At 45.4% G+C, this 57,671-nt stretch carries 56 protein-coding genes (1 of these 56 running past the window's edge); 33 read left to right on the top strand and 23 right to left on the bottom strand.

The features are described 5' to 3' along the window. From gyrB to dnaA, 4 genes are all read right to left on the bottom strand, one after another. A protein-coding gene (gene gyrB / locus MD535_RS20065; protein WP_265676803.1) for a DNA topoisomerase (ATP-hydrolyzing) subunit B crosses the window boundary here: on the bottom strand, nucleotides 1–2,101 show its 5' portion. It extends 317 nt beyond the left edge of the window; 2,101 of the gene's 2,418 nt are visible here — the first part of the coding sequence; it begins with the start codon at nucleotides 2,099–2,101; its stop codon lies off the left edge, out of view. Between the two features lie 12 nt (nucleotides 2,102–2,113). After that, nucleotides 2,114–3,196 (bottom strand): DNA replication/repair protein RecF, encoded by a 1,083-nt coding sequence (gene recF / locus MD535_RS20060; RefSeq protein WP_265676802.1) that lies wholly within the window; start codon nucleotides 3,194–3,196, stop codon nucleotides 2,114–2,116. A gap of 15 nt (nucleotides 3,197–3,211) precedes the next feature. Continuing rightward, nucleotides 3,212–4,312 carry a DNA polymerase III subunit beta gene (dnaN, locus tag MD535_RS20055; RefSeq protein WP_265676801.1) on the bottom strand — a complete coding sequence of 367 codons (1,101 nt, stop codon included), beginning with the start codon at nucleotides 4,310–4,312 and terminating at the stop codon, nucleotides 3,212–3,214. Nucleotides 4,313–4,398: 86 nt separating this feature from the next. Then, nucleotides 4,399–5,805 (bottom strand): chromosomal replication initiator protein DnaA, encoded by a 1,407-nt coding sequence (dnaA, locus tag MD535_RS20050; RefSeq protein ID WP_250619308.1) that lies wholly within the window; start codon nucleotides 5,803–5,805, stop codon nucleotides 4,399–4,401. Nucleotides 5,806–6,195: 390 nt separating this feature from the next. Between dnaA and MD535_RS20045 the strand changes: the two genes are divergently transcribed. From MD535_RS20045 to glmU, 23 genes are all read left to right on the top strand, one after another. Next, nucleotides 6,196–6,960: an amino acid ABC transporter substrate-binding protein gene (locus MD535_RS20045; protein WP_265676800.1), complete on the top strand. Its 765-nt coding sequence runs from the start codon at nucleotides 6,196–6,198 to the stop codon at nucleotides 6,958–6,960. A gap of 71 nt (nucleotides 6,961–7,031) precedes the next feature. Beyond that, complete coding sequence (locus tag MD535_RS20040) at nucleotides 7,032–7,703, top strand: amino acid ABC transporter permease (RefSeq protein ID WP_265676799.1); 672 nt, start codon at nucleotides 7,032–7,034, stop codon at nucleotides 7,701–7,703. Continuing rightward, on the top strand, nucleotides 7,700–8,437 hold the full coding sequence (locus tag MD535_RS20035; protein ID WP_265676798.1) for an amino acid ABC transporter ATP-binding protein: 738 nt from the start codon (nucleotides 7,700–7,702) through the stop codon (nucleotides 8,435–8,437). The genes MD535_RS20040 and MD535_RS20035 overlap by 4 nt, the downstream gene beginning before the upstream one ends. Before the next feature lie 207 nt (nucleotides 8,438–8,644). After that, a complete protein-coding gene (rpmH, locus tag MD535_RS20030) occupies nucleotides 8,645–8,782 on the top strand; it encodes a 50S ribosomal protein L34 (protein WP_102470009.1) in 138 nt (45 codons plus the stop codon). Next, nucleotides 8,783–9,151 (top strand): ribonuclease P protein component, encoded by a 369-nt coding sequence (rnpA, locus tag MD535_RS20025; protein WP_250619304.1) that lies wholly within the window; start codon nucleotides 8,783–8,785, stop codon nucleotides 9,149–9,151. After that, entirely contained in the window at nucleotides 9,118–9,375 is a 258-nt protein-coding gene (gene yidD / locus MD535_RS20020) for a membrane protein insertion efficiency factor YidD (protein WP_265676797.1), read from the top strand. The genes rnpA and yidD overlap by 34 nt, the downstream gene beginning before the upstream one ends. A gap of 2 nt (nucleotides 9,376–9,377) precedes the next feature. Continuing rightward, a complete protein-coding gene (gene yidC, locus MD535_RS20015) occupies nucleotides 9,378–10,997 on the top strand; it encodes a membrane protein insertase YidC (protein ID WP_265676796.1) in 1,620 nt (539 codons plus the stop codon). 101 nt (nucleotides 10,998–11,098) lie between these two features. Beyond that, complete coding sequence (gene mnmE / locus MD535_RS20010; RefSeq protein ID WP_265676795.1) at nucleotides 11,099–12,460, top strand: tRNA uridine-5-carboxymethylaminomethyl(34) synthesis GTPase MnmE; 1,362 nt, start codon at nucleotides 11,099–11,101, stop codon at nucleotides 12,458–12,460. Nucleotides 12,461–12,470: 10 nt separating this feature from the next. Continuing rightward, nucleotides 12,471–12,908 (top strand): FMN-binding protein MioC, encoded by a 438-nt coding sequence (gene mioC, locus MD535_RS20005; RefSeq protein ID WP_265676794.1) that lies wholly within the window; start codon nucleotides 12,471–12,473, stop codon nucleotides 12,906–12,908. 457 nt (nucleotides 12,909–13,365) lie between these two features. Further along, complete coding sequence (gene mnmG / locus MD535_RS20000) at nucleotides 13,366–15,261, top strand: tRNA uridine-5-carboxymethylaminomethyl(34) synthesis enzyme MnmG (RefSeq protein ID WP_265676793.1); 1,896 nt, start codon at nucleotides 13,366–13,368, stop codon at nucleotides 15,259–15,261. Beyond that, the gene (gene rsmG / locus MD535_RS19995) at nucleotides 15,258–15,890 is read left to right on the top strand and encodes a 16S rRNA (guanine(527)-N(7))-methyltransferase RsmG (protein ID WP_265676792.1); all 633 of its coding nucleotides are present in this window, start codon (nucleotides 15,258–15,260) and stop codon (nucleotides 15,888–15,890) included. The genes mnmG and rsmG overlap by 4 nt, the downstream gene beginning before the upstream one ends. Nucleotides 15,891–15,903: 13 nt before the next feature. After that, the gene (locus MD535_RS19990; RefSeq protein WP_265676791.1) at nucleotides 15,904–16,677 is read left to right on the top strand and encodes a ParA family protein; all 774 of its coding nucleotides are present in this window, start codon (nucleotides 15,904–15,906) and stop codon (nucleotides 16,675–16,677) included. 21 nt (nucleotides 16,678–16,698) lie between these two features. Then, complete coding sequence (locus tag MD535_RS19985; RefSeq protein ID WP_265676790.1) at nucleotides 16,699–17,580, top strand: ParB/RepB/Spo0J family partition protein; 882 nt, start codon at nucleotides 16,699–16,701, stop codon at nucleotides 17,578–17,580. A gap of 189 nt (nucleotides 17,581–17,769) precedes the next feature. Next, nucleotides 17,770–18,159 (top strand): F0F1 ATP synthase subunit I, encoded by a 390-nt coding sequence (locus MD535_RS19980; RefSeq protein WP_102470062.1) that lies wholly within the window; start codon nucleotides 17,770–17,772, stop codon nucleotides 18,157–18,159. Nucleotides 18,160–18,167: 8 nt separating this feature from the next. Then, nucleotides 18,168–18,971 (top strand): F0F1 ATP synthase subunit A, encoded by an 804-nt coding sequence (gene atpB / locus MD535_RS19975; RefSeq protein ID WP_250619295.1) that lies wholly within the window; start codon nucleotides 18,168–18,170, stop codon nucleotides 18,969–18,971. Nucleotides 18,972–19,034: 63 nt separating this feature from the next. After that, on the top strand, nucleotides 19,035–19,289 hold the full coding sequence (gene atpE / locus MD535_RS19970; RefSeq protein WP_102470019.1) for a F0F1 ATP synthase subunit C: 255 nt from the start codon (nucleotides 19,035–19,037) through the stop codon (nucleotides 19,287–19,289). Between the two features lie 80 nt (nucleotides 19,290–19,369). Next, nucleotides 19,370–19,840 carry a F0F1 ATP synthase subunit B gene (gene atpF, locus MD535_RS19965; protein ID WP_250619294.1) on the top strand — a complete coding sequence of 157 codons (471 nt, stop codon included), beginning with the start codon at nucleotides 19,370–19,372 and terminating at the stop codon, nucleotides 19,838–19,840. A gap of 14 nt (nucleotides 19,841–19,854) precedes the next feature. Further along, nucleotides 19,855–20,388 (top strand): F0F1 ATP synthase subunit delta, encoded by a 534-nt coding sequence (gene atpH, locus MD535_RS19960; protein ID WP_265676789.1) that lies wholly within the window; start codon nucleotides 19,855–19,857, stop codon nucleotides 20,386–20,388. A 13-nt stretch (nucleotides 20,389–20,401) separates the two neighbouring features. Beyond that, on the top strand, nucleotides 20,402–21,943 hold the full coding sequence (gene atpA, locus MD535_RS19955; RefSeq protein ID WP_265676788.1) for a F0F1 ATP synthase subunit alpha: 1,542 nt from the start codon (nucleotides 20,402–20,404) through the stop codon (nucleotides 21,941–21,943). A gap of 41 nt (nucleotides 21,944–21,984) precedes the next feature. Then, entirely contained in the window at nucleotides 21,985–22,851 is an 867-nt protein-coding gene (atpG, locus tag MD535_RS19950; RefSeq protein WP_265676787.1) for a F0F1 ATP synthase subunit gamma, read from the top strand. 34 nt (nucleotides 22,852–22,885) lie between these two features. Next, nucleotides 22,886–24,289, top strand: coding sequence for a F0F1 ATP synthase subunit beta (gene atpD / locus MD535_RS19945; protein WP_265676786.1), 1,404 nt, complete (start codon nucleotides 22,886–22,888; stop codon nucleotides 24,287–24,289). An 18-nt stretch (nucleotides 24,290–24,307) separates the two neighbouring features. Then, the gene (locus MD535_RS19940) at nucleotides 24,308–24,730 is read left to right on the top strand and encodes a F0F1 ATP synthase subunit epsilon (RefSeq protein ID WP_265676785.1); all 423 of its coding nucleotides are present in this window, start codon (nucleotides 24,308–24,310) and stop codon (nucleotides 24,728–24,730) included. A 162-nt stretch (nucleotides 24,731–24,892) separates the two neighbouring features. After that, nucleotides 24,893–26,254, top strand: a complete 1,362-nt coding sequence (glmU, locus tag MD535_RS19935; RefSeq protein WP_265676784.1) for a bifunctional UDP-N-acetylglucosamine diphosphorylase/glucosamine-1-phosphate N-acetyltransferase GlmU — start codon at nucleotides 24,893–24,895, stop codon at nucleotides 26,252–26,254. Nucleotides 26,255–26,327: 73 nt separating this feature from the next. Here the strand turns inward: glmU and MD535_RS19930 are convergent, their stop codons facing one another. Further along, nucleotides 26,328–27,047, bottom strand: coding sequence for an amino acid ABC transporter permease (locus MD535_RS19930; RefSeq protein WP_279348333.1), 720 nt, complete (start codon nucleotides 27,045–27,047; stop codon nucleotides 26,328–26,330). Nucleotides 27,048–27,163: 116 nt separating this feature from the next. On the opposite strand from MD535_RS19930, the gene MD535_RS19925 reads away from it, so the two are divergent. Further along, nucleotides 27,164–27,940, top strand: coding sequence for a transporter substrate-binding domain-containing protein (locus tag MD535_RS19925; protein ID WP_265676782.1), 777 nt, complete (start codon nucleotides 27,164–27,166; stop codon nucleotides 27,938–27,940). A gap of 76 nt (nucleotides 27,941–28,016) precedes the next feature. Here MD535_RS19925 and punC read toward each other — a convergent pair whose 3' ends face one another. Beyond that, a complete protein-coding gene (gene punC / locus MD535_RS19920; RefSeq protein WP_265676781.1) occupies nucleotides 28,017–29,222 on the bottom strand; it encodes a purine nucleoside transporter PunC in 1,206 nt (401 codons plus the stop codon). A 141-nt stretch (nucleotides 29,223–29,363) separates the two neighbouring features. Here punC and punR point away from each other — a divergent pair, with 141 nt between their 5' ends. Further along, nucleotides 29,364–30,266 carry a DNA-binding transcriptional activator PunR gene (gene punR, locus MD535_RS19915; RefSeq protein ID WP_265676780.1) on the top strand — a complete coding sequence of 301 codons (903 nt, stop codon included), beginning with the start codon at nucleotides 29,364–29,366 and terminating at the stop codon, nucleotides 30,264–30,266. A gap of 86 nt (nucleotides 30,267–30,352) precedes the next feature. Beyond that, nucleotides 30,353–32,020: a sensor domain-containing diguanylate cyclase gene (locus MD535_RS19910; protein ID WP_265676779.1), complete on the top strand. Its 1,668-nt coding sequence runs from the start codon at nucleotides 30,353–30,355 to the stop codon at nucleotides 32,018–32,020. A 108-nt stretch (nucleotides 32,021–32,128) separates the two neighbouring features. Here the strand turns inward: MD535_RS19910 and ilvA are convergent, their stop codons facing one another. Genes ilvA through ilvG form a run of 5 tightly spaced genes read right to left on the bottom strand, consistent with a single transcriptional unit; the run spans nucleotide 32,129 to nucleotide 38,426 of the window. Next, nucleotides 32,129–33,664, bottom strand: coding sequence for a threonine ammonia-lyase, biosynthetic (ilvA, locus tag MD535_RS19905; protein WP_265676778.1), 1,536 nt, complete (start codon nucleotides 33,662–33,664; stop codon nucleotides 32,129–32,131). A 4-nt stretch (nucleotides 33,665–33,668) separates the two neighbouring features. Next, on the bottom strand, nucleotides 33,669–35,510 hold the full coding sequence (gene ilvD / locus MD535_RS19900) for a dihydroxy-acid dehydratase (protein ID WP_265676777.1): 1,842 nt from the start codon (nucleotides 35,508–35,510) through the stop codon (nucleotides 33,669–33,671). A gap of 12 nt (nucleotides 35,511–35,522) precedes the next feature. Beyond that, a complete protein-coding gene (locus tag MD535_RS19895) occupies nucleotides 35,523–36,485 on the bottom strand; it encodes a branched-chain amino acid transaminase (RefSeq protein WP_265676776.1) in 963 nt (320 codons plus the stop codon). A 13-nt stretch (nucleotides 36,486–36,498) separates the two neighbouring features. Beyond that, on the bottom strand, nucleotides 36,499–36,780 hold the full coding sequence (ilvM, locus tag MD535_RS19890) for an acetolactate synthase 2 small subunit (RefSeq protein WP_265676775.1): 282 nt from the start codon (nucleotides 36,778–36,780) through the stop codon (nucleotides 36,499–36,501). Continuing rightward, on the bottom strand, nucleotides 36,780–38,426 hold the full coding sequence (ilvG, locus tag MD535_RS19885) for an acetolactate synthase 2 catalytic subunit (RefSeq protein ID WP_265676774.1): 1,647 nt from the start codon (nucleotides 38,424–38,426) through the stop codon (nucleotides 36,780–36,782). Before ilvG ends, ilvM begins: the two co-directional genes overlap by 1 nt. A 489-nt stretch (nucleotides 38,427–38,915) precedes the next feature. Here ilvG and MD535_RS19880 point away from each other — a divergent pair, with 489 nt between their 5' ends. Continuing rightward, nucleotides 38,916–40,439, top strand: coding sequence for a YifB family Mg chelatase-like AAA ATPase (locus tag MD535_RS19880; RefSeq protein WP_265676773.1), 1,524 nt, complete (start codon nucleotides 38,916–38,918; stop codon nucleotides 40,437–40,439). On the opposite strand, the gene MD535_RS19875 is transcribed toward MD535_RS19880, so the two are convergent. The 7 genes from MD535_RS19875 to MD535_RS19845 form a co-directional block, all read right to left on the bottom strand. Continuing rightward, on the bottom strand, nucleotides 40,436–41,413 hold the full coding sequence (locus MD535_RS19875; protein ID WP_265676772.1) for a DUF2860 family protein: 978 nt from the start codon (nucleotides 41,411–41,413) through the stop codon (nucleotides 40,436–40,438). The two genes, MD535_RS19880 and MD535_RS19875, sit on opposite strands and share 4 nt — an antisense overlap. A 144-nt stretch (nucleotides 41,414–41,557) precedes the next feature. Next, nucleotides 41,558–42,553 carry a DUF2860 family protein gene (locus tag MD535_RS19870; protein WP_265676771.1) on the bottom strand — a complete coding sequence of 332 codons (996 nt, stop codon included), beginning with the start codon at nucleotides 42,551–42,553 and terminating at the stop codon, nucleotides 41,558–41,560. A gap of 183 nt (nucleotides 42,554–42,736) precedes the next feature. After that, nucleotides 42,737–43,336 (bottom strand): thiol:disulfide interchange protein DsbA/DsbL, encoded by a 600-nt coding sequence (locus tag MD535_RS19865; protein ID WP_265676770.1) that lies wholly within the window; start codon nucleotides 43,334–43,336, stop codon nucleotides 42,737–42,739. Between the two features lie 52 nt (nucleotides 43,337–43,388). Next, nucleotides 43,389–44,372: a serine/threonine protein kinase gene (locus MD535_RS19860; protein ID WP_265676806.1), complete on the bottom strand. Its 984-nt coding sequence runs from the start codon at nucleotides 44,370–44,372 to the stop codon at nucleotides 43,389–43,391. Nucleotides 44,373–44,435: 63 nt separating this feature from the next. Beyond that, the gene (gene ccoG, locus MD535_RS19855) at nucleotides 44,436–45,854 is read right to left on the bottom strand and encodes a cytochrome c oxidase accessory protein CcoG (RefSeq protein ID WP_265676769.1); all 1,419 of its coding nucleotides are present in this window, start codon (nucleotides 45,852–45,854) and stop codon (nucleotides 44,436–44,438) included. 268 nt (nucleotides 45,855–46,122) lie between these two features. Beyond that, nucleotides 46,123–46,389 carry a YihD family protein gene (locus tag MD535_RS19850; protein WP_265676768.1) on the bottom strand — a complete coding sequence of 89 codons (267 nt, stop codon included), beginning with the start codon at nucleotides 46,387–46,389 and terminating at the stop codon, nucleotides 46,123–46,125. Between the two features lie 116 nt (nucleotides 46,390–46,505). Then, nucleotides 46,506–46,673, bottom strand: a complete 168-nt coding sequence (locus tag MD535_RS19845) for a hypothetical protein (protein ID WP_250619274.1) — start codon at nucleotides 46,671–46,673, stop codon at nucleotides 46,506–46,508. 284 nt (nucleotides 46,674–46,957) lie between these two features. Between MD535_RS19845 and MD535_RS19840 the strand changes: the two genes are divergently transcribed. Then, nucleotides 46,958–47,758, top strand: coding sequence for a sporulation protein (locus MD535_RS19840; RefSeq protein WP_265676767.1), 801 nt, complete (start codon nucleotides 46,958–46,960; stop codon nucleotides 47,756–47,758). A gap of 82 nt (nucleotides 47,759–47,840) precedes the next feature. Continuing rightward, nucleotides 47,841–48,488 carry a PAQR family membrane homeostasis protein TrhA gene (gene trhA, locus MD535_RS19835; RefSeq protein ID WP_265676766.1) on the top strand — a complete coding sequence of 216 codons (648 nt, stop codon included), beginning with the start codon at nucleotides 47,841–47,843 and terminating at the stop codon, nucleotides 48,486–48,488. An 18-nt stretch (nucleotides 48,489–48,506) separates the two neighbouring features. On the opposite strand, the gene MD535_RS19830 is transcribed toward trhA, so the two are convergent. The 5 genes from MD535_RS19830 to def form a co-directional block, all read right to left on the bottom strand. Further along, a complete protein-coding gene (locus MD535_RS19830) occupies nucleotides 48,507–49,952 on the bottom strand; it encodes a TrkH family potassium uptake protein (protein ID WP_265676765.1) in 1,446 nt (481 codons plus the stop codon). A 9-nt stretch (nucleotides 49,953–49,961) separates the two neighbouring features. Then, nucleotides 49,962–51,338: a Trk system potassium transporter TrkA gene (gene trkA / locus MD535_RS19825; protein ID WP_265676764.1), complete on the bottom strand. Its 1,377-nt coding sequence runs from the start codon at nucleotides 51,336–51,338 to the stop codon at nucleotides 49,962–49,964. A gap of 67 nt (nucleotides 51,339–51,405) precedes the next feature. Next, on the bottom strand, nucleotides 51,406–52,683 hold the full coding sequence (gene rsmB, locus MD535_RS19820) for a 16S rRNA (cytosine(967)-C(5))-methyltransferase RsmB (RefSeq protein ID WP_265676763.1): 1,278 nt from the start codon (nucleotides 52,681–52,683) through the stop codon (nucleotides 51,406–51,408). Between the two features lie 90 nt (nucleotides 52,684–52,773). Continuing rightward, entirely contained in the window at nucleotides 52,774–53,721 is a 948-nt protein-coding gene (fmt, locus tag MD535_RS19815; RefSeq protein ID WP_265676762.1) for a methionyl-tRNA formyltransferase, read from the bottom strand. A 19-nt stretch (nucleotides 53,722–53,740) separates the two neighbouring features. Next, nucleotides 53,741–54,250, bottom strand: coding sequence for a peptide deformylase (gene def, locus MD535_RS19810; protein WP_265676760.1), 510 nt, complete (start codon nucleotides 54,248–54,250; stop codon nucleotides 53,741–53,743). A 115-nt stretch (nucleotides 54,251–54,365) separates the two neighbouring features. On the opposite strand from def, the gene MD535_RS19805 reads away from it, so the two are divergent. From MD535_RS19805 to MD535_RS19790, 4 genes are read left to right on the top strand one after another with little or no spacing between them, the layout of a single operon-like run. Then, nucleotides 54,366–55,430, top strand: coding sequence for a LysM peptidoglycan-binding domain-containing protein (locus tag MD535_RS19805; protein ID WP_265676759.1), 1,065 nt, complete (start codon nucleotides 54,366–54,368; stop codon nucleotides 55,428–55,430). An 8-nt stretch (nucleotides 55,431–55,438) separates the two neighbouring features. Beyond that, nucleotides 55,439–56,575, top strand: a complete 1,137-nt coding sequence (gene dprA, locus MD535_RS19800) for a DNA-processing protein DprA (RefSeq protein WP_265676805.1) — start codon at nucleotides 55,439–55,441, stop codon at nucleotides 56,573–56,575. Further along, nucleotides 56,572–57,048, top strand: a complete 477-nt coding sequence (locus MD535_RS19795; RefSeq protein WP_279348332.1) for a DUF494 family protein — start codon at nucleotides 56,572–56,574, stop codon at nucleotides 57,046–57,048. The genes dprA and MD535_RS19795 overlap by 4 nt, the downstream gene beginning before the upstream one ends. Before the next feature lie 35 nt (nucleotides 57,049–57,083). Continuing rightward, complete coding sequence (locus tag MD535_RS19790; RefSeq protein WP_265676758.1) at nucleotides 57,084–57,668, top strand: topoisomerase DNA-binding C4 zinc finger domain-containing protein; 585 nt, start codon at nucleotides 57,084–57,086, stop codon at nucleotides 57,666–57,668. The last annotated feature ends 3 nt before the right edge of the window (nucleotides 57,669–57,671 follow it).

The raw sequence follows: 57,671 nt of genomic DNA, 5'->3' as shown, positions 1-57,671 counted from the left end.
AGCCTTCTAGCGCTTCTGATAGATCCGCTAGTTTGCTAAATTCCTTCGAGTTAATGAGATCAACACTCAAGACATGCTCGTAAGTCACACCGTGAGTACGAACCACAACCTTCGGTACACTCAGACCCAGCTCTTCATGTTTTTCAACTTCTAAGCTGTACTGGCTCGCGCCCGCTTCTTTGGCATTCAGTTGCTCAACAAGCTGTTTGCCCCACGCTTCAACCGCGGCATCATCATGACATTGCTCTGCCGTTAGGCGAGGTACGTAAATCAATTCGTGTACCAACGCACGCGGGTAACGACGACTCATACGATCAACCAGTTTAATGCCTGCATTGTACTGCTGCACTAATTTCTCTAGCCCTTCACCAGCAAAAGCGGGTGCTTCAGGGTTAACATGCAACGCGGCATTATCCAAAGCCAACGCCACCTGATACTGGTTCATGGCGTCTTCATCTTTGATGTATTGCTCTTGCTTACCTTTCTTCACTTTGTAAAGTGGCGGTTGTGCAATATAGATGTAGCCACGCTCAATAAGCTCTGGCATTTGACGATAGAAGAACGTCAAAAGTAGTGTACGGATGTGCGACCCATCCACGTCGGCATCGGTCATGATGATGATGTTGTGATAACGCAGTTTATCTGGGTTATATTCATCTCGGCCAATACCACAGCCCAACGCAGTAATCAGCGTCGCGACTTCTTGGGAAGACAACATCTTGTCAAAGCGCGCTTTCTCAACGTTTAGAATTTTACCTTTCAGTGGCAAAATTGCTTGGTTCTTACGGTTACGCCCCTGCTTGGCTGATCCGCCAGCAGAGTCCCCTTCCACAATGTATAGTTCAGACAATGCAGGGTCTTTTTCTTGGCAATCGGCAAGTTTACCTGGCAAACCTGCTAAATCTAACGCGCCTTTACGACGAGTCATTTCACGAGCTTTACGCGCGGCATCACGAGCACGTGCTGCATCAATAATTTTTGAACAGACAATCTTTGCTTCACCTGGATTTTCCGCCAGGAATTCAGACAACTTTTCGTTCATTGCCGATTCAACCGCTGACTTCACTTCTGAAGAAACCAGTTTATCTTTCGTTTGGCTTGAGAATTTAGGATCCGGTACTTTCACAGAAACAATCGCGGTCAAACCTTCACGAGCATCATCGCCAGATGTCGATGTTTTGGCTTTCTTAGAGAAGCCCTCTTTGTCCATAAAGGTATTAAGCGTACGTGTTAGTGCTGAACGGAAACCCGCTAAGTGGGTACCACCATCACGCTGAGGAATGTTGTTGGTGAAGCAGTAGATGTTCTCTTGGTAACCATCATTCCATTGCATTGCAACTTCGACGGTAATGCCATCTTCACGTTCAAAATCGAAGTGGAAGATTTTTTGAATGATAGGCGTTTTATTGGTGTTTAGGTGCTCAACAAACGCTTGGATACCACCTTCAAACTCGAAGTGATCCATTTTATCTTCTTCGCGCTTATCAATCAGCTTGATAGACACACCAGAGTTCAAGAAAGAGAGCTCTCGAAGACGCTTCGCCAAAATATCATAATGGAATTCGATATTCGTGAACGTCTCTTCACTTGGCCAGAAACGAATCTCAGTACCCGTTTTATCGGTATCTCCTACCACCGCTAGTGGCGCTTGCGGCTCACCGTGATGATACGTTTGAGTATGAATTTTACCACCACGATGGATAGTTAATGTCACTTGCTTAGACAGTGCGTTTACTACTGAAACACCAACGCCGTGCAAGCCACCAGATACTTTGTATGAGTTATCATCAAATTTACCACCGGCGTGAAGTACCGTCATGATAACTTCGGCAGCAGAGACTTGCTCTTCTGGATGCAGTTCCGTTGGGATACCACGGCCATCATCGCGAACCGAAACAGAGCTGTCCTCATGAATAGTCACAATGATGTCATTACAGTGACCAGCCAACGCTTCATCTATTGAGTTGTCAACCACCTCAAAAACCATGTGGTGCAGACCGGTTCCATCGTCCGTGTCGCCGATGTACATTCCTGGACGCTTACGTACTGCATCCAGACCCTTTAGTACTTTAATACTCGATGAATCGTAATTTTCTGACATGAGTTTCTCTCACTATTTACCTGGTTCTATTGTGCCATGTTCCACATGAAACATCTTGCCATTTTCGTCAACCATATCGGCAACTTGACTTTGGGTAATAGAACTTACAAAAACTTGAGCCTTCGTCTCTTTTAAGTAATCCGCTAAGCGTTTACGACGGAGGCTATCTAATTCTGAAGCAAAGTCATCAATTAAATAGATGCACTGCTTTCCCGTTAATTCTGCTAAATGTTGACCTTGCGCTAAGCGCAACGCACACATCATTAATTTCAACTGGCCTCGTGATAACACATCCTCAACAGGCGTGTTGTTCACTTTGATCCGTAAATCGGCCTTATTGGGTCCACTAAAGGTATACCCCAATGCTTGGTCTCGCTCAAAACTTCGCTCTAACAACTCGCTGTAAGGTGTGCCTTTCTCCCAACCACGATAATAGCCGAGCTTAATGTCCAATTCTGGTAAAAAGGACTGACACATCGTTTCAGCTAATGGCTGCATTTGTTCAACGTAGCAACGACGCCAATCGTCTATTTGAGTGGCCAGTAACGCAAGGTCCTTATCCCAAAACCGCATCTCTCGATAGCTGGTGGCAGATTTAAGTAACGCATTACGTTGCTTATTCAGACGCTTAAAACGCCCCCAGGCTTCATGAAAGCCAAGTTCAGAGTGAAACACACCCCAGTCGATAAATGCACGTCTAAATTTGGGTCCATCGGTCAGCAATTCAAAACCTTCGGGATGAATTAACTGCAAAGGTAACACCTTAGCAAGCTGAGCGAGTTTTTGCCCAGATTGACCGCCTATTTTAACCTCTGTTGACCCATCACGCTGCTTATTAATGCCAATAGGTAGCTCAAATTGATCCGAGTTCAAAAAACGACCATGCACAAACAGTTCTTGGCAGTCATTTTGAATCACTCGTCCCGTTAAAGTACTTTTGAATGAACGGCCATGGCCTAGCAAATAAATGGCTTCAAGCAAGCTTGTTTTGCCACTTCCGTTAGGGCCAATAATAAAGTTAAAGCCTGTGGATAGTTCAATATCACAGGCTTTAATATTGCGAAACTGCTGTACGATTAGACGCGAAAGCGGCATAAAGCGATGCTCATATTAGAGACGGATTGGCATCACCACATACATGGCGCTTTCATCTTCACTATTTTCAATAAGCGCACTGGCGTTCGCATTAGACATCGAAATGCGTACCTGATTACAACGTAAACTGTTCAATACGTCCAAAACATAAGAAACATTGAAACCAATTTCTAGCGCATCACCTTCAAAGTTCACGTCTAGCATTTCTTCCGCTTCTTCTTGCTCTGGGTTATTCGCAGTGATGCGCATTTCACCGCCATCCAAATTCACTCGAACACCACGGAATTTTTCATTCGACAAAATCGCAGCGCGAGAGAAGGCCTGACGTAGTTCACCACAATCTGCTTCTAGCGTTTTATCGGTATTTTGCGGTAATACTCGACGATAGTCAGGGAAGCGACCATCCACTAACTTAGACGTGAAGATAAAGTTGTTCACTTCTGCTCGAATGTTAGAGCTGCCAATTTGTAATGTCACTGGTTGCTCTGGCGCATCTAACAATTTAGACAGCTCTTGCACCCCTTTTCTAGGCACAATAATTTGTTGGTTCTCAAAGCTACCTTCTAAGGTAACAGTCGCGACCGCCATGCGGTGGCCATCAGTCGCCACAGAACGCAAAGTATTATCATCGAGCTCAAATAGCATACCGTTAAGGTAATAACGAACGTCTTGGTTCGCCATTGAGAATTGTGTTTTCTCTATCAAAGATTTCATTTCAGCCTGAGTCACCGTCACGGCGACCTCTTGTTGCCAATCTTCAATATTAGGAAAATCACTTGCCGGTAATGTCGTTAATGAAAAACGACTACGACCAGAGCGCAACTGAACACGATCACCTTCCAGCACAATGGTGATCATGGCATCATCAGGCAAACCGCGACAGATATCGAGAAACTTTCGTGAAGGCACGGTCACACTGCCCGCTTCAAAATCACTTTCCAGCGTTACTTTACTGATCAGTTCAACTTCGAGATCAGTCGCGGTGATAGAAAGCACACCATCGGATACTTTTAGTAGTAAGTTACCCAAAATAGGCAAAGTTGGTCTACCACCCAACGCGCCAGAGACTTGCTGTAGCGGCTTAAGAAGGTGATTACGCTCGATAGTAAATTTCATAGATAACTCTTCGCAAAGATGGCAATCCATGCCACTTAGATTCGAAATATAATAGATTGATGCTAATTATAGTGATTCTGACACTATTAGGAAGAAAGCGTGCGAATTAAGTTGGAGTAGTCTTCCTTAATATCGTGACTTTCTTCTCTGAGCTGGGCTATTTTACGACATGCATGAAGCACTGTGGTATGGTCACGACCACCAAACGCATCACCAATTTCAGGCAAGCTGTGGTTGGTGAGTTCTTTCGCAAGCGCCATCGCCAGCTGACGAGGACGCGCTACAGAGCGTGAACGACGCTTAGAAAGCAAATCCGCGACTTTAATTTTGTAATATTCTGCGACCGTTTTTTGAATATTATCGATGGTCACTAATTTTTCTTGTAAAGCCAGCAAGTCGCGTAACGCTTCACGAACAAAATCAATGGTGATAGGACGACCGGTAAAATTCGCGTTCGCGATGACACGGTTAAGTGCCCCTTCCAGCTCACGCACATTTGAACGAAGACGCTTAGCAATAAAGAAGGCTACTTCATCAGCGAGATGAATTTGATGATCTTCTGCCTTTTTCATTAAAATCGCGACGCGAGTTTCTAATTCAGGAGGCTCTATGGCAACCGTCAGCCCCCAGCCAAAACGAGATTTAAGGCGATCTTCAACACCATTAATTTCTTTTGGATAGCGATCAGAGGTCAAAATAATCTGCTGGTTACCTTCAAGCAAAGCATTAAAGGTGTGAAAGAACTCTTCTTGAGAGCGTTCTTTGTTAGCAAAGAACTGAATATCATCGATAAGCAACGCATCAACACTACGGTAATAACGCTTAAACTCTTCAATCGCGTTGTTTTGTAGCGCTTTCACCATATCTTGCACAAAGCGTTCAGAGTGCATGTAAATCACTTTCGCATTGGGCTTATTATCGATAATAGCGTTACCAACGGCATGCAATAAGTGCGTTTTACCTAAGCCTGTACCGCCATATAAGAATAACGGGTTGTAGGCCGCTCCGGGATTATCCGCCACTTGGCGAGCAGCCGCTAAACCTAATTGGTTCGACTTACCTTCCACGAAGTTATTGAACTTATGCTTAATATTAACGTTGGAACGGTGATTGATGTCCGCTACTTCCACTTCATTATCCCACGTCTTATGCACTGGCTGTCTTGCTTGTAATCTTGCTGGTGCTGAAGATTCTGCTGCGACATCGGCCGCGCTCTTCACGGGTTTAGGTGGGGGCGGTGCCGATACTCGTCGGCTACCCACTTCAAGACGCAGGCTTGGGACATCGTTACCACAATATTCTTGCAGTAAGCGGTTAATACTATTGAGATAACGATCTCGAACCCAATCGAGTACAAAGCGATTCGGCGCAAATAGAGTTAGGGTATTGTCATTAAGCTCAGCTTGCAGTGGTCTTACCCACATGCTGAATTCGGTAGCTGGTAGCTCTTCTTGTAGTTGTTGCATGCATTGCAACCAAAGCGAAGATGACACGTTGCGCTCACTCTATTATTGAATTGGGGAAAGACTGCTAATTTTACCTGTTGATAACCAAGATCGCCAGCAAATGATCTCGCTTACGGTGAATAAGATCGAAGTTATTCACAATTTTTATGGCCATTTTACTTGGATCCACACAATTTGCCCTTATTTTACTCACACAGTCATACACAAAATGGCGATCTACTCACAATTACCACGATTGATCTAACTTGTGTATAGATCAGTGATTAATCTGTCACCGAATGATGGCAACTGATCAAAGCAGTGGTGAAAGCTTCATCATTCAACCGCGAGTTTGTTATGGTTAATAACAACTAGTTATTTAACTTATCGACAAGTTTGCCAGTAACATTCCTCCCTATAAACATAAGGAGTAGTAAAATGAAAAACTGGATTAAAGGCGCATTAACAGCCTTAGCACTTTCTGCAACCGTATCTCAAGCAGCATATGCTGCAGTCGCACAAGACGTGAAAGTGGGTATGTCTGGTCGCTACTTCCCATTTACGTTTGTGAAACAAGACAAACTACAAGGTTTTGAAGTCGATTTATGGGACGAGATTGGACGTCGTAATGACTACAATGTCGAATACGTGACGGCGAGCTTTTCAGGCCTGTTTGGGTTACTTGAAACGGGACGAATTGATACGATTTCAAATCAAATAACCATTACTGACGAGCGTAAAGCAAAATATCTCTTCGCTGACCCTTATGTCATCGATGGCGCGCAAATTACCGTCCGTAAAGGCAATGACAGTATTCAAGGTATTGATGACCTCGCCGGAAAAAATGTCGCGGTGAACTTAGGTTCGAACTTTGAACAGTTGCTGCGTCACTACGATAAAGATGGCAAAATCAATATCAAAACCTATGACACCGGTATTGAACATGATGTCGCACTGGGTCGCTCTGATGCATTTGTTATGGATCGCTTATCTGCCCTTGAACTGATTAAAAAGACAGGTCTTCCACTGCAGTTAGCTGGCGAACCATTTGAAACCATTGAAAACGCGTGGCCATTTGTTAATAACGACAAAGGCCAAAAATTACAGCAAGAGGTTAACACAGCACTAGCTGCAATGCGTGCAGACGGCACTTTAGCCGATATTTCTGAAAAGTGGTTTGGTGCTGATATCACTAAAAAGTAAGTGAACACTATGCATACGCCCACTACTCTTATCAGTAGTGGGCGTTTATTTTTCTAAGTTTTGGATGCGTTATGGGATTTGATTTTCAATACATGCTCGATCTATTGCCAATACTATTTAAGTACCTTGGAACCACAATGGAGATGGCAATATGGGGGCTGTTTTTCTCACTGATCCTATCAGTGATATTAGCCAATATTCGAGTATTCAAAATCCCGGTATTGGACCAGCTCAGCCAACTGTATATTAGCTTCTTCCGTGGCACGCCGCTGCTAGTGCAACTCTTTCTGCTCTATTACGGGTTACCGCAAGTTTTTCCGTGGATGGTAGGATTGAATGCCTTTAGCGCTGCGGTTATTGGTCTTACCTTGCACTTCGCCGCCTATATGGCAGAAAGTATTCGAGCCGCCATTATTGGTATTGATCGCAGTCAGATGGAAGCCAGTCTGTCTGTCGGCATGACGAAAAGTCAGGCCATGCGCCGTATTATTTTACCGCAAGCGACACGAGTCGCACTGCCATCATTAATGAACTACTTCATTGATATGATCAAATCGACATCACTTGCTTTTACCCTTGGTGTCGCCGAAATCATGGCCAAAGCTCAAATGGAAGCTTCTTCAAGCTTTCGATTTTTTGAAGCGTTTTTAGCCGTCGCTCTTATTTATTGGGGAGTTGTGTTAGTGCTCACTCGCGTTCAAGCATGGGCGGAACAAAGATTGAATAAGGCGTACCAACGATGATCAAATTACATAATATTCATAAACGCTTTGGGGATACCGAGGTCTTGAAAGGCATCGATATCGATATAAAACAAGGCGAAATCGTGGTGGTCATTGGTTCAAGTGGTACCGGTAAATCCACGCTGCTTCGTTGTGTTAATTTCCTCGAAGAAGCCAACCAAGGCACAATCTCTATTGATGATGTGACGGTTGATTGCCAAAATCACACCAAAGCAGAAGTATTGGCACTGCGCAGAAAAACAGGCTTTGTGTTCCAAAACTACGCCTTATTTGCCCATATGACGGCAAAACAAAACATTGCTGAAGGTTTAATTACCGTAAAAGGCTGGAAAAAGCCGCAAGCATTGGCACGAGCTCAACAGATTCTTGATGATATCGGTCTAGGGGACAAAGCGCAGCAATACCCAGCGTCACTTTCTGGTGGTCAACAACAACGAGTTGGAATTGGACGCGCCATGGCTCTGCAACCTGAATTATTGCTATTTGATGAGCCAACTTCCGCTCTTGATCCTGAATGGGTCGGTGAAGTATTAAATTTAATGAAAAAATTAGCCACGCAACATCAAACCATGTTAGTGGTTACTCACGAAATGCAATTTGCCCGCGAAGTCGCTGATAAAGTGATCTTTATGGCCAATGGTCACATCGTGGAACAAGGTCCACCAGAGCAAATTTTTAACGATCCACAGGATATACAGTTAAAAAAGTTCCTAAATCAGGTCGGGATCGAATAAGGATCCTTGCGCTCTGGCTCACAAAACGTATAATCCGCCGACCGGAATTGAAATTGAACTGATTATTGACTCTTTGAGCCACAGTGATTACAATTCCGCCTCTTTGTTGAGAGGCGTCGGATTTCCTCTTTATTTATAGAGAAGGGTATTTCTCCCACGCCGGGTTCAACGAGAACCTAAAACTACTGATCAGTAAAGGTAATAACCATGTCTAAACGCACTTTTCAACCTTCAGTTCTAAAGCGCAAGCGTACTCACGGCTTCCGTGCACGCATGGCGACTAAGAACGGTCGTAAAACAATTAATGCACGTCGTGCAAAAGGCCGTGCGCGTCTTTCAAAATAATTGACTATTTTGAATAAGAAGCACGCCTTTATTCGGGAGTTACGTTTGTTAACTCCCGAGCATTATCAAAACGTATTTAAGCAAGCTCATCGAGCCGGCTCCCCTCATTTCACCATCATTGCTCGTAAAAACTCTCTTTCACACCCACGTCTCGGTCTTGCGGTTCCTAAAAAGCAGATAAAAACAGCTGTCGCTAGAAATCACTTTAAACGACTTACTCGTGAAAGCTTTCGTAACAAACAACATGAACTTCCAAACAAAGATTTTGTTGTTATTGCAAAGAAGAGCGCACAAACTCTTAGCAATGATGAAATGTTCCAACTTCTCGATAAACTATGGCATCGCCTGTCTCGCCCTTCGCGTGGTTAGCAATCGGACTTGTCTATCTTTATAGATGGACCATTAGTCCCCTAATCGGACCTCGCTGTCGGTTTACCCCAACTTGCTCCCGTTACGCTATAGAAGCCTTACAAGCTCACGGTTTTGTAAAAGGGTGTTGGCTATCTGGCAAACGTCTATTAAGATGTCATCCTTTGAATGAAGGGGGATACGACCCCATTCCACCAGTCCAAAAACAAGACAGAGATAAATAACGATGGATTCTCAACGTAATATTCTGTTAATCGGCTTGGCGTTAGTTTCTTTTTTGCTATTTAACCAATGGCAATCGTACAAGAATCCAGCACCAGTACCGACACAACAGGCTCAAGGTAGTACCCTACCTGCACCATCTTTCGCTGATGAACATGATCCAGCTCCTGGTCATACTTCAGCTGCAGAGAAAATCATCACAGTGAAAACTGATGTGCTAACGCTTGGCATCAATACGATCGGTGGCGATGTAGTAACAGCAGATCTTAACGAATACGCGATTGAGCAAGATTCAGCAGACCCTTTTGAACTTCTTAAAGATTCACAAGGTCATCAGTTTATTGCACAAAGTGGTCTTGTTGGCCCTCAAGGTATTGATTTAAGCAGTACCGACCGTCCGGCTTACCAAGTTTCAACAGAAAACTTGACGCTACAAGATGGTCAGGATGAACTTCGTATCCCTATGACGTTTACTGCGAATGGCATTAACTATGTTAAAACCTTCGTTCTTAAGCGTGGCAGCTATGCCGTTGATGTTGAATACAACATCGACAACCAATCTGGGCAAAACGCGACGTTTGGTATGTACGCTCACCTGAGACAAAATGTTCAGGATAAGGGCGGCAGCATCACGATGCCAACTTATAATGGCGGTGCTTACTCAACTCAAGACACGCGTTATAAAAAATACAGCTTTGAAGACATGCAAGATCGCAACCTGTCTCTTAACCTGACTGATGGTCAAGGTTGGGCAGCAATGATCCAACACTACTTTGCAGCCGCATGGATCCCACGCGAAGCACCGGGTACCAATCTCTATACCCGTGTTATTGGCAACCTCGCTGATATTGGTGTTCGCATGCCAAATCAGACCATTGGTAATGGCCAAACCGCTGAACTTAAAGCGACGCTTTGGGCGGGTCCTAAGCTACAAGACCAAATGGCCGCTACAGCGCCAAACCTTGACCTTGTAGTGGATTACGGTTGGTTATGGTTTATTGCAAAACCACTTCACACGCTATTGTCGTTTATTCAAGGCATTGTCGTGAACTGGGGTCTAGCGATTATCTGTTTAACCTTCATCGTACGTGGTGCTATGTACCCACTGACGAAGGCTCAATACACATCGATGGCAAAAATGCGCATGCTACAGCCTAAGCTGCAAGCAATGCGTGAACGTATTGGTGATGACCGCCAACGTATGAGCCAAGAAATGATGGAACTGTATAAGAAAGAGAAAGTGAACCCACTGGGTGGCTGTCTTCCAATTATCTTACAGATGCCAATCTTCATTTCGCTTTATTGGGCACTCATGGAATCTGTTGAACTGCGTCACTCGCCATTCTTTGGCTGGATCACTGACCTTTCAGCACAAGACCCTTACTACATCCTTCCATTATTGATGGGTGCGAGTATGTTCTTGATTCAAAAAATGAGCCCAACAACTGTGACGGATCCAATGCAGCAGAAGATCATGACCTTTATGCCGGTTATGTTTACTTTCTTCTTCCTTTGGTTCCCATCTGGCCTAGTTCTATACTGGTTGGTTTCAAACATCGTGACTCTGATTCAACAAACTCTAATCTACCGAGCGTTGGAAAAGAAAGGATTGCACTCTAAGTAATCCAAAACGAGTAAATAACAATAAAAGGCGACCTTAAGGGTCGCCTTTTTTAGTCTCCATGATTACAATTTGGCTAACGTATTGCGATTAAGGCAAACCCCATGACAACAGACACTATTGTGGCACAAGCCACCGCACCTGGCCGTGGTGGCGTCGGTATTATCCGCGTCTCAGGCCCTGCGGCATCTCAGGTTGCGCTTGCCGTCACCGGACGTGAACTTAAACCGCGTTATGCAGAATACCTTGCCTTTAAATCTGACGATGGTTCAGAAATTGACCAAGGCATCGCCCTGTATTTCCCAAACCCGCATTCCTTTACGGGTGAAGATGTCCTAGAACTGCAAGGCCATGGTGGCCCGGTGGTCATGGATATGCTGATTAAGCGTATTTTGCTTATTCCAGGCGTTCGCCCAGCACGACCGGGAGAATTTTCCGAACGTGCCTTCATGAACGACAAAATGGATTTAACACAAGCAGAAGCGATTGCCGATCTTATTGATGCCAGTTCAGAAGAGGCGGCAAAATCGGCGCTTCAATCACTGCAAGGTGAATTCTCTAAACGTATACACGTGCTGGTGGAATCCCTAATTTACCTACGAATCTACGTAGAAGCCGCCATTGACTTTCCCGAAGAAGAAATTGACTTCTTAGCCGACGGTAAGGTCTCTAATGACTTACAGTCGATAATCGATAACCTTGAAGCCGTTAGAAAAGAGGCCAACCAGGGATCGATCATGCGTGAAGGCATGAAGGTCGTCATAGCAGGTCGTCCAAATGCAGGTAAATCAAGCCTACTCAATGCCTTATCCGGTAAAGAGTCTGCCATCGTAACGGATATCGCAGGCACTACGCGAGATGTACTACGTGAGCATATCCACATTGATGGCATGCCACTGCATATAATCGATACCGCAGGTCTACGCGAAGCATCCGACGAAGTAGAAAAAATAGGCATTGAACGTGCTTGGGAAGAAATTAATCAAGCTGATCGTGTTCTCTTTATGGTTGATGGCACCACGACAGATGCCACGGATCCAAAAGAAATATGGCCTGATTTTATGGATCGTCTTCCAGAATCTATTGGCATCACCGTAATTCGCAATAAGGTGGATGAAACCAATGAGGCGCTTGGCATTTGTCACGTCAACGCACCAACACTGATTCGCTTATCGGCACGAACCGGTGAAGGTATCGATGCCCTTCGCGAACATTTAAAGTCTATCATGGGCTTTTCTGGTGCGAATGAAGGCGGCTTTATGGCTCGAAGACGCCACCTTGATGCATTGGAGCGTGCTGCCGAACACCTCAGTATTGGCCAACAACAGCTTGAAGGCTACATGGCAGGAGAAATTTTAGCAGAAGAGCTAAGAATAACTCAGCAGCATCTCAATGAAATTACGGGTGAGTTTAGCTCTGATGATCTACTGGGTCGTATTTTCTCATCGTTTTGTATCGGTAAATAAAGGAATGAGCATGATTCATATCATTACAGGTAGCACACTAGGTGGTGCGGAGTATGTGGGTGACCATCTAAGCGATCTACTCATAGAGCAAGGGTTCACCACAACAATTCATAATCAACCTCAACTCGCAGACATTGAAGCCGATGGTATCTGGTTCATAATCACCTCTACTCACGGTGCGGGCGATTATCCAGATAATATTCAACCGTTCATTGCAGACCTACAAAACACCCCACCCCGAATGTCGACAGTAAAATATGCCGTCATTGCGATTGGTGACTCAAGCTACGATACATTTTGTGCCGCAGGAAAACATGCCTTCGATCTTCTCGAAGACATAGGCGCAACACCAATCGCAGAAGGCCTCGAAATAGACATTCTTAATGATCAAGTCCCGGAGGATGCCGCTGAAGCTTGGCTTAACGAAAACATCAGCAAATTCCAATAAAGAAAAAGCGGCGAAAGCCGCTTTTTTTACAATTGTGCATAACTTCTCTCTAAATTTCCTTCCCAGAAACTAAAAAAATCACCAATCTTATGTGGATAAGTCATACTGTTTCCAGTGTAAAAGCTATATTTATCCAAATAGTAACTTTTTCTTGTTTTGCCCCCTGTGCATAAGTAGCCTTTTTGATCCCAGCTAATACAAGATTAGATCAAAGCAAGATCACAAGAACTGATCATAAAAAGATCCATGGTTTTGTTGATCATTTTTCAGTTATCCACAGAAGTGGTCGATCCTAATAATAGATCTAATAAAAGATCATATATATAGATCCCTATTTAATAGCTCTTTTTAACAAGATCCAAAAGTTGCGAAAAGCGATGTTCTCGCTACAAGAAAAGCGGTAGAATACGTCTCCTTTTGGTTAGTCCATTTTGTCGATTGAATACGAGGTCGGTTCATGCTTTATCACGAAACATTTGATGTCATCATAGTCGGTGGCGGACATGCAGGAACGGAAGCCGCACTCGCATCTGCCCGCACCGGGCAAAAAACACTTTTACTGACACACAACATTGATACGTTGGGACAGATGTCATGCAACCCAGCAATAGGTGGTATTGGTAAGGGTCATCTGGTTAAAGAAGTCGATGCTCTGGGTGGTTTGATGGCCAAGGCGATCGATCATTCTGGTATTCAATTTCGAACATTAAACGCCTCTAAAGGACCAGCAGTAAGAGCAACACGAGCTCAAGCGGATCGAGCCCTATACAAGGCTTATGTTCGTAATGTGCTTGAGAACACACCTAACCTAACGTTATTTCAGCAATCTGTGGATGATTTGATCGTAGATAATGATCAAATTCGCGGCGTGGTGACAGAGATGGGTTTGAAGTTCCATGCACAAGCTGTCGTGTTAACGGTAGGGACATTCCTTGGCGGAAAGATCCATATTGGAATGGAAAGTTCATCTGGTGGACGTATGGGCGATCAACCGTCTATCGCGCTTGCGCATCGACTGCGTGATTTACCATTTAGAGTCGATCGTCTAAAAACAGGTACACCACCTCGTATCGATGCACGCAGTGTCGACTTCTCAGTACTAGAAGCTCAACATGGCGACAATCCAACACCGGTTTTTTCTTTTGTTGGTAAGCGTGAACAGCATCCAACTCAAATCCCGTGTTTTATTACTCACACCAATGAGCAAACTCATGATGTGATTCGAGCAAACCTCGATCGTAGCCCAATGTATGCCGGTGTAATTGAAGGCATTGGTCCTCGATACTGTCCATCGATCGAAGACAAAGTCATGCGCTTTGCTGATAAAAATAGCCATCAGATCTTTATTGAACCTGAAGGCCTAACAACACACGAATTATACCCAAATGGAATTTCGACCAGTCTTCCATTTGATGTACAGATCCAAATTGTTCGTTCCATGAAAGGGTTCGAAAATGCCCATATCGTTCGTCCTGGGTATGCAATTGAATATGATTTCTTTGATCCACGCGATTTGAAGCAAACGTATGAAACAAAATTTATCCAAGGCTTGTTCTTTGCCGGACAAATTAATGGAACAACTGGTTATGAGGAAGCCGCGGCCCAAGGGTTGATGGCTGGCTTAAACGCGAGTTTGTTCAGCCAAGGAAAAGAAGGGTGGAGCCCACGTCGTGATCAAGCCTACATGGGCGTATTGATTGATGATTTATCGACGATGGGAACGAAAGAACCTTATCGAATGTTTACTTCTCGTGCAGAGTATCGTTTGCTGCTGCGTGAAGATAATGCTGATATGCGATTAACAGAACAAGCGAGAACACTTGGGCTGATTGATGATCACCGTTGGCAACGTTTTAACGAAAAAATGGACAATCTAACGGCTGAGCGTCAACGCCTAAAAGAAACGTGGGTTAATCCAAAGTCGGACGGCATCGATGCGCTAAACGCATTGTTGAAAACCCCAATTTCTCGCGAAGCAAGCGGTGAAGATCTATTAAGACGTCCAGAGATCACTTATCAAACGCTGACTTCTTTGGATGCATTTTTACCTGCGATCGAAGATCAACAGGCGGCTGAGCAAGTTGAGATTCAAGTAAAATATGAAGGTTATATTCAAAGGCAGCAAGACGAAATTGCCAAAGCAATGCGTCATGAAAATACCGCGATTCCTGAAAATATTCGTTATAGCGATGTAAGCGGTTTATCCAATGAGGTGGTCGCTAAATTGACAGAAGCTAAACCAGAAACGGTGGGCATTGCTTCTCGTATTTCCGGTATTACCCCAGCGGCTATTTCGATTATTCTTGTTTACCTCAAGAAGCAAGGTTTACTTAAAAAAGGTGAAGCAGCGTGAGCGCTCTACGAGAAAAATTAGATCTATTACTGTCAGAGACGTCACTGCAAGTGTCTGATCTTCAAAAAAAGCAGCTCGTCGGGTATGTTGAGTTGCTGCATAAGTGGAATAAGGCCTATAACCTGACTTCCGTTAGAAACCCTGAAGATATGTTAGTGAAACATATTCTTGATAGCATTGTGGTTGGTGAGCATATCATCGGTGAGCGGTTTATTGATGTGGGGACGGGGCCTGGTTTACCTGGGATTCCGTTGGCCATAATGCATCCAAATAAAACCTTTGTATTACTGGATAGCTTGGGAAAACGAATTCGTTTCATTAAGCAAGTTGTTCATGAGCTAGGCATTGAGAACGTTACGGCTGTTCAGTCTCGCGTTGAAGAATTTGACCCTGAAGGTGGATTTGATGGCGTCTTAAGTCGAGCTTTTGCATCGATGACAGATATGGTGAATTGGTGTAAACATTTACCCAAAGAATCAACAGGATGCTTCTACGCACTGAAAGGTCAGGTTCATGAACAAGAAGTTTCTGACTTACCTGAGTGGTGTTCTGTGACCGATATCAAACCTTTGCAAGTTCCTGAGTTGGAAGGTGACCGTCATCTTGTAATCTTGTCCAAACAGGGATGATGGAGAAGTTGTCGTGGGAAAAATTGTCGCTATCGCCAACCAGAAAGGTGGCGTAGGAAAAACAACTACATGTATTAATTTGGCGGCATCAATGGCTGCGACTAAACGTAAGGTTTTGGTGATCGATTTAGATCCTCAAGGCAATGCGACAATGGCCAGTGGCGTCGACAAGTATCAAATCGAAACAACTGCTTACGATTTGCTGGTTGATGAGCTTCCTTTTGAACAAGTAGTCTGTACGCACACATCTGGCCAGTATGATTTGATTGCGGCTAATGGTGATGTAACTGCTGCTGAAATCAAACTAATGGAAGTGTTTGCACGCGAAGTTCGCTTAAAACATGCTCTTGCGCCAATCCGCGATAACTATGATTTCATCTTTATCGATTGTCCTCCCTCTCTCAACCTACTTACAATTAACGCGATGGCTGCTGCAGATTCTGTATTAGTGCCAATGCAATGTGAGTATTTTGCATTAGAAGGACTTACGGCGTTAATGGATACCATTAGCAAATTGGCGGCAGTCGTGAATGATAATCTCAAAATCGAAGGCTTACTCCGAACCATGTACGACCCTCGCAATCGACTTTCGAATGAGGTGTCTGATCAGTTAAAGAAACATTTTGGTGACAAAGTTTACCGAACTGTCATTCCTAGGAATGTTCGTCTAGCAGAAGCACCGAGTCATGGTAAACCAGCAATGTATTACGATAAGTACTCTGCTGGTGCCAAGGCTTATCTTGCCCTTGCAGGTGAGATGCTTCGACGCGAAGAAACACTGGTATAACACTCTTAAGGAATTGATTGAATGTCTAAACGTGGTTTAGGAAAAGGACTCGATGCACTGCTGTCAACGAGCTCTATGGCAAGAGAGAAGCAGCAGGTTGCCACTCATAGCCAATCGCTTTCTTCGGACGGTGACTTAACCGATTTATCGATTAATAGCTTACGTCCAGGTGTCTATCAGCCTCGTAAGGATATGGCTCCTGAGGCGCTTGAAGAACTGTCTGCGTCAATCCAATCTCAAGGTATTATCCAGCCTATCGTGGTTCGACAGGTTGATCATGAGCAATATGAGATAATTGCAGGTGAGAGACGTTGGCGCGCAGCAAGACAAGCAGGCTTAAAACAGGTTCCGTGCATTATTAAAAATGTACAAGATAAAGCGGCCATTGCGATGGCGTTGATAGAAAATATTCAACGTGAAGACTTAAACGCCATCGAAGAAGCCCAAGCGTTAGAGCGCCTACAAGACGAATTTGAACTCACGCATCAGCAAGTTGCCGACGTGATTGGAAAGTCGCGAACCGCGGTGAGTAACTTACTTCGTCTTAATCAGCTTGAGTTGCCTGTTAAGGCGCTTGTCGAAAATAAAAAGATAGATATGGGACACGCAAGAGCATTACTTGCTCTTGAGGGTGAGCTTCAATGTGATATCGCCGCCAGCGTAGCTAAGAAGAGTCTCACAGTCCGTCAGACCGAAGATTTAGTGAAAAAGTGCTTAAAACCGAACTCTTCTGATAAAAAACAGTCAGAAGATAGCGCAGCACAAGAAATTTCACTGCGTTTGAGTGAAAAGTTAGGGGCTAAAGTATCTTTAACTCGAAATGCAAGCGGAAAAGCAAAACTTACTATAAGTCTTGATGAGGCTCACAAATTAGAGCAACTTATTGCCAAGCTTGAAAGCTAAATGAGATAATTGATGTAGGTCAATTATCTATAAATTGATTTTTTGTGCGAAAGTTATGGTTTTGTGAATAAAAGTGCACCTTTTTGATGTGCTTTGATTGCAAATACTTTGGTGAAACGTATAATTTTCGCAAATCTCTTTGCACAGTAGTAATAGGTGCGTAGTGGATATAAACAAAGGTAAGAATACATGGTAGCAGTGCTAGCTAAACCAGGACGAGAGCTCGCAAAGCGATTGTTGCTGATTCAAGTGTGCGCGGTTACGTTTGTAGCTGTTGGAATGACAGTTGCCGTAAATGCTGAGTGGGGAATTTCAGCGCTAATTGGAGGTGGCATTTTTGTTATCGCCAATGCAACATTTGCGTTTTGTGCATTTCTGTTTAGTGGGGCTCGTGCTGCTCAAAAGGTAGCCGCGTCGTTCTATGCAGGAGCTGCATTGAAAATCCTCATTACGGCGGCTCTATTTTCAATCGCTTACATGTATATTCAGGTGGAAGTACTTCCCTTGAATTTCACATTTTTACTGGCTCTCTTAATTAACCTTATGGCGCCAGTAATTGTCGTTAACAACAAAAAATAGGATGAGTTATGGCTGCGCCAGGTGAAGCGCTTACATCGGCCGGATACATCTCTCACCACTTAACTAACCTTTCTTTAGGAAGTTTAGGTCTAGTGGAGGAGACGAGTTTCTGGAACGTACATATCGATAGCCTGTTTTTTTCTGTGTTGACTGGTCTTATATTCCTAGGAGTATTTCGTTCAGTTGCTAAGAAAGCAACAGCTGGTGTGCCGGGCAAGCTGCAGTGTTTTGTTGAAATGGTCGTTGAATTCGTTGACGAAAACGTCAAAGAAACGTTTCATGGACGCAATGCATTAATAGCCCCCTTAGCACTAACTATCTTCTGTTGGGTATTTTTAATGAACGTCATGGATTTAGTTCCAATTGACTTCATTCCTTACTCTGCAGAGCAGATAGGCATCCCTTATATGAAAGTGGTTCCTTCTGCAGATGTTAATATCACCATGGCTATGGCGTTAGGTGTTTTTGCTCTGATGATTTACTACAGCATCAAAGTGAAAGGACCAGTAACGTTCATCAAGGAGTTGACACTCCACCCATTTAACAATCCAATCATGATTCCATTTAACATGCTTATCGAGGTTGTGTCTTTGCTTTCGAAGCCATTATCACTAGGTATGCGTTTGTTTGGTAACATGTTTGCGGGTGAAGTTGTCTTTATTCTTTGTGCTGCAATGCTACCGTGGTATTTACAATGGATGGGCTCATTACCATGGGCAATATTCCATATTCTAGTTATTTTGATCCAAGCTTTCGTGTTCATGATGTTAACAATTGTTTATCTATCAATGGCTCACGAAGACGATCACTAATTATTTAATTAACGCTTTTTATTTGGGCAACTTTAAGCCAACAACTATAAATTGGAGATAGTAATGGAAACTTTACTGAGCTTTTCTGCAATCGCCGTAGGTATCATGATCGGTATGGCAGCATTTGGTACGGCGATCGGCTTCGGTCTTTTAGGTGGTAAATTCCTTGAGGGCGCAGCTCGTCAACCTGAAATGGCTCCGATGCTTCAAGTTAAGATGTTTATCATCGCTGGTCTACTTGATGCGGTTCCTATGATCGGTGTGGTTATCGCACTGCTATTCACATTCGCGAACCCATTCGTTGGTCAGCTAGGTTAATCAGCTTTTCTCTGACAGGTTTTGGACTTGTCATCTGATTAATTTTAGCTAATCAATGAAATATTAGAGGGGTAGCTGTTGTGAATATGAACGCAACTCTGCTAGGTCAAGCAATCTCATTTGCTATGTTTGTTTGGTTCTGCATGAAATATGTATGGCCACCAATCATGAATGCGATTGAAGAACGTCAGAAAAAAATTGCTGACGGTCTTATGGCAGCTGAACGAGCTGCAAAGGACTTGGATCTAGCACAAGCCAACGCTTCTGACCAAATGAAAGAAGCGAAGCGCACTGCAACTGAGATCATTGAGCAGGCAAACAAGCGTAAAGCACAAATTGTTGACGAAGCACGTGAAGAAGCTCTGACTGAACGTCAGAACATCCTAACGCAAGCGGAAGCAGAAATTGAAGCTGAACGTAACCGTGCCCGCGATGAGCTGCGCAAACAAGTTGCAACTCTGGCTGTAGCTGGTGCTGAGAAAATCCTTGAGCGTAGTATCGATAAAGATGCGCAAAAAGATATTCTTGATAACATTACTGCAAAACTTTAAAGCGAGGGGCGCCCATGTCTGAACTGACAACAATTGCACGCCCCTATGCTAAAGCAGCTTTTGACTTTGCGGTTGAAAAGAACGCATTAGACCAGTGGGTCGACATGCTAACTTTCGCCGCGGAAATCGCCAGCAATGAAAATATCGCAGACCTGCTTTCAGGTTCTGTGACTGCAGATAAAATTGCAGAGATTTTCATTACGGTTGGCGGTGAACAGTTTGATGCTTTTGGTCATAACTTAATAAAAGTAATGGCTGAAAATGGTCGATTAGCGGTATTGCCTACCGTGTTAGTTGAGTTTGTTGCGCTGAAAAAACAGCACGAGAAACTCATCGATGTAGACGTCATGTCTGCAAGCGAGCTAACCGATGAGCAAATTGCTGAGATCAGTAGCAAACTTGAAACACGCTTTGAGCGTAAAGTTAAGCTGAATTGCAGTGTAGATGAGACCCTACTTGGTGGGGTTATTATTCGAGCCGGAGATCTTGTAATTGATAACTCAGCACGCGGTCGTTTGAACCGCCTGAGTGATGCAATGCAGTCTTGATGGGGATTGGAGCATGCAACTTAATTCCACAGAAATAAGCGACCTAATCAAGCAGCGTATCGAATCTTTCGATGTTGTGAGTGAAGCTCGTAATGAAGGTACAATCGTTTCGGTAAGCGACGGTATCATTCGCATTCACGGCCTAGCGGACGTGATGCAAGGTGAAATGATTGAATTACCGGGTGGCCGTTATGCACTCGCACTTAACCTCGAGCGTGACTCGGTTGGTGCAGTTGTAATGGGACCATATGCCGACCTTAGAGAAGGCATGAAAGTAACAGGTACTGGTCGTATTCTTGAAGTACCAGTTGGTCCTGAAATGCTTGGTCGTGTAGTAAACACACTAGGTGAGCCTATTGATGGCAAAGGCCCAATTGAAGCTAAGCTTACTTCACCAGTAGAAGTGATTGCACCTGGCGTAATCGACCGTAAATCGGTAGATCAACCAGTGCAAACCGGCTATAAGTCTGTCGACTCAATGATCCCAATCGGTCGTGGTCAACGTGAACTTATCATCGGTGACCGTCAGATTGGTAAAACAGCACTGGCGATCGACTCAATCATTAACCAGAAAGATTCTGGTATCTTCTCTATCTACGTAGCGATTGGCCAAAAGGCATCAACAATTGCTAACGTAGTGCGTAAACTGGAAGAGCATGGTGCACTAGCGAATACTATCGTTGTTGTTGCATCAGCTTCTGAATCTGCTGCACTGCAATACCTAGCACCATATGCTGGTTGTGCAATGGGTGAATACTTCCGTGATCGTGGTGAAGATGCACTAATTGTTTATGATGACTTATCTAAGCAAGCGGTAGCTTACCGTCAGATCTCTCTACTATTGAAGCGTCCACCTGGCCGTGAGGCTTTCCCTGGTGACGTATTCTACCTTCACTCTCGTCTTCTAGAGCGTGCAGCTCGTGTAAGCGAAGAGTACGTAGAGCGTTTCACTAATGGTGAAGTAAAAGGTAAGACTGGTTCTTTAACTGCTCTTCCTATTATCGAAACTCAAGCTGGTGACGTATCTGCATTCGTACCGACGAACGTAATCTCGATTACTGATGGTCAAATCTTCCTACAAACTGAAGCATTCAACTCGGGCGTACGCCCAGCGGTTGACCCTGGTATTTCAGTATCTCGTGTAGGTGGTGCAGCTCAGACTAAGATTATCAAGAAGCTATCTGGTGGTATTCGTACTGCACTAGCGGCTTATCGTGAGCTAGCAGCGTTTGCTCAGTTCTCATCGGATCTAGACGAAGCGACCAAGCGTCAGCTAAGTCATGGTCAGAAAGTGACTGAGTTGATGAAGCAGAAGCAATACGCTCCTATGTCAGTATTTGACCAAGCGCTTGTGATCTTTGCGGCGGAACGTGGTTACTTAGAAGATGTAGCAATCAATAAGATTCTAGACTTCGAAGCAGCTTTACTATCGTACGCTCAAATCCAGTATGCTGATCTTATTAAAGAGATCAACACAACGGGTGCTTACAACAAAGAAATCGAAGCTCAGTTGAAAAAGCTGACGGACGATTTCAAAGCAACCCAGACTTGGTAATTAGTGGGTGACCTTTAGGTCACCACTTATGGAGAGTAACGATGGCCGGCGCAAAAGAGATACGTAATAAAATCGGTAGTGTGAAGAGCACTCAGAAAATTACGAAAGCGATGGAAATGGTAGCAGCTTCAAAAATGCGTCGTTCGCAAGACTCGCGTGAAGCTTCTCGTCCATACGCTGAAACTATGCGTAAAGTGATCGGTCATTTGGCAAATGCAAATCTAGAGTACCAACATCCGTACCTAGAAGAGCGTGAAGCCAAGCGTGTTGGTTACGTCATTGTTTCTACCGACCGAGGCTTATGTGGCGGTTTGAACATTAACTTGTTCAAGAAGACTGTCCTTGAGCTTAAGGATTGGAAAGAAAAAGGTGCTGAAATTGAGTTGGCTGTTATCGGCTCAAAAGCAACGGCATTTTTTAATAATAGCGGCGCTAAAGTAGCGGCACAGGTTTCTGGTTTAGGCGATAGCCCAAGCTTAGAAGACCTTATCGGTACAGTTGGCGTTATGCTAAAGAAATATGACGACGGCGAATTGGATCGCCTGTACGTAGTGTATAACCACTTTGTGAACACTATGGTACAGGAACCAACGATCGATCAATTGCTACCTTTGCCTAAATCAGAAAGCGAAGAAATGCAGCGCAATCATTCTTGGGGTTACATTTATGAGCCTGAGCCAAAACCATTACTAGATGCACTATTGCTTCGTTATATCGAATCTCAAGTGTATCAGGGTGTGGTAGAGAACCTTGCTTGTGAGCAAGCGGCTCGAATGATTGCAATGAAAGCTGCAACAGATAACGCGAGCAACCTGATTGATGATTTAGAACTTGTGTACAACAAAGCGCGTCAAGCGGCTATTACACAAGAGCTATCAGAAATCGTTTCAGGTGCGGCTGCAGTTTAAGCTTAGGTAAAACGAAATAGATAGAGGATTAACGATGGCTACAGGTAAGATCGTACAGATCATCGGTGCGGTAGTCGACGTAGAGTTCCCACAGAGCGATGTACCTAGTATATACGACGCTCTAAACGTTACAGAATCTAAAGAGCGTCTCGTTCTTGAAGTTCAACAACAACTAGGCGGTGGCGTAGTTCGTTGTATCGTAATGGGTAGCTCTGATGGTTTACGTCGTGGTTTGACAGTAGAAAACACTGGCGCTCCAATCTCAGTACCAGTAGGTACTAAGACTCTTGGTCGTATCATGAATGTTCTTGGTGATGCGATTGATGAGTGTGGTGAGATCGGTGCGGAAGAAAGTTATGCGATTCACCGTGAAGCGCCAAGCTATGAAGAGCAATCTAGCGAGACATCTCTTCTAGAAACAGGTGTTAAAGTAATCGACTTGATTTGCCCATTCGCTAAGGGTGGTAAAATTGGTCTATTCGGTGGTGCTGGTGTAGGTAAGACCGTCAACATGATGGAACTTATTAACAACATCGCACTACAACACTCTGGTTTGTCTGTATTCGCAGGTGTTGGTGAGCGTACTCGTGAAGGTAACGATTTCTACTTTGAGATGCAGGAAGCTGGCGTTGTAAACGTTAAAAACCCTGAAGAATCAAAAGTAGCAATGGTTTACGGTCAGATGAACGAGCCACCGGGCAACCGTCTACGTGTTGCACTGACTGGTCTAACGATGGCAGAACGTTTCCGTGACGAAGGTCGTGACGTACTACTGTTCATCGATAACATCTACCGTTATACCCTAGCGGGAACAGAGGTATCGGCACTTCTAGGTCGTATGCCATCTGCGGTAGGTTACCAGCCAACTCTTGCAGAAGAGATGGGTGTACTACAGGAGCGTATCACGTCAACTAAGTCAGGATCGATTACGTCGATTCAAGCGGTATACGTACCTGCGGATGACTTGACGGATCCATCTCCAGCAACGACGTTCGCGCACTTGGATGCAACGGTTACACTAAACCGTAGTATTGCTGCAATGGGTCTATACCCTGCGATCGACCCACTGGATTCTACATCTCGTCAACTTGATCCACTTGTAGTAGGTCAAGAGCACTATGATGTGGCTCGTGGTGTTCAGCAAACGCTTCAGCGCTATAAAGAGCTGAAAGATATCATTGCGATTCTAGGTATGGATGAGCTGTCTGAAGAAGATAAGCAACTTGTATCTCGTGCTCGTAAGATTGAACGTTTCCTAACTCAGCCTTATCACGTAGCTGAAGTATTTACTGGCGACCCTGGCATCTATGTATCTCTTAAAGAGACACTACGTGGCTTTAAAGGTCTACTAGCTGGTGACTACGACGACATTCCAGAGCAAGCGTTTATGTACTGCGGTACTATCGACGATGCTATCGAGAATGCTAAGAAGCTATAAGGCTAAATAGGAGGCGATATGGCAGCAATAACCTTTCACCTAGACGTAGTAAGTGCTGAGAAAAAGCTTTTTTCAGGTCTTGTTGAGACGTTTCAGGTGTCCGGTAGCGAAGGTGAACTTGGTATTTTCCATGGTCACACACCGCTGCTGACCGCTATTCAGCCTGGTATGGTGCGTATCGTTAAACAGCACGGCCACGAAGAGTTCATTTATGTCTCGGGTGGTATTGTTGAAGTTCAGCCTGGTACAGCGACTGTACTGGCTGATACAGCAATTCGTGCTGAAGAGCTAGACGCAGCAAAGGCAGAAGAAGCCAAACGCAAAGCTGAAGAGAATATTTCGAATCAGCATGGCGACATGGACTTCGCGCAAGCGGCCAGTGAACTGGCTAAAGCCATTGCTCAGCTTCGAGTAATTGAGCTGACAAAAAAACGTCGCTAATCTCGATTAGCAGCGATGAGAAAGGCGGCCTTATGGTCGCCTTTTTGCTTTCTGTCGATCATTTGTCTATTTAAAGAAAAAATATAGCGTTACCGAATTAACATCCTACTCAATCATCGCTAGAATGGTTGCAGCTTAAATAAACGTCAGTGGTTAATAATAATGAAATTTAGTGCAGTTGTGCTTGCCGCGGGTAAAGGTACTCGCATGTATTCCAATAAACCGAAAGTGTTACATACGCTTGCTGGAAAGCCGATGGTTAAGCATGTTATTGACACATGTGAAGGCTTAGGTTCGCAAAATATCCACTTGGTCTACGGCCATGGTGGAGAAATGATGCAATCAGAATTACAACAAGAGCGTGTTAACTGGGTATTGCAAGCCGATCAGCTAGGCACAGGTCATGCTGTTGACCAAGCCTCTCCCCACTTTGCTGATGATGAAAAGGTGTTGGTTCTTTACGGTGATGTGCCACTTATCTCAGAGCAGACCATTGAAAATTTATTAGATGCTCAACCAAATGGTGGAATTGCGTTGTTAACCGTGGTTCTGGATAACCCGATGGGCTATGGCCGTATCGTGCGTAAGAATGGCCCGGTAGTGGCGATTGTGGAGCAAAAAGATGCGACAGAAGAGCAGAAGCTAATTAAAGAGATCAATACGGGTGTGATGGTGGCGACCGGTGGTGATCTTAAACGTTGGTTGTCAGGCCTTAGTAATGATAATGCGCAAGGTGAATATTACCTGACGGATGTTATCGCGGCAGCACACAATGAAGGTCGCGCGGCAGAGGCGGTTCATCCCGCGAACCCGATTGAAGTGGAAGGGGTGAATGACCGAGCTCAACTGGCTCGTCTTGAACGTGCCTTCCAATCTATGCAAGCTCAAAAACTGCTAGAGCAGGGCGTGATGTTACGCGATCCAAGCCGTTTTGATCTGCGTGGTCAGTTGCAGTGTGGTATGGACGTAGAGATTGATGTGAACGTGGTAATTGAAGGGTCAGTTTCTTTGGGTGATAACGTGGTGATCGGTGCGGGTAGTGTACTGAAAGACTGTGAAATTGATGACAACACGATTGTTCGTCCATACAGTGTGATTGAAGGTGCCACAGTTGGTGAGGCGTGTACAGTTGGACCATTTACCCGTCTTCGTCCTGGCGCGGATCTTCGCAATGACTCACATGTGGGTAACTTTGTTGAAGTGAAGAATACTCGTTTGGGTGAAGGCTCTAAAGCCAACCATCTTACTTACCTTGGTGACGCAGAAATTGGTCAGCGAGTGAACGTTGGCGCCGGTGTGATTACGTGTAACTACGATGGTGCGAATAAATTCAAGACGTTAATTGGCGATGATGTTTTTGTTGGTTCTGACGCTCAGTTAATTGCACCTGTTGCGATTGCCGATGGGGCAACGGTAGGCGCTGGCGCAACCGTCACAAAAGACGTGGCAGCGGGTGAGTTAGTGATTACTCGCGCTAAAGAACGCCGCATCGCTGGCTGGGTACGCCCAGTAAAGAAAAAGTAGTCATCGCATTTTAATGGGTGGCTAGGTGACTCTCGGTATTTAGCAAAAGGCCTCTTTGAGGCCTTTTTTATGGTCAGTGGCTTGGGATAGCAATACGCTTTTCTACCCAGCGTACCCCTTGTGATACCACAAGAATAAGTACTAAATACTCCAGTACTAAAAAGCTATAGATCTCCAATGGTAAGTACTCATTGACCACTAACTCATTGGCACGTCGTGTGAGATCGCTTAAGCCTATCACACTAACGAGTGATGACATCTTGAGGATGTAGACAAACTGATTCCCAAGAGGGGGCAATATTTGCCTAAAAGCTTGAGGTAAAATGACCAGTCGCATTTTTTGCCAATAGTTTAACCCTAAGGATTCGGATGCTTCATGCTGCCCTCTGGAGATCGCCTGAATCCCACCTCGAAAGACTTCAGCCATAAAGGCACTTTCTGCAATCGTCAAAGCAATCACGCCAGCCCAAAAATGATTGAGAGAAATATCCAGCAGGGTTGGCATGCCGTAGTACACCCAGAGCAATAGCACCAAAACAGGAATAGAGCGGATCACCTCAACATAGATTCGGTTTATGGCTTTGAGCCAGTTGTTATTGGAGAGAGCAGGAAAGGCCACCAGCAACCCAATGGACATTGCTAACAACATGCTGAGCAAAGAGACATAAATCGTGTCTTTGAAACCCGCAAGAAGAAATTTAAGATTGATTTGACCTTGTTCGGTGGCTGGATTTAACACATACCACCCCCACTCGTAGTCAGAGCAGCCTGATAATATGGGTAAGCACAGCATGATAGTTAGTATTCGATAGCTCACAAACGTCCCTAATTTTCCCTGAAAATTCCATCTGTTACTGCTATGTTATCAAGGTTGTATTATAAATGTTTAATAATTTTAGGGACGCATCAATGAAGAAGTGGATTCTTGGTTTTATCATTGCGGCTTTGTCAATTGGACAGGCTGTGGCAGAGACAAGTCGATTACAAGCAATACTGGACGCTGGGGTGCTCAGAGTGGGGACCACTGGTGATTGGAATCCGATGACGATGAAAGATCCGGCAACCAACTCATATCGTGGTTTTGATATTGATGTAACGACCGAGCTAGCCAAGGATCTTGGCGTTAAGGTCGAGTATGTTGCGACGGATTGGAAAACACTGGTTAATGGGATCACCGCAAATAAATATGATATTACAGGAAGTGCTTCACTGAACATGTCGCGAGCGAAAGTTGCCGGATATAGTCAACCATATTTTTATTTAGCGTTTGTCCCCGTGGTACAGAAAAAAGATCTGCAGAAATTCTCCGATTGGTCAGACTTTAACAAGCCTGATGTAAAAGTGGCCGCGACACTTGGTACTGTGCAAGAAAAAATGGTTAAGGCCTTCTTTCCAGATGCAAAACACATTGTTATTGAAGCGCCAGCGCGAGATTTTCAAGAGCTGTTAGCTCGTCGTGCTGATGTGTCAGTCACCTCGAATGTTGAAGCGGCGACGTTGGTGACGAAATTTAAGCAGTTGGCGATAGTGCCGGTAAAAGCGCCACGCAAGCCTACGCCTATTTCCATGCTATTACCGCAAAAAGACCAGGTCTGGATTAACTACGTTAACCACTGGGTCGAATTGAAAAAGACTCAGGGCTTCTTTGATGAAACAGCGGCAAAGTGGGGGCTAAAAAGTCTTTGAGTAAAAAAGGGCGACATTGTCGCCCTTTTTTACTTTGTATGTTGCTTGTCTCAGGAGTGGTAACACGCGTTATGGTTTACTCATCATTGGCCACACGTGAGTTATCAGGAATGGTCAGTTCGCTTGTTAATGCAGGGTTCGAAATGACATACCCTAGCCACATCAATACTAAACATCCTAAAATGACATAACCTACGGCCGTTTGCGCAATCACTGCGAATGTGGCGACGAGAGCACTGGCCAAGCTACTGACTCCTATCTGAATACTGTTTTGTAGTCCCGCTGCAGTGGCAGAGCAGTGTGGTGCGCTAGATAGCGCACGATTAACCACGATAGGATAGATTGCTCCGTTTGCTACCGCGAGTAAACAGAATGGCGCCAATATTGGCCAAACTGAGGTTAATTGCCATTGGCAAGCCGCAAACACCAGCAGAATAGCAACCGTTTCTAATCCGAGCAGTTGCTTAAGAACGGCTTCATCACCGAGTTTAGCCACTAACTTCTTACCCATGTAACCGCCGACCATAAAGGCGATAGTTTGCGGGATAAAGCTGAGTCCAATATCTTTCGCGGAGTAGCCTAGCTGGTTCATTATTTCTGGCATACCGGTTAAGTAAGCAAAAAATGCGGCCGAAGCGACGGCGTAAATAATGACATTACCGATATAGTCTCGTGATCCTAACAAGCTTTTTAGATCGGCAGAGACGGATGTTGTTTTGACCTTACTCGTGCTGCTATCTTTCATCGATAAAGTGATGAGCGCTAGCAATGCACCTGTCATCGCAAGGACGACAAAAATACTGTGCCAACCCCAAAATTCAGTGAGCAGTACGCCAAGTTGAGGTGCAAGTGCTGGAGATAGTGCCACTAACGGCATGATAGTCGCAAAGATTTGTTGGCTGGTCTTTTTATCAAACTTGTCGATAACCATCGATTGCCAAATGACCGCGGGAGCACAAACGCCAATGGCCTGAAGCATTCGTAATGTCAGCAATTGCCATACTTCTTGGCTCCAGGCGAGACCAATCGATGCGATGGTAAATACGACTAAGCCAGTAAAAAGGGTTTTTCTGTGGCCAAAACGGTCACTGGCTAAGCCCCAAACAAATTGTCCTAGTCCCATACCCACTAAAAAGACTGTCAGCGATAACGCGATCTGTTCTGGTCCAGTAGCAAAATCTTGCTCGATTAATTTGAACGCAGGCAAGTACATGTCTGTGGCAATAAAGCCAAGCATGGACAAGATGGAAAGATAGATAAGTTGCAGTTTTGAGATTTTCATTGTTATTCCTTTGAATTTTTTTCACAGGAATGAGTTGGCGCCAGCCCATGCTGTTAGTGTGGTGTATTCTATTTTTGGAATTAGAAAAAATAAAACGCTATATTTTGTAGTTATAAATCAAAAAATTTGAAAGGTAAGGTTATGTACTCACGTCCGTCACTCGAAATGTTAGATATGATTGCACGACTCGGCAGTTTCAGTGCGGCAGCAGAAGCATTGCATAAAGTCCCGTCTGCAATCAGTTATAGCGTACGCCAGATAGAGCAAGAGATTGGTACTCCTTTATTTAGGCGATTGCCTCGTCGTGTGGAACTAACACCTGCGGGCGAGGTGTTTATTGCTGAGGCGAGGCGCTTGCTTCGTCAAATGGATGAATTGACACGCCATACTCGGCGTGCGGCTTCAGGGTGGCAGAAGCGACTCAAGTTGACCTTAGATAATATTGTAAAAGTCGATAAATTATCGGTGTTGATCGAAGACTTTTACGCAGAGTTTGAGTCGGCAGAATTGCAGATCAATATGGAAGTGTATAACGGATCCTGGGAAGCGATTTCCGAACAGCGAGCGGATATTGTGATTGGTGCGACATCGGCGATTCCGGTGAGTGGAGAGTATGGGGTGAGGCCGATGGGGGAGCTACAGTGGACCTTAGTGATGTCACCCCTCCATCCTTGTGCGCAAGTGGCTGAGTTAGATGAAGAGTTTGCCAGTCAGTTTCCAGCTATTTGCTTAGACGACACGTCACGTGTGTTGCCAAAGCGTCATACACAGCACAGCCCTAGACAGCGGCGACTATTGTTGCCCAATTGGTATTCGGCAATAGAGTGTTTGAAAAGTGGTGTCGGTATTGGCTATATGCCTCGCCATATAGCAGAGCCCCTTATTGATAGCGGCTCGCTGGTGGCGCGTTCGCTTAATAATGACACCATAGATAGCCAATGCTGTTTAGTTTGGCGTAAGGATGACAGTAATAAGTTGATTCACTGGATGCTTAACTATCTTGGTTCATCAAGCCAATTGCATTCGGACTGGTTAAAACACTGAGTGGCGCCATATTCTGATTGCCCTTGATTAAAAAGAACGCTATTTTGTTTATTGTTAATACGCTGTTCGGTAAAGGGTGTTTAAGAATGTCGAAGTTAATTGATAGGAAGTGGCAGCTGCTACCAGTAATGGCGCTTTCTGTGGTTATGATAGGTGGTTTATATGGATTTAATATTACCTTAGAACGCCTCGTTCATGGGTCAGTAAAGCGGACAACGGACTCTCTGTTGACCGATGTAATTTACGAAATTCACGAAGATAATCCGAGTTTTACCAGTCGCCTACAAATAGATGATTATATTGGCGATCTGACTCAGGCTGATGCAGACGCCAGAATTCAGGTGATTAATAGTAACGGGGTCGTGGTGGGCGATACCGCGCTATCTGACCGAGCGCTAGTGGATCTGGACAGTCATGCAAACCGACCCGAATTTATTCAAGCTTGGGAAAGCGGAGAAGGCGGAGATGTTCGTTTTAGTTCCGTGTTATCTGTCGACTTGTTGTATTCCTCCCGAAGGGTGACGATTGATCAGCAAGATTATGTCGTGGTTTTAGCCGTTCCAATGCATCATTTGGAGAATATGACGTTTCAGTTAATGAGCATCTTAGTGGGCTTAGCGCTGTTAAGTATCGCGATGCTGATTGCAACGTCTTTGCTTAGTCATCGCCAGATAGAAGCGAGCGTTACGGCGGAAAAGAATAAACAAGATGAACGGATTCATCAGCGAACTCTTGAAATAGAGCTGATGCATCGTTTAGCGAATATGCTAGCAGCGTGTCAAAACCTTGTAGAAGCCCAGCGTGTCGTTGAGGATATTGTGCCGCGCATTCTGGGACAAGTGAATGGCAGTATTTCATTGATGCGTTCATCCAGAAACCAACTGGTTAATCAATTGGATTGGGGGGATAAGTGGCCTGGGAGTAAAAGCTTTGCTCCTGATGAGTGCTGGTCATTACGTACTGGGCGCAGCCATTTATCTATTGAAGCGTTTCACCATTTATCGTGTGAGCATATGTCGTCGATTGATAACAATCAGACCTTGTGTATCCCGTTAACCGCACATGGTAATACCATCGGTATTATGCACTTATATTTTGGGCAGGGAGAGATAGAGGTCGAGGAACTCACCACACAACTGGCTTACAGTGTCGCGGAGCATCTTGGCCTAGCTCTGGCGAATTTAAGTTTACAAGAAAAATTACGTTCACAGGCACTAAGCGACCCATTAACGGGTCTATACAATCGTCGCTTCTTTGAACAAAAGCTGACAGAGCATACTAATAACTCAGCAACGAGCAGCGAGTCATTGTCACTACTCATGCTTGATCTCGACCACTTTAAGCGTTTTAACGACAATTTCGGCCATGATGCTGGAGATTATGTGCTAAAAGAGATCAGTTCTTTACTCAAAAGGACCGTCGCTGATGATGAAATAGCGTGCCGATTAGGGGGAGAAGAGCTCGCGGTGATCTTACCGCACTGCAATATGGCAGATGCCACGGAATACGCTAATAACATTGTTAACCTAATCCGAACCTTGCACCTAGAGCATAAGGGGTTATCTTTGGGGCAGTTGAGTGTGTCAATTGGTGTCGCGACGTACCCTGATCCGGCTTCCGATATTGAAGCGTTGGTTAAGATGGCAGATAAAGCCTTGTATCTAGCAAAAGATCAAGGGCGAGACAGAGTGGTAAACTACCAGCAGTACAATGAATTTAAATCTCCGGAGCTTGGACTGGTTGAAAACCAGTAAGAGGGGATTACTGAGAAACTTGCCATCAAAAAACGCCTCATCAGAGGCGTTTTTATTAGGTAAAGCGTCGATTCTAAATAGAAACTGAGCGCCCGTTACTGCAGCGTGTTAAGACAAGAAAAATTGATACGATGGGTTATCCGTTTCATCTTTACACTGGTAGCCTAGTTCACGCAGATGTGAAGAAAACTCGGCGAGGTCACTGTCTTGTAGCTCAAAACCACACAGCACCCGACCGTAGTCAGCGCCATGGTTACGGTAGTTGAATAAGCTGATATTCCAATGCGTCCCCAGCGTGCTCAGGAACTTCAGTAGAGCACCTGGATATTCTGGGAACTCAAAGCTATACAAACGCTCTTGAAGTGGCTTAGAAGGCTTGCCACCAATCATATAACGGATATGTAGTTTGGCCATCTCATCATCTGACAGATCGACAACCGGGTAGCCACCAGCACGTAAATCTTTAATGATACCCTCGAGCTCTTCCTGACCACCAGCGAGACGCACACCGACAAAAATATTCGCCAGTTTGTCATCATTGTAGCGGTAGTTAAACTCAGTAACGGCTCGCCCACCAATGATATTACAGAACTCAAAGAATGCGCCCTGATGTTCCGGAATAGTCACGGCCAACAAACCTTCACGCTTTTCACCAAGCTCACAACGTTCGGAAACATAACGCAAGCCATGGAAATTAGTGTTGGCTCCAGAAAGCACGGTGCCTAGCTGTTTGTTCTGCAGTGCGTGTTTTTCGGCAAACTTTTTAAGTCCAGCCAGAGCAAGCGCGCCAGAAGGCTCAGCGATGGCGCGCGTGTCTTCGAAAATATCTTTTACAGCAGAGCAGATTTCATCACTGGAGACGGTAATATGCCCATCAATATATTCTTGGCATAGACGGAAGGTTTCTTGACCGATAATTTTAACCGCAACCCCATCAGCAAACATACTTACTTGATCTAAAGCGACGGGTTTTCCAGCGTCCAGCGCGGCTTTTAGACAGGCAGAATCTTCCGGTTCCACTGCAATCACTTTGATTTCTGGCATCAGTTGTTTAACTAATACCGCGACGCCAGCGGCTAAACCGCCGCCGCCGACTGGAACAAAAATATAGTCGAGGTGACCATTTTGCTGCAGCATTTCCATGCCGATCGTACCTTGTCCTGCAATGACAAGCGGGTGATCAAAGGGAGGCACAAAGGTGTAACCGTGCAAAGCGGATAAACGCTCTGCTTCGGCTTTTGCTTCATCAAAGTTGTTGCCGTGTAATACAACGTGACCGCCAAAGCTGCGTACCGCATCCACTTTAATGTCTGGCGTGGTCTTAGGCATCACGATAGTTGTACTAATACCCAGTTTGGTGCCAGACAACGCCATGCCCTGTGCGTGGTTGCCCGCGGAGGCTGCGATAACCCCTGCTTTTTTCTGCGCTTCAGTAAGGTTGGATACCATATTATAGGCACCACGTAGCTTAAATGAATGCACGGGCTGGCGATCTTCACGTTTGATTTGCACGTTATTATGAATACGAGCAGATAAGCGAGGCATATCTTGCAGTGGCGTTAATGTCGCCACTTCGTAAACAGGAGCGCGCAATACCTGGCGCAGGTACTCTGCGCCGGTTTTGGGATAACTTTCGCTACTCATTAGACTATCCCTCGAGTTTAGACTTATCTCGTACCGCACCTTTATCAGCACTCGTTGCCATGCTCGCATACGCTTTCAGCGCTAAAGAAACCACACGTTCACGATTGGCTGGTTTCCAACCAAGCTGGTCTTGTGCGTTACGTCGAGCCGTCAATTCTTCCTCTGGGACGTCCAGTGAGATGGAGCGGGCTGGGATATTAATATCAATAATATCGCCATTGTTCACAAGGCCAATGGTGCCACCGTTAGCGGCTTCTGGGGACGCGTGGCCAATAGATAGGCCAGAAGTACCGCCAGAGAAGCGACCGTCGGTGAGTAGTGCACATTCTTTACCTAGACCCATAGATTTCAGGTACGTGGTTGGGTAAAGCATTTCCTGCATACCAGGACCACCTTTAGGCCCCTCATAACGGATGATGACCACATCGCCCGCTTTGACTTTGCCGCCTAAAATGCCATCTACCGCGTCTTCTTGGCTTTCGAAAACGACCGCTGGACCACGGAAGACTAGACTACCTTCATCGACGCCAGCTGTTTTAACAATACAACCGTCGACGGCGATATTTCCGCTCAGTACCGCCAGTCCGCCTTCTTGGCTAAAGGCATTTTCCTTGGTACGAATACAGCCATCTTTGCGATCGTCATCAAGGCGATCCCAGCGACAATCTTGAGAGAAAGCTTTCGTCGTACGGATACCTGCAGGGCCCGCTCTGAAGAATTTTAATACTTCCTCATCCTCGGTTTGCATGATGTCGTATTGCGCTAGCTGCTCTTTCATAGAAAGACCCAGTACAGTACGTGTATCGCTATTGAGTAATCCTGCGCGATCAAGCTCACCAAGAATCGCCATCACGCCACCAGCACGGTGCACGTCTTCCATGTGATATTTTGGTGTCGATGGTGCCACTTTACATAAGTGTGGTACTCGGCGTGACATTTCATCGATATCATTCATGTCGAAGTCAATCTCACCTTCTTGTGCAGAGGCTAAAAGGTGTAAAACGGTATTACTTGAACCGCCCATAGCAATATCCAACGCCATGGCGTTTTCAAATGCGGCACGGTTAGCGATATTACGTGGCAGCGCAGACTCGTCGTCTTGCTCATAGTAACGCTTGGTTAATTCGATAATGCGTTTACCGGCATTTAGGAATAACTGTTCACGGTCAGCGTGTGTTGCGAGCATAGAACCGTTGCCTGGTTGAGAAAGCCCCAGCGCTTCTGTTAGACAGTTCATTGAGTTGGCTGTAAACATGCCAGAACATGATCCACAAGTCGGGCAAGCGGAACGCTCCACTTGCTCACTTTGTTCATCAGAAATAGTTGGATCAGCCCCTTGGATCATGGCATCGACCAGATCCAGTTTGATGATCTGATCGGAAAGCTTGGTTTTACCCGCTTCCATTGGACCGCCAGAGACAAAGATTACGGGAATATTGAGGCGCATTGCCGCCATCATCATTCCAGGGGTGATTTTGTCACAGTTGGAGATACATACCATGGCGTCCGCGCAGTGCGCGTTAACCATGTATTCAACAGAGTCGGCAATTAGCTCACGTGATGGCAATGAATACAGCATGCCACCGTGTCCCATTGCGATACCATCATCAACGGCAATGGTGTTGAACTCTTTGGCAATACCGCCTGCTTTTTCAATTTCACCCGCCACCAGTTGACCCATATCTTTAAGATGGACGTGACCTGGGACAAATTGGGTGAACGAGTTTACGACGGCAATGATAGGCTTACCAAAGTCTTCGTCTTTCACACCCGTTGCTCGCCAAAGTGCACGAGCACCCGCCATGTTACGACCATGTGTTGAGGTCGCGGATTTGTAGATAGGCATTGTACTCGTTCCTTATTTTACTGATGCAGTGTTCTTGTCGGCGTCTTGTGGGTAGACATAATCGAGCCAACCCCATTTATCTTCGGTGGTACCGTTGAAAAGACCAAAGTAAGCATCCTGCATGACTTTAGTGATAGGGCCTCGTTTTCCTTCGCCCACTTCAATTTTATCAACCGAACGAACGGGTACGATTTCAGCAGCGGTACCCGTCATGAAAATTTCATCGGCAAGGTAGAGTGCTTCACGAGCAATGTTGGTCTCACGAACGTCGTAGCCCATATCTTTGGCCATGGTCATGATGCTGTCACGAGTGATGCCTGGAAGAATCGCGCTGGTGGCTGGTGGCGTCATGATAATGCCATCTTTAATGACAAAAATGTTTTCACCGGCACCTTCGGAGAGATAGCCATCAACACTCAGAGCGATACCTTCGTCATAGCCGTGACGACGCGCTTCACCACCCACAAGTAAAGATGATAGGTAGTTACCGCCTGCTTTTGCGGCTGTTGGGATAGTGTTAGGGGCAGCGCGATTCCAGCTAGATATCATAGCATCGACACCATTTGCGAGCGCTTCTTCACCCAGGTAAGAACCCCATGGGAAGGCCGCAATAATTAATTCCATGACAGAATCTTCAGGTGGGCAAACACCAAGCCCGACATTACCAACAAAACCTAGAGGACGAATGTACGCCGACTCGAGTTTATTTTGGCGAACCGTTTCACGTGTCGCTTCCATGATTTCTTCTTCCGTATAAGGAATAGGAAAGCGATAGATTTTTGCCGAGTTCTTTAGACGTTTGGCGTGCTCTGGGTGACGGAAGATCACCGGACCGTTCGGAGTATTGTAACAACGAACGCCTTCAAAAACCGACGTACCATAGTGCATAGCATGAGTAAGGACATGAACATTTGCCTCAGCCCATGGAACCATTTCACCATTAAACCAAATAAAATCTGCTGTACTTGTAGCCATTTAGCGTTCTTCCTTATGCACTTTGTTCTTGTAGGTTGTGATTGGTCAGCTGGTTAGTTTTGAGTTCAGTGACGTCAACAGTACGAATATCCCAGAGTTTTTCAATCTGATTGGTCAGCGTAGAAATCGGACGATCACTATCAACGATTATCTCTACACTGGCAATCTTGCTTTCATGATTTTGTGTCGCGGCAACTTGCTTGATGATAAATCCACGGTGGCGGATCACGCGCAATACTCGCTCAAGTAACACGCTTTTATCATCGGCTTTTATATCTAATAGGTATCGGTTCATTAGGTATTCTCCAACATATCGCTGTTTGAGGCACCAGGTGGTACCAATGGCCATACGTTCTCTTCTTCGTCGATCAATACATGCAAGAGGTAAGCTGTTTTACTTTCTAGCATCTCTTTTAAAGCGGGTTCGACTTCTTCTTTTCGAGTAATGGTTTTGCCTGGAATATCGAACGCTTTCGCTAGCATGACGAAGTCAGGATTGTCATCCAAAATGGTTTCACTGTGGCGACCATCAAAAAATAGGGACTGCCATTGTCTAACCATACCTAACCGTTGGTTGTTCAGTAATACCATTTTGACGGGGATCTGGCGGCGCTTGAGCGTACCCAGCTCTTGTACATTCATCATAAACGAACCATCACCAGAAATGAGGATAGATTGGTCGTCAGGTCGCCCTACGGCGGCGCCCATTGAGGCTGGTAAGCCAAAGCCCATCGTGCCCAACCCTGCCGACGTAATAAAGTTTTCTGGCGATCGCGGTTGAATGTGTTGTGCTGCCCACATTTGGTGTTGCCCGACGTCCGTTGAGACGATAGAAGACTCAGGCATCATGTCAGACAGTTGCTTCAGTAGCAGTGGAGCAAAGATAAGATCGCCCGGATGGTCATAGCGCCATTTGAAGCCACTTCTTAGGCTTTCACTATGATGAGCCCAAGGGGAGATGTCTTTAGAGAGCTCTAGCTGGGATAAAATGACATTAATGTCACCGCGTAAAGCGGCATTCGCCGTTCTTAACTTGTTAAATTCCGCTGCATCGATATCAATATGAATCACTTTAGCGTGAGGAGCAAAGGTATCGAGCTTACCGGTGACTCGGTCATCAAATCGTGCCCCGACGACAATCAGCAGGTCACATTCCTGTACGACTAAGTTAGCCGCTTTAGTGCCATGCATGCCTAACATGCCCAAATAGTGCGGGTCGTTACGCTCAATCGTTCCAAGGCCTTTTAAGGTGCTGACTGATGGCATAGGGTTTAAACGTAGAAACTCGCGAACAGAATCCGTGGCATGAGCAAGTTGTACTCCACCACCTACGTAGAGAACTGGACGGGAGCTTTGGTTGAGAAGTTGTTGTGCTAGCTGTATTTGCTCTGGGTTTGCTACCGGCATTGCTGGTGGCGTAAATGGAGGTAAAACATCAACAGGGGTTTGAGCAAGTTGAACGTCTTTAGCAATATCGACGATAACAGGGCCAGGACGACCGGTCTTCGCAACTTCAAACGCTTCCGCTAAGGTAGGCGCAAGGTCATTGATATCGGTAACTAAGTAGCTGTGTTTAGTACAAGACAATGACATACCAATCACATCCATTTCTTGGAAGGCATCGGTACCAATGTGGGAGCTGGCGACTTGACCAGTGATTGCGACGAGGGGGATGGAATCAAGAAAAGCATCGGCAAGGCCGGTAACAAGGTTGGTGGCGCCGGGACCTGAGGTTGCCATACAGACGGCGACATCTTTGGTCGCTCTTGCCATACCGATAGCCGCCATTGCTGCCCCTTGCTCGTGTCGGCAGAGAATATGTTCTACCCCGCCATCATAGAGTGCATCGTAGATGGGCATGATGGCTCCACCGGGGTAACCAAACACAGTCTTAATACCTTGTTGCGCTAACGCAGCAACAACTAACTCAGCACCTGTCATTGCTTTCTCCTTGTTGACCGCATTGTGACTTGCGGTTTTCTATCGTTCGACTGCACATTGTGTGCTCCCATATCTTGCGTTTTGTCATTATAACGAAGTGACTCTCGTTTTCGTGACCGTCATCAAATTTGCGTTTTAGAGTTTGTAAAAAAACCCCCGGACTTTTCAGTGCGGGGGTTTTTTGAATCTTGCGGCTATTTTCTGCCCACATTCCCCCGTGTGTTCCTAATCAGGACCACAATAATCAGAGTAATCAGAGTGTGAGCATAAGCACTAAAAGTCATTTCAAATATCTAATCGTTTGCTTTGTGTTGAACAAAAGTATCTATGTCCTTAGTGGTATCACATATTTCTGTTACCTGACAAGCAAAACCTCATTCTTTTTTCACATTTTATCAGCATCAAATCAGGCTATATAACAAGGACTATTTATAAAACTCTGCATTTTTGAGGGTTTATCGAATGAATTTAGTTGGAAAAAGGAATGACATGGGATTATCGATTATTTATAGCCGAGCAAGTGTTGGCGTCGAAGCACCGCTCGTTACAGTGGAAGTACATATCAGTAATGGTATGCCTGGTTTTACCTTAGTTGGGTTGCCAGAAACGACAGTGAAGGAATCAAAGGACCGAGTTCGCAGCGCCATTATTAATTCACGATTTGAGTTTCCTGCTAAGCGCATCACGGTCAACCTAGCGCCTGCTGATTTACCTAAGGAAGGCGGGCGGTTTGATCTTCCTATTGCTTTAGGCATTTTAGCGGCCTCTGAACAGTTGCCCAAGAGTCTGTTGTTGCAGCATGAATTTATCGGGGAACTGGCTTTATCGGGATCATTACGAACGGTCAAAGGGGTACTGCCTGCTGCGCTAGCTGCGGATAAATCAGCACGCCAACTTATTGTGCCTGAAGGGAATGCTAATCAGGCAGCGCTTGTGGGCAAAGATAAGCATAAATCCGCCTCGGGATTACTGGAAGTGTGTGCCTATTTGATGGGGCAGCAGGCGTTGGGTTTGGTGACGTCACCAGCTATTAAAACAGTGAAACAAGACGTTAGAGATCTGCAAGATATCATAGGGCAGCAGCAAGGAAAGCGCGCGCTAGAGATAGCGGCGGCAGGCAATCATAATTTACTGTTTTTGGGCCCTCCGGGTACTGGAAAAACAATGTTAGCGTCACGTTTGTGTGACTTATTACCGATTATGAGTGATATGGAAGCGATTGAAACCGCTTCGGTTGGCTCACTCACCCAGTTAGAGATTAATGAAGACAACTGGAAGCAAAGACCTTTTCGAGCTCCGCATCATTCAAGCTCTATGGCAGCGTTAGTTGGGGGAGGGAGTATTCCTAGACCGGGAGAGATTTCCTTAGCACACAACGGGCTACTGTTTTTAGATGAAATGCCTGAGTTTGAGCGTAAAGTCCTCGATTCATTGCGTGAGCCGCTAGAATCAGGGGAAATTGTGATTTCTCGTGCACAAGGAAAAACCCGCTTTCCAGCGCGCTTTCAATTAGTCGGTGCTCTGAATCCGAGTCCAACAGGTTACTATGATGAGAGTCAAGCTCGCGTTGCACCTCAGGCGATTCTGCGTTATCTAAGCCGTCTATCGGGTCCTCTGTTAGACCGATTTGATATGTCGATTGAAATCCCCTTACTTCCTAAAGGCGTACTTGCCGAAGGGGGCGATCGAGGCGAGTCGACGGCAGATGTAAAGTTACGAGTTATTGAAGCAAGAGACAAAATGTTAGCGCGATCTGGTAAAGCCAATGCGTTACTGCAAAGTCGCGAGATTGAGCAGTATTGCCCGTTGGCGAAGCCGGATGCGGAGTTTTTAGAAAGCGCATTGCATCGGCTTGGTTTATCCATTCGAGCGTATCACCGCATCATTAAGGTCGCGCGAACCATTGCAGATTTGTCTAATGAGCCCGAGATTCAACGAGCTCATTTAGCGGAAGCGTTAGGGTATCGCGCTATGGATCGCTTGCTAAAGCAGCTTACGGCGCAGTCGGTTTAAAAGGCGAAGTTCATACCAATCGAGGTGATCCAGTCTGCTGAATCATAAAAAGTGATACTTGAGTCAGTGGCATTGTATCCCGACAAAGAGATCAGTGAGAGTGACTCTATGTTCCATAAAGAAAGATACTCATAGGCTAAGAAAGCACTGTATTTGTCATCGATTCTGCCAGCATGGTCAAAAATGACATTGTAACCCTGATACTCATGGTTCATGTAACTTAGCGTCGCAGCAAAGCTGTGTTGGTTATGTGCAAACAGCGTGGTGAGCTCTGCGCCTGCGCCTTGGTTATTGACCGCGACCCCTTTGGTGTCATCCAGTATGTAGATAAGCGAAGGGAAAAGTACCCACGAGTCATTGACGGCTAAGGTGTAAGAACCTTTCGCATAGTAAAAATCACTGTTGCGATCATATTGCGTGGCGTGGGCTACTGGACTTTGGGTCGCGGATGCTTCTGCTGCAACAACCCGTGTCCCATAGGCCATATCTATAGTAAAGAGTGAGCCTGCAATGTTTTCTACTTGCAATCGAAACGCGTCGCCAGTGGCTTCTGCTTGCTCAAGTTGGTCTGCTGCCACGTATGGATTTTTCCAGATCGGCTCACCGACGACAGTTGGCAGATAGGAAAAACTCCAAATTGAGTTGTCAGCAAATTGCTGTCGGTATCCACCTTCAAGTACGAAGGTACCGACGGCGATATCATTACGTGATGTACCGATAAACCATTGCTTGTTTAGGGTAGGGCCATAGGTATAGTTTAAGGTGCCAAGCGGTAGCCAAAAATCATCGTATGCTTCTTCTGTCGTGCTAATGTTGGGGTTTTCACTAGCGATAAGGTTAGACTTGTCACCTATTTTGGCGCTACTTATTGAGACTTCTCCGCTAAATCCTTGTGTTGGAGCTAGAGTTGCAAATGCTGTTGGGGTACAAGCAATCGAAGTGAGGAGCGTAAGGAGAAGCAGCCGTGCAGTCATGAACCATCCATTGATTAGTGAATTGGATGATTGTGATTCACCCAATTAAACATTTAGGGTGGTACTGTAGCGATAAAAAATGGCTTAACAAAATGCCTTGTTAAGCCAACTATCACTCAAGTTAATGGGTCGTCAGGTAACCTATTAAAAGGCCCAGTTTAGACCAACGGCAGTAATCCAATTCTTTTCATCGTAAAACGCAATATTGGAAGTACTGTTGGTGACACCTCCGAAGGCAACAAGCGAAAGATTATTAGAATAAAAGATGCCAGGGTACTCATAAGCCAGGAAAGCTTTCCATTCATCGTCGCTGCGAGTGGTATCGTAGAGGGGGTTGGTGGCGTCATAGTCTCGTCTTAAGTACCCCAAAGTAAAGGCCAACTTGTGGTTCCCAAGCGAGGCAAAAGAAGACACTTCCGCTCCGTAGGTGTTGTGCTTCATTGCACTGCCTTTGGCGTCTTGTTGGGTGTAGATCAAGGCTGGGTAGAGTAATACTTCTCGGCTGATTGGCAGCATCATTTTAAATTTACCGTAGAGAATGTCTGCATTACGGTTGAGTGTTTTCGCCTGTTCAGGTGTGATAGCAGCGTTAACGTTATTGCCTAAGCCAGATTTTTCTTCATCCAGCTCTCGCTTACCATAGGCGAGATCAAGGCTGAATAATGAGCCTGCAATATTGTCGAATTGCACTCGGTAGGCTGTGCCTTTTTCATTGGTGGTGGTTCGAGCATCGCTGGTATATGGGTCTTGCCATACCTCACCTTCAAGAATGGTGGGCAAAATAGATAAACTGACCTTTGTGCGGTCTTTAAATAAGTATTTGTAGCCCGCTTCTAGTGCGACGGTACCGACGGCAATATCCGCTCTTGATGTGCCGAGAAACACCTGATGATTTGAACGGGAACCAAACGTGTATTGCACGTTACCCAGAGGTAAAACGAGGGCAGAACTGTTGTTTTGTTGGCCGCCATTATAAAGACGAAATTCATCGTCAGTGTTGGTTAAGTTAGAGGTGCTGCTGCTATAGGCAGCATTAATAGCAATCTCACCACTAAAGCCGTTACTTTCTCCAAGCTTGGCAATAGAAGGCGCTGAAACGCAGCTGACGGCAATTGCTATGACAGTCCATGTCAGATTCATACCTTTCCTTTTTTGTTTAAAGACGTTGTTAATCTAATTATATGTTTCTGTTAGCTTATTGGATCAGAATAAGTGTATTTTGTGTGACTAACAAGACAATAAATTCATCGGTTTGTGGTGAGGATTACTCTTGAGGTGAAAAAAAGCCGAGCGTAGTCGCTCGGCTTTATGTGTATGTCGTGGCTATTTTTTCAGTAGGAAGTTCACCAACGCAAAGTACTCATCGAGTGACTGAATGCCGCCTGCTTCGACAAGGTATTTGTTGTTGACGATGACCGCTGGAACGCCAGAAAGGCCGCTGTCTTTGAATTGTTTATCAAAACGACGAACCATGGAGTCGACGGCAAAACCGTTGAATGTCGCGTCGAATTTCTTCGCATCAACGCCTTCATCTAAGAAAATTTGGCGCAGCTCTTCGTCGTTACGAGGCGCTTGTTGCATGGTGTGAATGCGATTAAATAGTACTGGAACCATTTTATCTTCGACTTTCAAAGCAATCATGGTGGCGTACGCTTTGCTCATCGACATGCCCATGTTGCCACCCATGAATGACACATGGTTCTTTTGGAATTTGGCGTCAGCCGGAATTTTTGTTTTTAGCTGCTCTATGATTGGCTCAAAACTATGACAGTGTGGGCAATAAAAAGAGAAAAATTCAGTCACTGTCGGCTTAGTAGTTGGTTCTGTGTCTAGCACTTTATAATGAGTGCCTTCTTCAAATTGTGCAGCGCTTACACCTACACTCACAAGAAGCGTAGCAAATAATGCGATAAATCTTTTCATTGTTGTCTCCATGTACAATTTAAATCCTTAAAAACGGATAGTCGTTAGTTTGTCACCACTGTGGCTGTAATGAAAGTGGCTTTTCATTGAGTGCGGCCATTTGTTCTTTAAAGCCAAGCACTTGCCCTTCCCAATATTTAGGGTCATTGAACCAAGGAAAAGCCAAGGGGAAGGCAGGGTCATTCCAGCGCTTCGCAAGCCAAGCCATGTAATACACCATACGTAGACCGCGCAGAGGCTCAATTAGTTTCAGCTGGCTAGAAGGAAAGTCATTAAACTCTTGGTAGCCTTCAAGAATAATGTCTAACTGCATCATTTTATCTTGTCTGTCGCCACTTAATAACATCCATAAATCTTGTACGGCTGGACCATTTCTAGCGTCATCTAAATCGACAAACATCGGGCCATCGCGCCACAGAATATTACCTGGGTGGCAATCGCCGTGTAAGCGAATGATGCTGCTCGGCTCCCAATGCGTTTCAATTTGAGCAATGAGCATATCGAGGTCATTGAAGAAAGCGTTCTCGAGATGCATAGGGATAAAATTAGACGATTGCAGCAGCTTTCTCGGTTGATAGAGGTACTCTTCCAAACCAATGGTTGGGCGGTGCTCAAAAGGCTGTGCCGCCCCTACTTTGTGCATTCGACCCAGAAAGCGACCCACCCACTCTAGTTGCTCTAAGTTGTCGACTTCAAATTGCCGGCCTCCCTCGCTAATGAAGAGGGTAAAAAAGTAGCCTTCATATTGATGAATGGTTGTGCCATTTAGAACAAGAGGTGCTGAAATAGGCACATCATGCGCGACCAGTTCATGGGCGAAGTCGTGCTCTTCTTGAATCTGAGCAAGTGACCAACGCTGTGGACGATAAAACTTGACGACATACCGCTTTTTGTCTTCATCGGTAAACTGATAGACCCGGTTTTCGTAGCTGTTAAGTGGAAGAAGTCCGGATTCGGCTCTTATACCAATACTCTCTAGTGCATACCACATAAAGTCTGGTGTTAGAGCGTCAAAATTGAACGCTTGGTCTGTCATTATCCAACTAAAAAGGCTCATTACTGAGCCTTTTCCTATTATTGATGGTGAAGGGGTACTCGGCTAGAGTTTCTTAAGAAATCGGCTTTCCACTTCGATAGAAAAGTCATTATTGTCACTCAGTATAAACTGAATTGTGGCAACGGGTGAACTGAGTTGTTCTGGGTCAACGCCAAGGCTCATTGGCAGGTTTAACACTTCGCCAGGTTCAACCGTAATCGTTTGTTTTCCATACCAAATAACGGATTCTAAGCCAGAAACAGAAAGAGTGTATTGTTGTTCTTGCTGTGTTTTGTTAATGATTTTTAGGGTGTAGGTATTTTCAACGAGACCATCACTGTTAGTCCGGGATAGCTGGCTGCGATCTCTTAACACGCTTAATCCGGCAGGGTCCACTGCGGATATTTGCACAAAGAATAGAGCAATCATCACAAGAAGAATGGCACCGTAACCTAGCAGTTTTGGTCGCATGACTTTCGTATGTTTACCCGATAGACGATGCTCTGTGGTGTAGTTAATCAAACCTTTTTCGTACCCCATGCGATCCATCGTTTTATCACAGGCGTCAATACAGGCACCACAGTTAATACATTCGTATTGCAGTCCGTCACGGATATCAATGCCGGTTGGACACACCTGAACGCACAAGTCGCAGTCAATGCAGTCGCCTAATCCGAGTGCTTTGTGGTCGGCTTTTCTAGGGCGTGGACCACGCTGTTCCCCGCGCTTAGGGTTGTAGCCGACAATAAACGTATCTTTATCAAACATCGCGGATTGGAAGCGTGCATAGGGGCACATGTGAATACACATGATAGAGCGCATCCAGCCAGCATTGCCATAGGTACAACCAGCAAAAAACAATACCCAAAAGGCGGGCCAAAAACTGGCGTTGAAACTAAAGAAATCGACCACTAAATCACTAATAGGAACGAAATACCCAGTGAAGGTAAAGCCAGTGGCGAGTGCGATAGCTAACCAGGCTATATGTTTTAGGGCTTTTCTTGCTGCGAGGTTTGTAGTGAGTTTATTTGAATCTTGTTTTCGTCTTTTGTTGGCGCTGCCTTCCAGTTTTTCTTCAAACCAGATGTACATAAAGGTCCAAACGGTTTGGGGACATAAGTACCCACACCATACGCGCCCTAAAAAGGTGGTAATAAAGAACAGTCCGAAGGCGGCGACCATAAACAACAGTGCAAGTAATGTTAAGTCTTGCGGATAAAGGGTGGTGCCAAAAAAGTTAAACTGCTGGTTGCCAATATCGAGGAGAATGGCTTGCCTTTCACCATATGGGATCCAAGGAACAATAGCGAATAGAACGAGTAGAAACCAACCGCCGTAGCGTCTTAGTTTTTGAAATGTCCCTTTACTTTCACGTACATAAATACGATTGCTAGGGTTAAAGCGATCTCCATTGCCTTTGTGTGTTTTAGGATTGAACGTTTTTGGCGTCACGTCCTTTATGTCAATCTTATCCTGACTCATGTGAAGCGGTCCTTCTTAGGCTGACGGCATGTTTTGACATGCTCTATTTTTCCGACATTGCGAGGTAACCTTTACCCATGAGCAGCGCTAAGAGCTAGCAATCATTGATAAAGTATAAGTTTCTACGTAAATAGAAAACGCGCCGATTATAACCTCGATAACAAACTCTTTTCTTTAAGGCTATCAACCTTTAACAAGAAATATGAAATCAATGGATATAAAAACGCTCCTACTAAGTGAGGAGCGTTTTGACAAAAGGTGAGTATGACTACTTGATAATACCGCGAGCTTTCAATAATGCGGTTTTAAAATCATCTTCTTGGTCTTTGGCAAGGCCAGGGATCATGTCGTCCTTTTGGCTATTACGCATCTTGAGATGATAAATGAGTACATCGTCAGTCAGTTCAGCAAGTTCGCCGTTATAGCCCGCTTCATTGGCGAGTTTCGCGATGAACTCCATTAGGTTGAGATCTGGCTCTTTTTGCCATTCCGGCTGCATAAGTTCGATGAGCTCGTTGAGGCGATGACACTTCATAGTTTTCTCCACAATTCTTATAGTGATTTTTGCATCAAAATATCAAAGTTCATGACAATAACCAATATGAGAAAGCGCTAGGCATAAAAAAAGCGCAGGGTGTCTGCGCTTTTTTATTATGCTGCTTTAACGACTTTTGTTGGAGTCGGTGCCAAAAGAGCACTTTTTTCAACAAGCGTCATAGAAGGAGCGGCCTGTTTTGCGACAAAAGCAGGGGCAAAACCACTGCGACGACGCGACGCACCACGATTTGAGTGCGAAAACCTGACAGGAGTAGGGCGCATTGCTATACCTAACAGTCAGGCAATTCCATTGCCAATCTAATGGCCTGATTATTTATGAGTCATTGAAATACAATGGCTCTTTTTTGGCGGATGCCAGTCCTAATAAATAATCAGGAATAACGATATGCATGCATATCACGTATAGAATATCACCAAGTGTTATTTGGTTCGATAGCCTAGATAAAATTAATTGCTGCTTTTTTGCACATGTGGTTTTTTTGCTATGTATATTTGTTTTATCGTATCAATTGCGATAAAACGGTGAGTAGTGAATGGAGGTGCGTATGTCTTTTTTTAAGAAAACCTTAGCAAGCTTTGGGATTGGTGCGGCGCGAGTGGACTCTGTATTGCACCAGGAGTTCCTTTATCCTGGCGAGAACGTCAAAGTGACGGTTCATGTTTATGGCGGCAAAACCGCCCAAACGGTCGATAATATTAATATGCGTTTATGCTGCCGTTATATTGATGAAGTCGCTCGTAGTCATCATGATAATCAGAATCAGCCAGGCAGTCCTAAGAAGCGTGTAGCGAAAACCTATGAATTGGAAACGTGGACGTTACCTTATGCGTTTACGATTGAGCCCGGTGAAACGCGAGATTTTGAAGTAGAATTGGCGGTTCCTTGGAATACTCCCGTCACGTTGGGTGATTCTAAAGTGTGGCTCGAGACAGGGCTTGATATCGCACTAGCCGCCGATCCCACAGATAAAGATTTACTTACCGTGAGACCCGATCCTTTGCTTGATGGAATTTTTTCTACGTTAGAGCATGAAGGGTTGCGAATTCGACAAGTTGAATGCGAAGCGGCAAAAGGGTTTGCGATGCCGTTTGTGCAAGAGTTTGAATTTGTGCCGACCACCGGGCCTTACCATGGTCGTTGGAGAGAACTAGAAATCGTAGCTTACCGGGATGAAAGCGAACTTAAATTGTGGTTTGAAATTGATAGAAATAGAGATGGCATTGGCGGAATGCTTTCTAGCTTGATTGGGTTGGGGCAGTTAAAGCGTGAACTAACCCTACCAAGCTCAATGACCGCAGAAGAAGCGGGTAAGAAAGTGCTCGATTATCTCGATCAAACCTCTTAGAAAAGGAATGCTCAATCATTCAGCTTACATTTGTAAGCTGAATATGTCATGCTGCAAACAAGTCCTATCTTGAGTATGTACCATGTCATCAGCTTCATTGTATAGTTTGCACGAAGAGCGCGCGAATAGTGTTACCCACGCACTTGGTGTCGCTTTGTCTGCCGTTGGCTTAGTGTTACTTGTATTGAAATCGATTCAAGCCAATGCCGATGCGCTCACATTCATTAGTATGAGTGTTTATGGCTGCAGCATGGTGACATTATTTCTGGCTTCGACACTCTACCATTCTATTGATGACCCCACGCAAAAACGTCGCCTGAAAACTTTTGACCATTGTGCTATCTACCTGTTGATCGCAGGGAGTTATACACCGTTTATGCTGGTGTGTTTGCGAACACCTCTTGCGGTGTCAGTTATGGTCATTGTTTGGTTGTTGGCAGTAGTGGGGGTTGTCATGAAGCTTTTTTATGCCCACCGTATTAAGCGTTTTTCATTGCTGACTTATTTAACCATGGGTTGGCTATCGCTTATTCCGTTGTATCAGTTATCTCAAAGCTTAGATCCGTCAGGTGTTATGTTGTTGGCGCTGGGCGGGGTGACGTATACCTTGGGTGCGGTATTTTATGCGTGTGAGCGCATTCCATTCAATCATGCTATTTGGCATGTGTTTGTTTTGGCAGGCGCGGCTTGTCACTTTTTCGCTATTTATTGGTATGTACAGCCTCGTTAAGTCATGAGGTTACCGATGTTAACGACGCCAAAACGCAGGGAAAAAGAGCACAAGTAGTGTCAAAATCTCGAGGCGTCCCATTAACATGCCGAGACTTAATAACCATTTAGCGGCATCGGGCAGTGATGAGAAATTACCTGTAGGGCCGATGATGGTCCCCATTCCTGGCCCGACGTTAGCCACGGCCGTAATTGCCCCTGAAATGCTGGTGACTGGGTCAAGTCCCATCGCGCTCAGTGAGGCTGCAAGCACTATGATAGTAACAAAGAACATCAATACAAACGCGACAACAGAGCGAACAATATCATCATTGACGGGGCGATGGTTGTAGCGTTGTACGAAGACACCTGATGGATGGATAAGCTTCATCATCTGTTTGTTTAAGAGCGTAATGGCAATCTGAATACGGAATATTTTGATGCCACCAGACGTAGAACCAGAGCAAGCGCCTACCATCATTATAAATACAAAAATAACGCTGGGTAAGGCTCCCCACGCGGTAAAGTCTTCTAAACCAAAGCCAGTGGTTGTCACGACAGAGACGATGTTAAACATCGCGACTCGAAACGCATCACTCAATGCGTAATCGTTTTTGATAATGAGCCACAGTGCAACGATGGTGCTGGATACTAAGAACAAATAGGTGAAACCGCGAACTTGCGCGTCATTGATGATGACACGAAGATTACGTTTAGTGAGCGCAGAGACAAAGAGTAGGAAAGGCAACCCACCCAAAAACATAAAAATGGTGCCTACCCAATGGGCACCATTGGAGAAGTGGTTCATCGAACCATCGGAGGTGGAATAGCCTCCTGTAGACAGCGTTGTAAAGGCATGATTAATGCCATCAAACAATGACATTCCAGTTGCTAGGTATCCAAGCAGACACAGCGCGGTCAATACCAAATAGACTAAGACAATATTCTTTGCGACGGTTTTTGCTCTTGGGCTGCTTTTATCTGACCAATCGGACGATTCGGTTTGGAATAAGCGCATTCCCCCGACATTAAGCATCGGCAATACCGCTACCGCCATAACAATAAAGCCAATACCACCAAGCCATTGCAAAATAGAACGCCATAGCAAAATACTTGGTGCCATATTGTCGAGCCCGCTGAGAACGGTTGAGCCTGTCGTAGTAATGCCTGACATGGTTTCAAAGTACGCATCGGTAAAGCTGATATGGTTGATGAACACAAAAGGTAGTGCGGCAAATGCGCTGGTAATCATCCAGACGAGGCTGGTAATCAGGAACATATCACGCACACTTAGATGAAAATTCTTGGTGCGACCTATTGATAGGCATAAAAATGCCACAAGATGGGTAATTGCTACCGCTAAGCCAAAATCAAGAAAACCATCGGTACCCGTGAAAAAGGCGACTAATGTCGGGACGTACATAAATAGGGCCAGTTTTGAAAGAACTAACCCAATAACGAACGCGACTGGACGAGCATTGACCATAAATGTGCCTTATAAGAAGAATGCACTTGGTTGGAATAGTGCTTCTACATCGGGAACATACTTTTTGTCCACAAGGAACATGACCACGTGGTCATCTTGCTCAATGACGGTACGATCGTGAGCAATCAGCACTTCTTCGCCACGGACAATAGCGCCAATGGTGGTGCCTGGTGGTAACTTGATCTCACCAATGGCTTTGCCTACCACTTTGGATGTGGTTTCATCACCACGAGCGACGGCTTCAATGGCTTCAGCAGCGCCGCGTCTTAATGACGATACATTAACGATGTCAGCACGTCTTACATGGGTTAGCAGCGCGGAAATAGTGGCTTGCTGGGGTGATATTGCTACGTCAATGGTGCCACCTTGAACGAGATCAACGTACGCGCCTCGTTGAATAAGCACCATCACTTTTTTAGCGCCCATCTTTTTCGCTAACATTGCAGACATGATGTTAGTTTCATCTTCATTGGTTAGCGCAATAAAGACGTCTACTTGGTCGATATTTTCTTCGGCAAGTAATTCTTGATCCGCCGCGTCACCGCAGAACACGATGGTGTTTTCGAGTTGCTCAGAAAGCTTCTCAGCTCGTTGATAACTGCGTTCGATGAGCTTAACGCTGTAGTTTTGTTCTAGGCGTTTCGACAGGCTTGAACCGATATTACCCCCACCAACAATCATGATGCGACGATAAGGTTTTTCGAGGCGTTGAAGCTCACTCATGACCGAACGAATATGGTTACTGGCCGCAACAAAAAACACCTCGTCATCAGCTTCAATAATGGTGGTGCCTTGGGGGCGAATAGGGCGACCTTGTCGAAAGATGGCAGCGACTCGCGTGTCGATGTGCGGCATGTGTTCACGCAATGTTGATAGGGCATTGCCTACCAGTGGACCGCCATAGTAGGCCTTCACCGCCACTAGGCTGACCTTCTCATCGGCAAAACTGACCACTTGCAGCGCGCCGGGATATTGAATTAAGCGTTCGATATAACTGGTGACCAACTCTTCTGGCGCAATTAAGTGGTCAACGGGTACTGCCCCTGAATTAAACAGCGTTTCTTTTTCAATGAGATACTCACGTGAGCGAATACGAGCGACACGGTTTGGGGTGTTAAAGAGCGAAAACGCCACCTGACAGGCTGCCATATTGGTTTCGTCCATATTGGTGACGGCAACCAACATATCGGCATCTTGAGCTCCAGCTTCACGCAATACGTCGGGGTGGCTCGCATAGCCGTTGACTACCCGTAAATCATACTTATCTTGTAGTTCACGCAGACGGTCACTGTTTTTATCTACAATGGTAATATCATTGTTTTCACCCACGAGGTTTTCTGCGAGTGTGCCACCGACTTGCCCTGCACCAAGAATGATGATTTTCATAACGTTTCGCTCTTTTGATTATGTCGACTCAACGAGTCGCTAGAATAACTATCAATACCTTAGCATTCTATGCTTTTTTTAATACTGCGTAATAGAAGCCATCCATATCTTCTTCTCCAGGCAAAATCTGACGTCCTGGGTGGTTGATATCTGAATCTACTAGCTGGGCATTGCTGGTTCGCGCCAAGAATGCTTTCACTTGTTCTACGTTTTCTTGCGGTGTAATTGAGCATGTTGCGTACACCATGGTGCCGCCAGTTTTGAGCTGTTGCCACATTGCATCAAATATTTCACGTTGCAGCTCAGCAAGAGCCGCAATGTCTTCAGCTCGACGCAGCCATTTGATATCAGGGTGGCGACGAATAACGCCCGTTGCAGAGCAAGGCGCATCCAACAAGATGCGGTCGAATTGTTCACCTTGCCACCACTCTTGCGGTGTTCTTGCATCACCACAAACGACGGTCGCTTGAAGTTGTAAACGCTGCAGGTTGTCGTGAACGCGCTTTAGGCGAGTTTCATCACAATCAATGGCAACGACTTTGCTGCCTGTTGTGCGCTCAAGAATATGAGCCGTTTTGCCACCTGGCGCGGCGCAGCAATCTAGAATTAACTCACCATCTTGAGGCTGGAGATAATTAAGAGAGAGTTGCGCTGCGGCATCTTGTACCGATACCCAGCCTTTATCAAAGCCTGGCAAGTTGTTGACGTCGCAAGGTGCGGCCAATTTTAGAGCATCTTGCGCTTCTGAGTGTGCTGTGCAATCAATGCCTTCATTTTTGAGCAGTTCTAAGTATTCATCTCTTGTGTGATGCTGGTGATTAACACGTAACCACATCGGTGCTTTGGTGTTGTTCGCTTCTAGAATATCCGCCCACTGCTCTGGGTAACTATTTTGGAGCAGTTTTAGCAGCCAGCCTGGGTGACCATATTTACCGGCATTGTGACTCATGGATATTTCATCGAGCTGTTCTTGATTACGTTGATAATTTCGCAATACCGCATTGATGAGTCCACGCAATTTCGGGCCTTTTAGCGTTTTCGTTGCTTCAACCGTTTCACCTACTGCGGCGTGTGCTGGGATGCGCATATTGCCAATTTGGTAAATGCCAACAAGGATCAGGTGATGAAAAACACGCTGTTTGCCTTTAAGCGGTTTTTCCATGAGTTCAGAAGCAATGGATTCCAAGCGAGGTAGGATTCGCAGGGCGCCAAAACAAATTTCTTGCAGTAAAGCTTGGTCACGTGGTTTGACCTGCTGTTGACCGGCAGGAAGCGCATTGGATAGGGATTGACCTTTATCAACCACTTGAAACAGGATGTTGGCCGCAACAGCGCGAACGTTCATGTTAGTTACCTAAAATTGTGTTGTTATTAAAACAAACTAGGGCCTGCACTGGTCAGTACTGGCCCTAAAGATTGTATGTAGGGAGTATCGTTAACCTAGGATACTGCCGACTTCAAACCAGCTGGCTTTGGAGTTTAGTACATCACTGACCGGCATGGCTTTCTTTCCTGGGATCTGGATCTGCTCCAGAACTAAGGTGCCCTTTCCAGTAGCAATGTAAATTCCTGTTTTATCAGCCTTAAGGATAGTGCCTACTGCCATTTCTGTCGTACTTGCCTCGACACGAGATTGCCAAACTTTGATGTTGTTCTCTTCCACCGAGAAGAAACTCATTGGCCACGGGTTAAAGGCTCGCACGCAGCGCTCGATAAACTCCGCGTCTAGCGACCAGTCAATCTTCGCTTCGTCTTTGCTCAACTTACTGGCGTAATTGGCTTGCTCGTCGTCTTGCTTTACTGGTTTTGTATTGCCAGCAGCAATGTCACCTAAGCAGTCAACTAAAGCCTGCGGACCTAGCTCGGCGAGCTTGTCATACATAGTGGCACTAGTGTCGGTGGCTTCGATAGGAAGTGTCGCGATTTTTAGCATGTCACCAGTATCAAGACCGATATCCATCTGCATGATAGTCACGCCTGTTTCTGCATCGCCCGCCCAAATAGAGCGCTGGATTGGCGCTGCGCCACGCCAGCGAGGCAAAATAGAACCGTGAACATTGATGCAACCCAATTTAGGGGTATCAAGGACTGCTTGTGGGAGCAATAAACCATACGCAACGACGATCATAAGATCGGCATTCAAATCTTTCAGCGTTTGTTTGGCTTCATCTGATTTAAAATTCACTGGCTGGTAGACAGGAATATCATGCTCAATCGCCATCGTTTTTACTGGGCTAGCGGTTAGCTTTTTGCCGCGCCCCGCCGGTCGATCTGGTTGGGTGTAAACGGCAATAATGTCGTGCTCCGAAGACAATAACGCCGCCAAGTGACGGGCGGCGAAGTCTGGAGTACCGGCAAACACAATGCGTAATGATTGGCTCACAGAAACCTCACTTAAGTTATTATTGTTTCGCGTTGAAGCGCTGAATCTTTTCTAATTTATCTTTGATACGCTTACGCTTTAGAGGGGAAAGATAATCGACAAAAAGTTTGCCCTCTAAATGGTCCAATTCGTGCTGAACACAAATGGCGAGTAAGTCATCGGCTTCAAAGGAGAACGCTTCACCATCGCGGTTAAGCGCAGTGACGCTGACTTCTGCTGCGCGAGCAACGAGTGCGCGTGCGCCAGGCACGGACAAGCAACCCTCTTCAATACCGTCTTCACCGCGTTTTTCGGTGATTTCTGGATTGATAAGGACCATCGGTTCATCGCGTGTGTCGGAAATATCGATCACAACAATACGCTGGTGGAAGTCTACTTGCGTTGCCGCAAGACCAATTCCTTCTTCGTCGTACATGGTTTCAATCATGTCATCAACGACTTTTTGAATCTCCGGAGTGACTTCAGTGACAGGCTTTGCGACTGTTCTTAGGCGCTCATCCGGGAAAGTTAATACTTGTAATACAGACATATACACTCAAAATATTGAACTGTGCCGAATAGGCACGGACTTCGTTGGTTCAATTCTAGACATTTTCGCACCTAAATGACAGCATCCCATGAAACAAAGCAAGGGAATGCTGACGATGAAACAACAAATATTGAGATCGAAGTGGCATTTTATTCTGCTCACACTCTCTGTATTTCTTTGCTTTCCTGTGGATTCCGATGAATTAAAGATCAAACCTAATGTCCCTAGGTCTTATGTGGTTGTGGCAGGAGATACGTTGTGGGACATCTCTACATTATATCTACAGTCACCATGGCGATGGCCTGAACTTTGGGGGCAAAACCAGCACATCGATAACCCACACCTCATCTACCCTGGCGATCGACTCTCGCTCATCTGGATTGATGGCAAGCCTCGTCTGACAAAGAAGGCCTTTGAAAAGTTATCACCTCGTATTCGTATTAACCAAAAAGTTGCCATTTCGGGCGCGGAGCGCGCTACGGTGACTCGTTATCTAGAAAAAGAAGGGCTTGTCGAATCCTCTCGATTAGAGACATTCCCGGTTGTTGCTGGGTCAAGTCGTGGCCTGGACTATGTGACGGATCGTGATGAGCTCTACATTCAATATGAAGGGGCAGAGCGTGAGTGGGGGATTTATCGGGTTGGCAAAGCGTATATATCGAGCGATGAGAAGGCTGAAATGACGGAAATTCGCCTATTGGCGGAAGCCCATACCGTTGATCAGAAAGAGGGAATGACGACGTTAATGATAACCAGCCTTAAAAGAGAGCTTAAAAAAGGTGATCTCGTTATTCCGTTTAGCGTCCATCAGGATATGTCTCTAGCCGCCAGTTTTTATCCTCAACCTGGACCTGATATTACGTCTAAGCCAGTTCAGCTTCTAGGTTCGCTAAATTCGTTGAACTATGCCGTGCAAGGACAGACAGTGGTGCTAAATGTGGGTGTATTGGATAGCGTGAAGCAGGGAAGTACTTACCTTATCAAGCGGCGTTCGGAAGATTTTCGCTTTTCATCAGGGGAGAAAGGACTCACCAAAGCCACCAAGGTATCCACATTCCCTAAAGTTGAAATTGGGCAATTGATGGTGATTCGTCCGTATGCGCATTTTAGTATCGCCGTGATCACGACATCGACAGAACCAGTATCAATGATGGCAATCATTGAAGCGCCAGAACGGTAATGACACTGATGGTTGAGCGTAAATCGTTAGAAGACGAACTAGCCGCATGGCTGACGTTGGCCTTGTGTCCGGGTATTGGTTCGGTGACGTTTCATAAGTTATGCGCGATTGCGGCACCCTCAACGCTGATTGATTTTGATGAACTTCAGCTACGTGCCATTGGTCTAAAAGAAAAACAAATTCGTTTTATTCGCCATGATGCCACGAACGTCGTGCAAGCTTGCTTAGAATGGCAGAATCGCCCATACCACCATATATTGTTGTCGATAAACCCTCATTACCCTGCTTTACTTAAAGAAACAAAGGGGTATCCACCGATACTGTTCGTTATTGGTCATCCACAAGTATTGAGTGCTCCGCAAATTGCGATGGTTGGCAGCCGCAATGCCACAATAGAAGGGCTAGAGACAGCATCGAGTTATGCGCATACTTTTTCTGAACAAGGGTTTGTTGTCACGAGTGGCTTGGCGCTGGGTGTGGATGGACACGCTCATCAGGGGGCGTTGAATGCCGGTGGTAAAACGGTGGCGGTATTGGGCTCTGGTTTAGAACATATTTATCCCCATCGACATAAAGGGCTTGCGAGCCGAATTCAGGAGCAGGGTGCACTAATTAGCGAACACCCTCCTTACAGCAAACCGAGACCGGAGTTTTTCCCACGTCGAAATCGTATTATTAGTGGCTTGGCGGCTGGTGTTGTTGTGGTTGAGGCAACAGAAAAAAGTGGCTCGTTAATTACAGCGCGATATGCTGCTGAGCAAGGCCGAGATGTGTTCGCTATTCCGGGCTCAATCCGACACCCTTTTCATAACGGGTGCCACTCATTGATAAAAAACGGTGCTTGTCTCGTACAATCACCAAAGGATGTGTTGGATGAAATAGAATCGCTGACAAATTGGTCTAAAGATCATCAACCGAGTTTTTTTGACTCACCACCTGAGAGGCAAGTGTCTGATAAAGAAGCATTGCCATATCCAGAACTGTTGGCTAACGTAGGAATAGAGCCGACACCTGTTGATATTTTGGCTCAAAAGACCCATATTCCTGTGCATGAGGTCATGCAACAGCTCCTTGAGCTTGAATTACTTGGCCATATTGTTGCCGTTACCGGTGGTTATATTCTTAGTGGGAGAGGCAAGCTATGATGATGGACATACTGATGTACCTGTTTGAAACCTATATCCATAGCGATGCGGAACTACAGGTAGACCAAGACGAACTGGAAGATGAATTGCTACGAGCAGGCTTTCAGCAAAAAGATATTTACAAAGCACTGCAATGGTTAGAAGACTTAGCGGAACTGCAAGATACCGATAAGCACTCTGCTATCTCGATGAGTGCATCCACTTCAACTCGTATCTACACCGCCAAAGAAATGTCTCGTATTGACGTTAAGAGCCGAGGCTTTTTGATGTTTTTAGAGCAAGTGGGTGTCTTGACGACAGAAACTCGTGAGATGGTGATAGATCGAGTGATGGGACTGGAAACAAGTGAATTTGAATTGGATGATCTGAAGTGGATTATCTTAATGGTATTGTTCAATGTTCCCGGTAATGAAAATGAATATACGCTGATGGAAGAGCTGATCTACACCACTGAGCAAGGCATGGTTCATTAGAAACCTGCCCCCTAACGTTTACAGAAGAGAGTTTCATGAGCGGTAAAATTGATCATCAACTGTTTTCGGCTCATGAACATGCACTCGATAAAGAGTCATGTCCGCAATGCCAGCGCGGTACGTTACAGCTAAAGAATGGTAAGCACGGCCCTTTTCTAGGTTGCAGTGATTACCCTAGCTGTGAATTTATTAAGCCACTGCATCAAAATGATGGCCATATCATTAAATCATTAGGGGTGTCATGCCCGGACTGTGGTTGTGAGCTATTGCTTCGCCAAGGTCGTTACGGAATGTTTATTGGTTGTAGCGGGTACCCTGAATGTCACTTTATTCAATCGCCCAACAAACCAGAAGATAATGAACAGAATCGTGTTGCTGATGTTTCTTGTCCCGAGTGCCGGAAAGGGCACTTAATTGAGAGAAAATCACGATTTGGTAAAGCTTTTTACGCTTGCGATGCCTATCCTAAATGCAAGTTTGCGGTAAACCACCCGCCTGTGGTTGGCAACTGTGATGGTTGTGGTTATCCTTTATTGACGGAAAAGAAACGAGCGTCTGGAGCGGTACTTGAATGTGCTTCTCGCTCATGTCATAAAATTCAAAATGAAAACGGCTCTTAATGA

Source organism: Vibrio qingdaonensis (genome assembly GCF_026191675.1).
Classification (GTDB): domain Bacteria; phylum Pseudomonadota; class Gammaproteobacteria; order Enterobacterales; family Vibrionaceae; genus Vibrio; species Vibrio qingdaonensis.
This window is presented reverse-complemented; position numbering and strand designations above follow the sequence as displayed.

Coding starts and splice junctions, on each gene's coding strand:
- recF (WP_265676802.1), bottom strand. CDS start 3,196: ATGCCGCTTTCGCGTCTAATCGTACAGCAGTTTCGCAATATTAAAGCC.
- dnaN (WP_265676801.1), bottom strand. CDS start 4,312: ATGAAATTTACTATCGAGCGTAATCACCTTCTTAAGCCGCTACAGCAA.
- MD535_RS20045 (WP_265676800.1), top strand. CDS start 6,196: ATGAAAAACTGGATTAAAGGCGCATTAACAGCCTTAGCACTTTCTGCA.
- MD535_RS20040 (WP_265676799.1), top strand. CDS start 7,032: ATGGGATTTGATTTTCAATACATGCTCGATCTATTGCCAATACTATTT.
- MD535_RS20035 (WP_265676798.1), top strand. CDS start 7,700: ATGATCAAATTACATAATATTCATAAACGCTTTGGGGATACCGAGGTC.
- rpmH (WP_102470009.1), top strand. CDS start 8,645: ATGTCTAAACGCACTTTTCAACCTTCAGTTCTAAAGCGCAAGCGTACT.
- yidD (WP_265676797.1), top strand. CDS start 9,118: ATGGCATCGCCTGTCTCGCCCTTCGCGTGGTTAGCAATCGGACTTGTC.
- yidC (WP_265676796.1), top strand. CDS start 9,378: ATGGATTCTCAACGTAATATTCTGTTAATCGGCTTGGCGTTAGTTTCT.
- mnmE (WP_265676795.1), top strand. CDS start 11,099: ATGACAACAGACACTATTGTGGCACAAGCCACCGCACCTGGCCGTGGT.
- mioC (WP_265676794.1), top strand. CDS start 12,471: ATGATTCATATCATTACAGGTAGCACACTAGGTGGTGCGGAGTATGTG.
- mnmG (WP_265676793.1), top strand. CDS start 13,366: ATGCTTTATCACGAAACATTTGATGTCATCATAGTCGGTGGCGGACAT.
- MD535_RS19985 (WP_265676790.1), top strand. CDS start 16,699: ATGTCTAAACGTGGTTTAGGAAAAGGACTCGATGCACTGCTGTCAACG.
- MD535_RS19980 (WP_102470062.1), top strand. CDS start 17,770: ATGGTAGCAGTGCTAGCTAAACCAGGACGAGAGCTCGCAAAGCGATTG.
- atpB (WP_250619295.1), top strand. CDS start 18,168: ATGGCTGCGCCAGGTGAAGCGCTTACATCGGCCGGATACATCTCTCAC.
- atpE (WP_102470019.1), top strand. CDS start 19,035: ATGGAAACTTTACTGAGCTTTTCTGCAATCGCCGTAGGTATCATGATC.
- atpH (WP_265676789.1), top strand. CDS start 19,855: ATGTCTGAACTGACAACAATTGCACGCCCCTATGCTAAAGCAGCTTTT.
- atpA (WP_265676788.1), top strand. CDS start 20,402: ATGCAACTTAATTCCACAGAAATAAGCGACCTAATCAAGCAGCGTATC.
- atpG (WP_265676787.1), top strand. CDS start 21,985: ATGGCCGGCGCAAAAGAGATACGTAATAAAATCGGTAGTGTGAAGAGC.
- atpD (WP_265676786.1), top strand. CDS start 22,886: ATGGCTACAGGTAAGATCGTACAGATCATCGGTGCGGTAGTCGACGTA.
- MD535_RS19940 (WP_265676785.1), top strand. CDS start 24,308: ATGGCAGCAATAACCTTTCACCTAGACGTAGTAAGTGCTGAGAAAAAG.
- glmU (WP_265676784.1), top strand. CDS start 24,893: ATGAAATTTAGTGCAGTTGTGCTTGCCGCGGGTAAAGGTACTCGCATG.
- MD535_RS19930 (WP_279348333.1), bottom strand. CDS start 27,047: ATGCTGTGCTTACCCATATTATCAGGCTGCTCTGACTACGAGTGGGGG.
- MD535_RS19925 (WP_265676782.1), top strand. CDS start 27,164: ATGAAGAAGTGGATTCTTGGTTTTATCATTGCGGCTTTGTCAATTGGA.
- punC (WP_265676781.1), bottom strand. CDS start 29,222: ATGAAAATCTCAAAACTGCAACTTATCTATCTTTCCATCTTGTCCATG.
- punR (WP_265676780.1), top strand. CDS start 29,364: ATGTACTCACGTCCGTCACTCGAAATGTTAGATATGATTGCACGACTC.
- MD535_RS19910 (WP_265676779.1), top strand. CDS start 30,353: ATGTCGAAGTTAATTGATAGGAAGTGGCAGCTGCTACCAGTAATGGCG.
- ilvA (WP_265676778.1), bottom strand. CDS start 33,664: ATGAGTAGCGAAAGTTATCCCAAAACCGGCGCAGAGTACCTGCGCCAG.
- ilvD (WP_265676777.1), bottom strand. CDS start 35,510: ATGCCTATCTACAAATCCGCGACCTCAACACATGGTCGTAACATGGCG.
- MD535_RS19895 (WP_265676776.1), bottom strand. CDS start 36,485: ATGGCTACAAGTACAGCAGATTTTATTTGGTTTAATGGTGAAATGGTT.
- ilvM (WP_265676775.1), bottom strand. CDS start 36,780: ATGAACCGATACCTATTAGATATAAAAGCCGATGATAAAAGCGTGTTA.
- ilvG (WP_265676774.1), bottom strand. CDS start 38,426: ATGACAGGTGCTGAGTTAGTTGTTGCTGCGTTAGCGCAACAAGGTATT.
- MD535_RS19880 (WP_265676773.1), top strand. CDS start 38,916: ATGGGATTATCGATTATTTATAGCCGAGCAAGTGTTGGCGTCGAAGCA.
- MD535_RS19875 (WP_265676772.1), bottom strand. CDS start 41,413: ATGACTGCACGGCTGCTTCTCCTTACGCTCCTCACTTCGATTGCTTGT.
- MD535_RS19870 (WP_265676771.1), bottom strand. CDS start 42,553: ATGAATCTGACATGGACTGTCATAGCAATTGCCGTCAGCTGCGTTTCA.
- MD535_RS19865 (WP_265676770.1), bottom strand. CDS start 43,336: ATGAAAAGATTTATCGCATTATTTGCTACGCTTCTTGTGAGTGTAGGT.
- MD535_RS19860 (WP_265676806.1), bottom strand. CDS start 44,372: ATGACAGACCAAGCGTTCAATTTTGACGCTCTAACACCAGACTTTATG.
- ccoG (WP_265676769.1), bottom strand. CDS start 45,854: ATGAGTCAGGATAAGATTGACATAAAGGACGTGACGCCAAAAACGTTC.
- MD535_RS19850 (WP_265676768.1), bottom strand. CDS start 46,389: ATGAAGTGTCATCGCCTCAACGAGCTCATCGAACTTATGCAGCCGGAA.
- MD535_RS19845 (WP_250619274.1), bottom strand. CDS start 46,673: ATGCGCCCTACTCCTGTCAGGTTTTCGCACTCAAATCGTGGTGCGTCG.
- MD535_RS19840 (WP_265676767.1), top strand. CDS start 46,958: ATGTCTTTTTTTAAGAAAACCTTAGCAAGCTTTGGGATTGGTGCGGCG.
- trhA (WP_265676766.1), top strand. CDS start 47,841: ATGTCATCAGCTTCATTGTATAGTTTGCACGAAGAGCGCGCGAATAGT.
- MD535_RS19830 (WP_265676765.1), bottom strand. CDS start 49,952: ATGGTCAATGCTCGTCCAGTCGCGTTCGTTATTGGGTTAGTTCTTTCA.
- trkA (WP_265676764.1), bottom strand. CDS start 51,338: ATGAAAATCATCATTCTTGGTGCAGGGCAAGTCGGTGGCACACTCGCA.
- rsmB (WP_265676763.1), bottom strand. CDS start 52,683: ATGAACGTTCGCGCTGTTGCGGCCAACATCCTGTTTCAAGTGGTTGAT.
- def (WP_265676760.1), bottom strand. CDS start 54,250: ATGTCTGTATTACAAGTATTAACTTTCCCGGATGAGCGCCTAAGAACA.
- MD535_RS19805 (WP_265676759.1), top strand. CDS start 54,366: ATGAAACAACAAATATTGAGATCGAAGTGGCATTTTATTCTGCTCACA.
- dprA (WP_265676805.1), top strand. CDS start 55,439: ATGGTTGAGCGTAAATCGTTAGAAGACGAACTAGCCGCATGGCTGACG.
- MD535_RS19795 (WP_279348332.1), top strand. CDS start 56,572: ATGATGATGGACATACTGATGTACCTGTTTGAAACCTATATCCATAGC.
- MD535_RS19790 (WP_265676758.1), top strand. CDS start 57,084: ATGAGCGGTAAAATTGATCATCAACTGTTTTCGGCTCATGAACATGCA.